Origin of the sequence: Agromyces agglutinans, assembly GCF_009647605.1 — a bacterium.
In the GTDB taxonomy this organism is placed as follows: domain Bacteria; phylum Actinomycetota; class Actinomycetes; order Actinomycetales; family Microbacteriaceae; genus Agromyces; species Agromyces agglutinans.
In genome coordinates, this window is record NZ_WJIF01000009.1 from 54,897 (window position 1) to 110,728 (window position 55,832).

The window sequence follows — 55,832 nt, forward strand, 5'->3', positions numbered from 1 at the left end:
CGATCGCGAGGCGGTCGTCGCCGAAGGTGACGGATGCCGCGCCCGAGGACGCGCAACTGCTCGAGCTGCTCGGCGCAGCCGGTCGCGTCGCCGACCACGCGTCGCTCGCCCCGTGGCGCGTCATCGCGCTGCGCGGAGCGGCGCGCGAACGCCTCGGAGCGGCGCTCGTCGAGGCCGCGCAGGTGTCGGGTGAGGCGGCCGCGAAGCTGCGGTCCAAGCCGCTGCGCGCGCCCCTGCTCGTCGCGCTGGTGGCGACGGTCACGCCCGGGCATCCGAAGGTGCCCGAGTGGGAGCAGGAGGCGGTCGCCGCGGGCGTCGGGCACCTGCTCAGCCTGCTGCTCGACGAGGCCGGCTGGGGCGTCATGTGGCGCACCGGCCCGCACACGAGGCATCCGGCGGTCGCGGCCATGCACGGCCTCGCCGACGACGAGCGCCTCCTGGGGTGGCTCTACGTCGGCGGTCGCATCGAGTCGGGCAAGCCGGGGCGCCCGGCCGAACTCGGCGGCTCCCGGTTCTCGACGCTGTCCTGAGCGTCGGCCGCGACGTGGCGGTGCCTCGTGCGGTGCAGGCTCGCGAGGGCGACCGCCGCGAGCGCCAGCACCGTGCCGCCGATCGTGGCGACGTCGACGACCCGGCCGTGGGCGGGCAGCAGCAGGTCGAGCGCGAGCGCGGCGCTGAGCTGCCCCGCGACGCCCGCGAGCGCGAGCACCAGCACGCCGATGATGCGCACGACGATCGCCTGCCCGGCGATGAAGAGGCATCCGATCACGCCGCCGAGGTACAGCCACGGCTCGGAGGGGAATCGTGCGGGGAACCCCGCTGACGCCGCGTGCACCAGCAGGACCACCACGAGCGCGGTGGTGCCCACCGCGAAGTTCAGGACGGTCGAGGTCAGCGCGCTCTCGGCGGCGCTGCGCACGCGCCCGTTGACGGCCTGCTGCCAGGCCGCCCCGATGCCCGCGATGAACGGCAGCAGCATGAGCAGCAGCGGCACGTCGTGGTCGAGCTGCGCCGACACCGCCCAGCCGATCGCCCCGAGGGCGAGCAGGGCGCCCGCGACCCGCGACCAGGTCAGGCGCCGCCGCCCACCCGGTCCGAGGCCGACGACGTCGAAGACGAGCCCGCCGACCGTCTGCCCGGCGACGATCGCGACCGTGAACACGGCGACGCCGAGGACGCCCGCCGAGAGCCCCTGCGTCGTCACGAACCAGGCGCCTGCGAGACCGCCGAGCAGCATCCACCAGGCGATGCGGCGCTCCCGCAGCTCACCGCGCAGCCGAGCGAACCCCGCACGGCCCGGACGCCAGCAGGCGAGCGCTGCGAGCAGCACCACGAGCCCCGAGCCGAAGGAGATCGCGGCGGCCGCGTAGGGGTCCGCCAGCGCCGTGGCCAGCTCGCCGTTGATCCGCGACTGCACGGCCGTGCCCGCGCCGCAGACGATCGCGATCGCGACGGCGACCCACACCGGGAGGCGCGTGCGCTCGGCGTGGCGGTGCACGATCGAGGAATCGGGTGCCGAGGATTCGGGCGAGGGGTGTTCGTCGTGCGGTTCCATTGAGCCGGCTGCGGGACTCGAACCCGCAACCCCCGCTTTACAAGAGCGGTGCGCTACCGATTGCGCCAAGCCGGCGAGGCGTACCTCGGCCCCCATCCTAGCGACGGCGGCGAGAGCGCCGAGACGGCGATGGGCGGACCGGGCGTCGCCCGGTCCGCCCATCGCGGTCGCTGCTCCCAGCCCTACTGGGCGGGAGTCGGGGTCGGGGTCGGCGTGGCCGACGGGTCATCCGTCGACTCGAGCGAGCTCTCGCTCGCCGCCTGCGTGACGAATGCCTGGAACTCGGCCGCGTCCGTCAGCGAGCCGCCGTACGACTTGCCGTTCACGAGCACGGTCGGCGTGCCCGTGACCGCCGGGATCTCGGCATTCGGGATGGGACCGCTGAGCGCGCGCTCGGTGGAGTCGAGCACCCACGCCTTGAAGCGCACCTCGTCGATGCACGCGTTCACCTGCGAGGACGCGCCGGCCTCGGCCGCGAGCTCCTTCAGCTGGTCGTTCGTGAGGCCCGTCGAGCCCTCCTCCGGCTGGTTCTCGAAGAGGATCTCGTTGAAGTCGAAGAACGCCTCGGGAGAGGAGTCGGCGACGCACCCGGCGGCGTTCGCGGCGCGCAGCGAGTACTGGGTGCCGGCCGACTTGTTGGTCAGGATCGCGATCGGGTGCACCTCGAGGGTCGCCGCGCCCGACTCGACGAGCGTGCGCATCGTCTCGGAGTTCGTCGACTCGAACTGGCCGCAGTAGGGGCAGAGGTAGTCGAGGTAGGTCACGATGTTCGCGACGTCGCCGCTCTGGTCCTGCTCGGTGGGCACCGGGTCGTCGCCCGGCTGCAGCGCCGGCGTCTCGACGGCCGTGATCACGCCGTCGACCCCCTGCAGCACGATGCCGTCGCTGGCCATGTTGCGGGGGCCGGGGCCGGCCGGCTTGATGCCCTGGAAGATCAGGAACGCGATCAGGCCCGCTACGGCGACGACGCCGACGATCACGCTCGACTGCACGATCACCTTCTTGCGACGGTCGCGCTTCTTCTGCTCTTCGCGGAGGAGCCGCGCCTTCTCCCGCGCCGCCTCACGGCGATCGTTGCGGGTGGGTCGGGGCTGGCTGGATCCGCCGTTGCTCATCGATGGTCTCTTCCGGAATGTGCTGTGGGGGCGCGCGCATCCATGCGTGCGAACGCCACAACGATAGTAGGAACGGTGCCTGTGAATCACCCAAGTCCGCCCGGACCGAGGCATCCGCACGCGGATTTGACCCGGCCTGCGCGCGTGCGATACTTGGTGGGCGTCACCGACGACGCATCATCCATTCACTACGGATCGTCCGGCACGTACCTGCCGGTGAAGGAGCAGTAGAACCATGGCATCAGTCACGTTCGACAAGGCCACCCGCCTGTACCCCGGCGGCACCCGCCCGGCCGTCGACCAGCTCGACCTCGAGGTCGCCGACGGCGAGTTCCTCGTCCTCGTCGGCCCCTCCGGCTGCGGCAAGTCCACGTCGCTGCGCATGCTCGCCGGTCTCGAAGAGGTCAACGACGGCAACATCTTCATCGGCGACCGCAACGTCACCGACGTGCCGCCGAAGGACCGCGACATCGCCATGGTCTTCCAGAACTACGCGCTCTACCCGCACATGACGGTCGCCGAGAACATGGGCTTCGCGCTCAAGATCCAGGGCGTCGCGAAGGACGAGCGGGCCGCGCGCGTGCTCGAGGCCGCGAAGCTGCTCGACCTCGAGCCGTACCTCAACCGCAAGCCGAAGGCCCTCTCGGGCGGCCAGCGCCAGCGCGTCGCCATGGGCCGCGCGATCGTGCGCCAGCCCCAGGTCTTCCTCATGGACGAGCCGCTGTCGAACCTCGACGCCAAGCTCCGCGTGCAGACCCGCACCCAGATCGCCTCGCTGCAGCGTCGCCTCGGCGTCACCACGGTCTACGTCACCCACGACCAGACCGAGGCGCTCACCATGGGCGACCGCATCGCGGTCCTCAAGGACGGCATCCTCCAGCAGGTCGGTACGCCGCGCGACCTGTACGAGCAGCCCCAGAACGTGTTCGTCGCGGGCTTCATCGGCTCGCCGGCGATGAACCTGTTCCACGCCGACCTCGCCGACGGCGGCATCAAGTTCGGCACCGCGGTGGTGCCGATCGAGCGCGACGTGATCGACCACGCCACGGGTTCGGCCGTCACGGTCGGCGTCCGCCCCGAAGACATCCAGGTCTCGACGACGCAGGGCGAGGGCCTCGCGGTCACCGTCGACCTCGTCGAAGAGCTCGGCGCCGACGGCTACCTCTACGGCCACTCCGAGATCGAGGGCAAGCGCACCGACATCGTCGCGCGCGTCGACGGCCGCACGCACCCGTTCGCGGGCGACACGGTCTACCTCACCCCCGCGCCGCACCACGTGCACGTCTTCGACGCCGAGTCGGGCGAGCGCCTCGGCCACCGCGTCGTCGCGGGCTGAGTCCCGGCGAGCGCCTCGCGCACATCGATCGGATGCCGGTCGGGCTTCGGCCCGGCCGGCATCCGGCGTTTCCGGGCTGCGCGCGGCCGCGGCGCTCGAGGCATCCGCGATCTGGGAGGATCGACCCATGAGCGGTTCCCTCTCGATCACCTCGGCCATGGCCGACCCGGCCCTGCTCGACCTGCCGTGGGACGTCCCGCTCGAGGCCTGGCCCAATGACACCATCGCCGCGCTCCCGAAGGGCATCTCGCGCCACCTCGTGCGCTTCGCGCACCTCGGCGGCCACGTCGCGGCCATCAAGGAGACCACGGCCGAGATGGCCAAGGGCGAGTACGAGATGCTGCGCACCCTGCAGCGGCTCGAGATCCCGTGCGTCGACCCGATCGCGGTGATCACCAACCGCACCGACGCCGAGGGCGAAGAACTCAAGCCCGTGCTCGTCACGCGACACTTGCGCTTCTCGCTCCCCTACCGGGCCCTGTTCTCGCAGACCCTGCGGCCCGACACGGCCACCCGACTCGTCGATGCGCTCGCGGTGCTGCTCGTGCGCCTGCACATCGTCGGCTTCTTCTGGGGCGACGTCTCGCTCTCGAACACGCTGTTCCGCCGCGACGCCGGCGCCTTCGCCGCCTACCTGGTCGACGCCGAGACCGGCAAGCTCTACGAGGGCGGGCTCTCGAACGGCCAGCGCGAGAACGACCTCGAGATCGCCCGGGTGAACATCGCTGGCGAGCTGCTCGACCTCGAGGCCGGCGGCCGCGTGGCCGACGAGCTCGACCCGGTGCGCATCTCCGACGGCATCGTCACGGCCTACCGCAGCCTGTGGGCCGAGCTCACGGGAGCCGAGTCGTTCGCCTCGGCCGAGCGCTGGCGCATCAACGAGCGCGTGAACCGGCTCAACGAGCTCGGGTTCGACATCGAGGAGCTCGCGATCCGCACGGATGACGCGGGCACGACGGTGCGCATCCAGCCCAAGGTCGTCGACGCGGGTCACCACCAGCGGCGCCTGCTGCGCCTGACCGGCCTCGACGCCGGCGAGAACCAGGCGAGGCGACTCCTGAACGACCTCGATTCCTACCGCGCCGCGTACGGCAAGGAGTCCCTCGACGAGGAGATGGTCGCCCACGAGTGGCTCATGCGCGTCTTCGAGCCGGTCGTGCGCGCGATCCCCGTGGAACTCCGCGGCAAGCTCGAGCCCGCGGAGGTGTTCCACCAGCTGCTCGACCACCGCTGGTTCCTCGCGCAGCGCGCGGGCCACGACATCCCGCTCGCCGAGGCCGTGACCTCGTACATCAACACGGTGCTCCGGCACCGCCGCGACGAGGCGACGATCATCGACCCGCCGACGGGCGCGATCACCACCGCCATCCCGACGATCGACACCGCGGCGGTCGCCGTGGTCGACCCCGACGACGAGGGCGACTGGCGGCTGAAGGTCTAGTCGCGGGGCGGTCTGCCGGCGGGGCGGGCAGCCGGCCTGCCTGCCGGCCCGGCGGGCTGCCGGCCCGGCGGGCTGCCGGGCTGCCGGCAGGCCGGGTTGCGTCTACCGGGCCGCCGCCGCCCGCAGCTTCGAGATCTCGTACAGCGTGACGGATGCCGCGATGCCCGCGTTCAGGGACTCGGTCGCCGACGAGATCGGGATCGAGACGATCGCGTCGCAGGTCTCGGTGACCAGCCGCGAGAGGCCCTTGCCCTCGGAGCCGACGACGACCACGATCGGGCGGTCGGCGAAGCTCAGGCCCGGCAGCTCGACGTCACCGCCGCCGTCGAGACCGAGCACGAAGACGCCGCGCTCCTTGAGCAGCTTCAGCGTCTGCGTGAGGTTCGTCGCCATCGCGACGGGCACGCGGGCGGCGGCGCCGGCCGAGGTCTTCCACGCGCCGGCGTTGACGCCGACCGAGCGGCGCTGCGGCACGATGACGCCCTGCGCGCCGAACGCCGCAGCCGAGCGGATGATGGCCCCGAGGTTGCGGGCGTCGGTGATGCCGTCGAGCGCGACGAACAGGGGAGTCTCGTCGGTCTCGAGCACCTCGTCGAGCAGTTCGATCGGGTGGGCGTACTCGTAGGGCGGCACCTTGAGTGCGACGCCCTGGTGCACCGCTCCCTCGCCCGCGAGCCGGTCGAGCTCGGGCCGGGTGACCTCGAGCACCGCGATGCCCCGGTTCGTGGCCGTCTTGATGGCCTCCTTCACGCGGTCGTCCATCTCGATGCGCGTCGCGAGGTAGAGGGTCGTCGCCGGGATCTTCGTGCGCAGCGCCTCGACGACCGAGTTGCGACCGGTCACGATCTCGGATTCGTCACCCGACCGCGCGCGTGCCGCGGCACCGGATGCCCCGCGCGGTGCGCCGGCGACCTTCTGCCCCGGGCGCCCCTTGCCGCCGGACGCCTTGTAGCGCTCTTCAGCTGCCTTGCGCTTGCCGGCCGGATGCCACGCGCGGTCCTCCGCCTTCGGCGTCGGCCCCTTGCCCTCGAGCGACTTGCGCCCGTGACCGCCGGTGCCGACCTGCTTGCCCTTGCCGCCCTTGCGCACGGCTCCGCCGCGCCCCTTGCCGCTGGTGCCCTTCATGAGCCGATGCTCCAATGCGTTCCTGAAGACGAATCCTCGATGGTGATGCCCGCCGCGGCGAGCTCCCCGCGGATGCGATCCGCGGCCTGGTAGTCCTTGGCCAGGCGTGCCGCCTGGCGGTCGTCGATGAGGCGGGTGACGAGGGCGTCGAGAGCGGATGCCACGGGCCCCTGCTCCGCGGTCGACCAGTGCTGGTCGCGCGGGTCGATGCCGAGGACGCCGACCATCGCGGTCACCTCGCCGAGCGCCACCGCCGCCTCGTGCAGCAGCTCGCCGTCGAGCGACTGGTTGCCCGCACGAACGGTGTCGTGCAGCACAGCGAGGGCCTGCGGTACGCCGAGGTCGTCGTCCATCGCTGCGGCGAAGGCGTCGGGCACGGTCTGCGCCACCTCCTGGGCGTACCGGGTGCCGGCGAGGCGGCGCTCGGCGCGCGTCAGGAAGGTGCGGATGCGGTCGACCGCCGCCTCGGCCTCTGCCAGCGAGGTCGGGCTGTAGTCGAGCGTCGATCGGTAGTGCGCAGACCCGAGGAAGTAGCGGACCGCCAGCGGCGAGGCGAGGGCGAGCAGCTCGGCCGCGTACACCGAATTGCCGAGCGACTTCGACATCTTCTGGCCGCCGACGTTCACGAGGCCGTTGTGCACCCAGTACCGCGCGAACCCGTCGCCGGCGGCCGTGGACTGGGCGAGCTCGTTCTCGTGGTGCGGGAACCGCAGGTCGAGGCCGCCGCCGTGGATGTCGAATTCGTCGCCGAGGTAGCGCCGGCTCATCGCCGAGCACTCGATGTGCCAGCCGGGTCGCCCCTCGCCCCACGGCGAGGCCCACGAGGCCGATTCGGGTTCATCGGCCTTGCGCCCCTTCCAGAGCGCGAAGTCGCGGGGGTCGCGCTTGCCGCGCGGGTCGGCGTCGGGTGCCGCCTCCATGTGGTCGCGCGACTGGCGGGTCAGCTCACCGTAGGCGGGCCAGCTCGCGGTGTCGAAGTACACGTCGCCCGAGGCATCCGAAGCCGGATAGGCGTGTCCGCGCTCGATCAGGCGCGCGATCAGCTCCTGCATCTGCATGATGCTCGCCGTGGCACGCGGCTCGTAGGTCGGCGGGAGGATGCCGAGCGCACGGTAGCCGGCGGTGAACTCGAGCTCGACGCGGTAGGCGAGCGCCCACCACTGCTCGCCCGTGACGGCCTCGAGGATCTTGTCGTCGATGTCGGTGACGTTGCGGATGAACGTGACGTCGTAGCCGAGATGGGTGAACCAGCGGCGCATGACGTCGTAGTTGAGCGCGCTGCGCAGATGGCCGATGTGCGGGCTCGACTGCGGCGTCGGTCCGCACACGTACAGACCGACCCGTCCCTCGTGGAGCGGCACGAAGTCGCGCAGCGCCTGGGCCTTGGTGTCGTACAGTCGGAGCGTCACCCGTCAAGCCTACCGGCGCCGCCTGCGCGGGCTCGCGCAGCGGGCGGCATCCGGCCGGCGTCGGTTCAGGCCCCGGGGTCGTCGACTCGCGCGTCGAACACGATGGCCGTCGCGATGGCCGCGACGCCCTCGCCACGGCCCGTGAGGCCGAGGGCGTCGGTCGTCGTGGCCGAGACGCTCACGGGCGCGCCGAGTGCCGCCGACAGCACGCGTTGCGCCTCCTCGCGGCGTGGCGCGAGCTTCGGCCGGTTGCCGACGACCTGCACGCTCACGTTCCCGATGCGGAATCCCGCGCGCTCGACCTCCTCGCGCGCCCGCGCGAGGAACACCGCGCCGTGCGCACCAGCGAGTTCGGGATCGTCGGTCCCGAAGAGGCCGCCGAGGTCGCCGGCACCGGCTGCCGCGAGCAGCGCATCAACGATGGCGTGGCTCGCGACGTCGCCGTCGCTGTGGCCGGCGAGGCCGCGCTCCCCCGGCCATTCGAGACCCGCGATCCACAACGGCGTCGCGACGTCGTCGCTGAACGCGTGCACATCGATGCCCGTGCCGATGCGGGGGGCTCCGACGAGCGGTGCGTGCGACGCCGCCGCCGGCACCGGCTTGGCCGCGCCCCGCGCCGGGGCGGGCGCGCTCGGCGCCGGCTCGACGACGAGCTGCTCGGCGCGGTGCAGGTCGGCGGGCACCGTGATCTTGAACGCGCGCGCGTCGCCGGGCACCACCTCGACGGGCAGGCCCGCGGATGCCACGAGCGCGGCATCGTCGGTGAACTCCTCGGCCGCCTCGGCGTAGGCGCGCTCGAGCGCGTCGCGAGGGAAGCCCTGCGGCGTCTGGACGGCCGCGAGCTGCGAGCGGTCGACGGTCTCGAGCACACGTCGACCGCTGTCGACGCGCTTGATCGTGTCGACCACGTCGAGCGCGGGAACGATGCCGTGGCCTCTCGCCCGCACCGCGTGCAGCACCTCGTCGAAGACGAGCGACGGCGTCAGCGGGCGCGCGGCATCATGCACGAGCACGGTGTCGACCAGATGGGGCAGCGCGGCCAGTCCGCGCGCGACCGAGTCCTGCCGCGAGCCGCCTCCGGCGACCACGTCGAGCGGAGCTCCGATCGCTTCGACGGCCGGGCCGACCGCGGCGCGCGCCTGCTCGACCCGGTCGGCCGGGACCACGAGCACGACGTGCGGGATCTCCTGCATGCCGAGCACGGCATCGATCGCGACCTCGAGCATCGTGCGACCGGCGACCGGCACGAACGCCTTCGGTTCGGGATGCCCGAGCCTGGTGCCGCTGCCCGCGGCGACGACGATGACGGCGAAGGTCGATGCGCTCACGTTCCGACCCTAGCCCGTGGCGCTGCGGCGGTCCGGCCCGGCGGCCGGGCGCCGCCTCCGGACACGACGAAGAGCGGTGCGCACCGCGCACCGCTCTTCGATCAGGTCAGGACGCGAGGACCTCGTCGAGCACAACCGAGGCCTGCTCCTCGTCGGTCTTCTCCGCGAGCGCGAGCTCGGAGATCAGGATCTGACGCGCCTTCGCGAGCATGCGCTTCTCGCCGGCGGAGAGCCCGCGATCCTGGTCGCGGCGCCACAGGTCGCGCACGACCTCCGAGACCTTGATCACGTCACCCGACGCGAGCTTCTCCAGGTTCGCCTTGTACCGGCGGGACCAGTTCGTGGGCTCCTCGGTGAACGGGGCGCGCAGCACCTCGAACACGCGGTCGAGGCCCTCCTTGCCGATGACGTCGCGCACGCCGACCAGGTCGACGTTCTCAGCGGGAACCTCGATGACGAGATCCCCCTGCGTGACGTTCAGCTTGAGGTAGAGCTTCTCTTCGCCCTTGATGACGCGTTTCTTGACTTCGACGATCGTTGCGGCGCCGTGGTGGGGGTAAACGACGGTTTCGCCAACCTCAAAAAGCATGAATCGGTGTCCTTTCGGCAACGTTCAGTTTATCACATCGGCGACCTGCTAAGGTTCCGCCCCCGGCTCCGCCGACGGCCGTGCGCTATGCTCGACACGACCCGCGCGCAGGGTCGGAACGGCCGCGCGCACTCGCACTTGGAGGTTCTGTGAAGGCGCGTCTCGCGGCATCCGCTGCCCTGGCTCTCGGCATCGTCATCGGCGCGAGCGGATGCTCGATGGTCACGTACCAGGCGACGACGGAGCACTACGACGCGAGCGACGGCGTCTCGGCGAACGTCGGCGACCTCGAACTGCGCAACGTCCTGGTGCTGGCGGAGTCCGGAGCCGACGAAGCGAGCCTCGTGCTCACCGTCGCGAACCGCGGTGACAGCGACGCCGACCTCTCCATCGAGCCGGTCGACGGCGGCGAGGCGCTCGAACTCGAGGTCCCCGCGCACGGCCAGGTCGTCGTCGGCGCCGGCGAGGAGGAGCCGCTGACGCTCGAGGGCATCGAGGCCGAGCCGGGCTCGCTCACGTCGATCTACTTCGTCACCTCGGGCGCCGAGGGCGTCGAGGTGCAGGTGCCCGTGCTCGACGGCACGCTGCCCGAGTACGAAGACCTCCTGCCGTAGCCCTTCGGGGCGCTCGACCGGTCAGTTCGCGCCCGTGTAGCCGGCCACGAACCCGGCGACGAACATCACGACCGCGACGACCGCGGCGATGACGCAGATGCCGATCGCGACGAGCGCCGGCCACCTGCGCCCGGGGCGCAACAGGGCGACCGCCGAGACGGCGAGCGCGGCGATCAGCAGCACCCCGCCGATGAGCTCGAACAGGATGCTCGGGCTGGAAACTCCGATCACGGCGAGCACCGCGAGCGCGATGCCCACGAACCCGAGGATGCCGGTGCGAGGCGGCGAGGCCACGTCGCTCCCGTGCGTCTTGACGCTCATGTCCACGATCGTCGCAAACCGGCCCGGACGGTGCAAGCGCCGAGGAGCGCAGGACGTCGACCGGTCGCGGGTTCAGGCCTCGAAGCGGTAGCCGAGGCCTCGCACGGTGACCAGCTGCACGGGGTCGGAGGGCACGCGCTCGATCTTCGACCGGATGCGCTTGATGTGCACGTCGAGCGTCTTCGTGTCGCCGAAGTAGTCGGAGCCCCACACCCGGTCGATGAGCTGTCCGCGCGTGAGCACGCGACCCGGATTGCGCATGAGCAGTTCGAGCAACTCGAATTCCTTCAGCGGCATCTGCACCGCCTCGCCCTCGACCTCGACGGTGTGGCGGTCGACGTCCATGCGCACGCGCCCGCCCTCCAGCAGCGACTCGTCGAAGTCGAGCGCCTCGACCCGGCGCCGCAGGACTGCGCGGATGCGCGCGAGCAGCTCCCTGGTCGAGTAGGGCTTCGTGACGTAGTCGTCGGCGCCCAGCTCGAGCCCCACCACGATGTCGATCTCCGAGTCCTTGGCCGTCAGCATGATGATCGGCACACCCGAGCGTGCGCGGATCTCTCGGCAGACCTCGGTGCCCGAGAGCCCGGGCAGCATGAGGTCGAGCAGCACGAGGTCGGCACCGGCGCGGTCGAACGCGGCGACGGCCTCGCGGCCGTCGTCGGCCACCTCGATCTCGTAGCCCTCGCGTTCGAGCAGGAAGGCGAGCGGTTCGCTCAGGGCGGCCTCGTCTTCGACGAGCAGGATGCGGGTCACTCGGATGCTCCTCCGGAGATGGCGGCCGTCGCGGCCGCGTGGCGGGTGGCGCGGGCGAGCGGAGCGGCAGAGCCGTCTCCGGTCGCCGCGCGGTCGGTCGCCTCGTCGCGTTCGGCGAGGGGAAGGCGGATGGTGAACGTCGCGCCGCGGCCGGGTCGCGACCACACGCGCACGTCGCCGCCCAGGTTCTGCACGGTGTGCTTGACGATGGAGAGCCCGAGTCCGCTGCCGCCCGTGTTGCGGGCACGGGCCTGGTCGACGCGGTAGAAGCGCTCGAACACCCGGTCGAGATCCTCCTCGGCGATGCCGATGCCCTGATCGGTGACGGCGATCTCGACGATGCCGCCTTCAGCGCGCACGCCGACCCCGACCCGGCCGCCCTCGTTCGAGTAGGCGACCGCGTTGGCGACGAGGTTGTGGACCGCGACGATGATGAGCGACCGGTCGCCCCAGACCCTCGCTCCGCTCTTGGCCCGCACGGCGACCTCGATGTCCTTCGCGCCGGCGACGACGCGATTCTGCTCGACCGCGGTCCGGCACGCCTCGTCGACGTCGACGAGTTCGTCGGGCCGGAGCGCGTCCTGTGCCTGGAGGCGGGAGAGCTCGATCACCTCGTTGGTGATGTGTGCCAGGCGGGCCGACTCGAGGGTGAGCCGGTGCGTGAACCGGCGCACCTGGTCGGGCTCGTCGGCGGCCATGTCGATCGCCTCGGCGAGCAGGCTCACCGACGCGATCGGCGTCTTCAGCTCGTGGCTGATGTTGGCGACGAAGTCGCGCCTGACCTCGTCGAGCCGGTGGGCCTCGGTGCGGTCCTCGGCCAGCAGCAGCACGAACCGGGTGCCCAGGCGCGCGGCGCGCACCCGGAGCCGCAGCTGCGATTCCCCGAAGGGGCCGCGCGGCACGACGACCTCGGCCTCCGCGGTGTCCCCGCCGCGGCGGGTGGCTCCGACGAGCTCGAGCAGTTCGGCGTGCACGAGCGACTGGTCGCGCACGAGGCCCATCGCGAGCGCTCCGGGCGAGGCGCGCAGCACGTTGTTCGACGGGTCCAGGACGACGCCCGCGGATTCGAGCACCTCGAGCATCTGCTCGACGCCCTCGGGAATCGTCGGCGCGATCACCCGCGCGGCCGCGTTGCCCCGGCGCTCCGCGACGTGCAGCACGACCATGAACGCGGCGCCGAGGAAGACGCCGAAGGCGAGCGCGGCGAGCACCAGCCAGGTGGACTCCATGTTCACCACGATAACGAGGCGTGAAGCCCGCGGCGCCACGAAGCCGCCGAGACGGCGCTAGGTTGGGAATTGTTCAGGTGTTCGGCACCTGCCGTTCACCTGCCACCGGGAGGATGACGGGGGCCGGTCGACACCGGTGCGTCCGCGCGCGTCGCGCGGGCCCGTGATGGTCAGGGGATTCGTACATGCGTGAGGTGTTCCAGCAGGAACTTCAAGAGGTCCAGAACGGCCTCGTCGACATCGCCAACCTCGTGGCGGAGTCGATCGAGAAGGCGACGAGGGCGTTCAACGAGTCCGACGTGAGCCTCGCCGAAGAGGTCATCGCCGAGGATCCCCGGATCGACCAGGCCACGGTGGCGCTCGACGAACTGGCGATCACGATCCTCGCCAGGCAGCAGCCGGTCGCGCGCGACCTGCGCATCGTCGTGAGCGCGCTGCGCATCAGCGCGTCGCTCGAGCGGATGGGCGACATGTCGACGCACATCGCGCAGCTCGCGCGTTACCGCTTCCCCGACAAGGTGGTGCCGAAGTCGCTGCGCGGCACGTTCTCCGAGATGGGCCGCCTCGACGTCGAGATCGCCCGCAAGCTCGCACAGCTCCTCGACAACGAGGACGTCAAGCTCGCCGAGGAGATCCGCAACGAAGACGACAAGATCGACGCGCTGCACCTGAGCGTGTTCGACAAGGTGCTCGGCGAGACCTGGAAGGGCGAGGCGATCGACACCGTCGACGCGACGCTCGCCAGCCGCTATCACGAGCGGTTCGCCGACCACGCGGTCTCGATCGCCAAGAAGGTGCAGTACCTTGCGACCGGCGACTGGGTGCCCGAGTCCTGAGCTCCGGCACGCAGACGGCCCGGCGGGTTCTCCCGCCGGGCCGTCGCTCTTGCCCGGAGCCGCCGCTCCGGTCTACTTCTTCGAGCCCTGCGCGGCGACCGCGGCCGCACCCGCGGCTGCCGCCTCGGGGTCGAGGTAGCGCCCCGGAGCGGTCGGCATGAAGTCGTCGCCCAGCTCGTACACGAGGGGGATGCCGGTCGGGATGTTCAGCTCGGCGATGTCGTCGTCGCTGATGCCGTCGAGGTGCTTTACGAGCGCGCGCAGCGAGTTGCCGTGCGCGGTGACGAGCACGGTCTTGCCCGCGGCGAGGTCGGGCACGATGCCCTCCTGCCAGTAGGGCAGCATGCGGGCGATGACGTCCTTCAGGCACTCCGTGCGGGGCAGCTCCTCGTCGCTGAGCGAGGCGTAGCGCGGGTCGCCGACCTGCGAGTACTCGGCGTCGTCGGCGAGCACGGGCGGGGGCACGTCGAACGAGCGGCGCCAGAGCTGGAACTGCTCGGGCCCGTACTTCTCGAGCGTCTCGGCCTTGTCGAGGCCCTGCAGCGCGCCGTAGTGCCGTTCGTTCAGGCGCCAGCTGCGGCGGACGTCGATCCATGCGCGGTCGGCGACGTCGAGCGCGAGGTTCGCCGTCTGGATCGCGCGGGTCAGCACCGAGGTGTGCAGCACGTCGGGCAGCACGCCGTGCTCGACCAGGAGCTCGCCCGCCCGCTCGGCTTCGGAGCGGCCGAGCTCACTGAGACGGACGTCGACCCAGCCGGTGAACAGGTTCTTCTGGTTCCATTCGCTGTTGCCATGGCGGAGCAGCACGAGGGTGTGAGGCATGCGACCAGCCTATGGCCTGAGAGACTGGTGGGCATGCCCGTCGGAACCGTCACGCGCGGCACCACGAACACGAACCGCCTGCGTCGCGTCGATCGGTGGATCGCCGTGCATCCGGTGCTCCGAAGGGCTCCCGATCCCCTCGTCGTCGACCTCGGCTACGGTGCGAGCGGCGTGACCGCGTTCGAGCTCGCGACGAGGCTGCGGCGGACCCGAGCCGACGTCGAGGTGCTCGGGCTCGAGATCGATCCGGCACGGGTCGCGACGGCGACGGCGCAGCTCGCCCGGGTGCGGGCGGGTACGACCGCCTTCTCCCCCGACCTGGCCGTGTCCTTCGCGCGCGGCGGATTCGAGGTGCCGGCCCCCGGCGGACGCCGGCCCGCGGTCATCCGCGCCTTCAACGTGCTCCGTCAATACGACGAGTCGGAGGTCGCCGGCGCGTGGGCCCGCATGGTCGAACGCCTCGCGCCCGGAGGACTCCTCGTCGAGGGCACCTGCGACGAGGTGGGACGCATCGCGAGCTGGGTCGGGGTCGACGCTTCCGGACCGCGGACCTTCACACTGAGCCTTCGCCTCGCCGGCCTCGACGAGCCCTCGATCGTCGCCGAACGCCTGCCGAAGGCGCTCATCCATCGCAACGTGCCGGGCGAACGCGTGCATGACCTGCTCGTCGCGCTCGACCGCGCGTGGCGGGTGCACGCCCCGCTGTCGGTCTACGGCCCCAGCCAGCGATTCATCCGCACCGCGCAGTCGCTGCGCGCGGAGGGATGGCCCGTGCGCGACGGCGTGCGCCGATGGCGGCTCGGCGAGCTCACCCTCGACTGGGCGGCCGTCGCCCCGCGCTGACGGCCCGACCGCGGGCCGACGTCAGTGCCGGACGCCGAGGCGGGGCAGCCGGGGCACGTCGACGGCCGCACCCGCGTCGGCCGGCACGATCTCGACCTGCGCCGCGGCGACGTCGATGCCGTGGCTCTCGACGATCAGCTGCAGGTCGGCCGGCACCGCGCGCTTGATCACGGCGAGGGCGATCGGGCCGAGTTCGTGGTGCATGGCGCTCGAGGTGATGCGTCCGACGACCTTGCGTTCGGGCTCGGCGCCGGCCTCCGGTTCGGGGCGCACCTTCTCGCCGACCACGGGCTCGCCCGGCGCAGGCAGCACGGTGTCGCTGCCGTCGAGGTGCAGCAGCACGAGCCGGCGCGGCGGCCGCCCGAGGTTCAGCACCTTGGCGACCGTCTCCTGCCCCTTGTAGCAGCCCTTCCCCAGGTCGACCGCGCTGCGCAGCCAGTCGAGTTCGTGCGGGATCGCCTTCTCGTCGACCTCGGTCGCGAATCGCGGTCGCCAGGCTGCGATCCGCAGCGCCTCGGCCGCGAGCGCCCCGGCCGCCTCGACGCGACCGGCCGTGACCGCGGCCGCGGCCTCCGCGAGCGCAGCGCGTGGAACGATGCGCTCGGTCCAGGTCCACTCCGACGACGGATGCTGCGCATCGCGCGAGTACTGATGACCGGATGCCCCGCGCCAGGGATCGACCCAGTCCAGGGCGACGCCGTTCGGCGATGCGGCGGGCACTGCGGCATCCAGCGGCTCGACGCCCATCGCCGCGACGACCGCCCAGTCGGCCGACGCATCGGCGACCTCGACGCGGAGCATGAACCGCATGCGGTCCAGGAACGCGGCCAGCGAGGCGGCCTCGTCGCCCTCGACGACGAGCCAGGTCGTGGCACCGTCGTCGACGACGTGGGCGGCGTGCTCGATGTGGCCGTTGGCGTCGAGCAGGAGCGCCTCGGCGCTCTCGCCGGGGGCGAGCCGCGCGAGCGCCTGGCTCGCCATCGAGTGCAGCCAGCTCAGCCGGTCGGGGCCCGTGACCGTGACGATCCCCCGCGCTGAGAGGTCGACGATCGCGCGCCCCTGCTCGAGGCGGCGCTGTTCGACGATCGGGTTGCCGTAGTGCCCGGCGACCCCGGCGTCGACGCCCTCCGCGAGCACCGCACCGGGCAGCGACAGGAACGGCGAGCCCATCAGTCGGCCTTCGCGAGGCGCGCCGACGCGTGGGTGCGCAGATCCTGGCCGAGGGCGGCGATGTCCCAGGCCCACAGCAGGTGCCCCTCGACGAGCCCGTACAGCCTCGTGGCCGCGGTGTACTCCTTCGCTCCGGCCGACCGGACCACGGCGTCGGACGCGAGGTCGATGCGGGGACCCTTGACCTGGCCGAGGTAGAGCTCGAGCACGCCCTCGGGGTGGGCGATCGAGACCTGCAGGTCGAAGCCCCCGTCGGCGTTGCGCAGCGCTTCGACCTGATCGGCGGTCGCGAACCGGGACTCCCCCGTCGCCGGCAGCATCGCCGGACCGGGGTCGCCCTCGCCGAACGTGCGCGCGAGGCGCCAGAAGCCGGTCTCCGTCGCGAGCGGCGTCGGCTCGCCGCCCTCGTCTGCTGGGAGGAGCCACGTGTACGAGGTGTAGTTCAGGTGCGGCAACCCGTCGTGGCTGAAGCTCACGCGTTGACCGAACTCGTGGGTCATGCGCTCCTCGCCGACGGCGTAGTCGATCACGCCCGACCCCTCCCAGACTCCGAGGAGCCAGGAGAGCGGGACGAGCTCCGACGGCAGGTCGACGGGGAGTTCGATCATCGCCACGACGTCAGCGCCTAGCGCTGGCCCTTGAAGAGCTTGTAGACGACGACGCCGGAGATCCAGGCGATCGCGAGGCTCGCGAGGCCGAGCAGGCCGATGAAGAGGAGTTCGAGGGCGAGCAGCTCAGACATGCTGCGAGTCTACCCCGCTCGCGCTGGGCGGGCGGGCGGTCATCCGCCGACGACGGCCAGCACGAGGGCGGCCGCGACGGCGACCGCCGCGGCCCCGCCGACCGACCAGCTCGCGCGGGCGACGAAGCCGGCCGGGCGGCGCGTGGCGAGCTGGGCGACGAGGGCCGTGAGCACGGCTGCAGCGAAGACGACCCCGAGCGCTCCGAACCGGCCGAGGGCCGAGTCATCCGTCGCCCACTGCGCGCCCGCCGCGGCGCCGGCGATCACGGCGACCGAACCGATCAGCGCCACCGCCCAGCTCGCGCCGATCGCGACCCGTCCGCCCGTCGCCGTCTCGCCCATCGCACCGTTCCCGTCTGCCGCGCGACGCCGCTGCTTCGGCGTCCCGTAGTATGGTCGGCACCTTACTACTGGAGGGTGTGCGTGGCGCAGCTGCTGATCCTGTCGCCGGCGGCCGACGATGACGTCCTCCCGGCTCTGTCGCTCCTGACTCACCGGATCCGGGTCATCCCGGCGTCCCCTGAGCAACTCGTCCGCGCGCCCGAATCCGACCTGCTCTTCCTCGACGCCCGCACGAACCTCGCCGGGGCGAAGGCGCTCGCGCAGATCCTCCGCACGACCGGGCTCTCGTCGCCGCTCGTGCTCATCGTGACCGAGGGCGGGCTCATGGCCGTGACGCCCGACTGGGGCGTCGACGACGTGGTGCTCGAGGGCGCCGGCCCCGCCGAGCTCGACGCGCGCATCCGGCTCGCGATCGGCCGCGCCCAGTCGGCCCAGCCGTCCGAGCGCATCCAGACCTCCGGCGTGGTCATCGACGAGGCGAGCTACTCGGCGAAGGTGCACGGCCGCCCGCTCGACCTCACCTACAAGGAGTTCGAGCTGCTGCGATTCCTCGCGGCGCATCCGTCGCGCGTGTTCACCCGCGAGCAGCTGCTCAGCGAGGTCTGGGGCTACGACTACTTCGGCGGCACCCGCACGGTCGACGTGCACGTGCGACGCCTGCGGGCCAAGCTCGGCGACCTCGAGAGCCTCATCGGCACCGTGCGCAACGTGGGCTACCGCTTCAACGTGCACGAAGAGGACGAGCAGGCTCCCGTCGCGCAGTGAGCCCGGTGGCCGTTCGTCACGCCGCATTGCCCGGGCGGCAACGTCCGCGTCGCATGCCGGTGGCATGATGTGGGGATGACCGACACCCTCGACGACGATCGCACCGCGAGCGACTTCGACGACGACTTCGAGCCGTTCGACGTCGAGGGCGCTCCCGAGCTGCCGGCCGAACGCTACCTCGACCGCGAGCTCAGCTGGCTCGCGTTCAACCAGCGCGTGCTCGAACTCGCCGAGGATCCGCGGCTGCCGGTGCTCGAACGCGCGAACTTCCTGGCGATCTTCGCATCGAACCTCGACGAGTTCTTCATGGTTCGCGTCGCGGGCCTCAAGCGGCGCATCGTGACGGGGCTCGCGGTCCCGTCGAACGTCGGGCGTGCGCCCACCGACGTGCTCGGCGACATCTCGCGGGCCGCGCACGAACTGCAGGAACGGCACGCCGCCGCGTACCAGGAGCTGGTCAGGCCGGCGCTGGCGGAGGCCGGCATCCACGTCGTCACCTGGTCCGAACTGGGCGAGGCCGAGCGCGCGCACCTGCGCGGGTACTTCTCGCAGCAGATCTTCCCCGTCCTCATGCCGCTGGCCGTCGATCCGGCGCATCCCTTCCCCTACATCTCCGGCCTCTCGCTGAACCTGTCGGTGCGCGTGCGCAACAGCCGGACCGGCCGGCAGGAGTTCGCGCGCGTCAAGGTGCCGCAGATGCTGCCCCGGTTCGTCCAGGTCAGCCCCGGCGAGACCGCCGATGCCGTGCGGTACATCACCCTCGAAGACCTCATCGCGAACCACCTCGGCGACCTGTTCCCCGGCATGGAGATCCTCGCGCACCACGTCTTCCGGGTCACCCGCAACGAGGACGTCGAGATCGAGGAGGACGAGACCGAGAACCTCATCAAGGCCCTCGAGAAGGAGCTGCTGCGCCGCCGGTTCGGCCCGCCCATCCGGCTCGAGGTGAGCGACGACATGGACGAGGTGACCCTCGGCCTGCTCGTGCGCGAACTCGACATCTCCGTCCAAGAGGTCTTCCGTCTGCCGCCGCCGATCGACCTCGCCGGGCTGTTCGACCTCGCCCGCATCGATCGTCCCGAGCTGCACTACCCGACGCACGTGCCGACCACGAACGCGCAGCTGCTGCCCACCGAGCCCAACCGCACGGCCGACATCTTCGAGGCGGTCTCGCGCAAGGACGTCCTGCTGCACCACCCGTACGAGTCGTTCGCGACGAGCGTGCAGGCGTTCCTCGAGCAGGCCGCGTCCGACCCGAACGTGCTGGCGATCAAGCAGACCCTGTACCGCACGTCGGGCGACAGCCCGATCGTCGAGGCGCTCATCGACGCCGCGGAGTCGGGCAAGCAGGTGCTCGCCCTCGTCGAGATCAAGGCGCGCTTCGACGAGCAGGCCAACATCAGCTGGGCACGCAAGCTCGAGAAGGCCGGCGTGCACGTCGTGTACGGCCTCGTGGGGCTGAAGACCCACTGCAAGCTCGCGCTCGTGATCCGCCAGGAGCGCGGCCAGCTGCGTCACTACAGTCACATCGGCACCGGCAACTACAACCCCAAGACCAGCCGCATCTACGAAGACCTCGGGCTGCTGACCGCCGACGACCAGGTCGGCAAAGACCTCACCCGGCTGTTCAACGAGCTTTCGGGCTACGCCATCGAGAAGAAGTTCAAGCGCCTGCTCGTCGCACCGCTGCACCTGCGCAAGGGCCTGCTCAAACTCATCGCGGCCGAGACCCGCGCCGCCGAAGAGGGGCGCCCCGCCCGCATCCGCATCAAGGTGAACTCGATGGTCGACGAGGCCATCATCGACGCGCTCTACCGCGCCTCCAACGCGGGCGTCCCCGTCGACATCTGGGTGCGCGGCATCTGCAGCCTCCGCCCGGGCGTCGCCGGGCTCAGCGAGAACATCCGGGTCCGCTCCATCCTCGGGCGATACCTCGAGCACTCGCGGGTCTTCTCGTTCGCGGGCGACGGCGACCCGCAGGTGTACATCGGCTCCGCCGACATGATGCACCGCAACCTCGACCGGCGCGTCGAGGCGCTCGTGCGCCTGACCGATCCCGACCACCTCGCCGAGGTCGAGTCCAACTTCGACCGCGCCCTCGACGAGCGCACGAGCTCGTGGCACCTCACGGGCGACGGCACGTGGGTGCGCCATTCGACCGACGATGCGGGGCATCCGCTCGACGACCTGCAAGACCAGTTGATGCAGCACATCGCGCATCGCGCCCGACCGGGGAAGCGTCGGTGACCCGCGCGGTCGAGCAGGCGGTCTTCGCGGCGGGGGCGGTCTGCTGGCGCCTCATCGACGGCCGACTGCACGTCCTCGTCGTGCACCGCACCGCCTACGGCGACGTCACCATCCCGAAGGGCAAGGTCGACCCCGGCGAGACGCTCCCGCAGACCGCGGTGCGCGAGATCGCCGAGGAGACCGGCCTGGCCGTCGCCCTCGGCGTGCCGCTCGGCGAATCGCACTACACGATGCCGAGCGGGCGCGCGAAGGTCGTGCACTACTGGGCCGCCCACGTCAGCGAACAGGCCGTGCAGCGTTCGACGTTCCGGCCGAACTCCGAGATCGCCGCGCTCGAATGGGTCACCGTGAAGCGCGCACGCGAGTACCTCAGCTACGAGCCCGACGTCGCGATCCTCGACGCGTTCGCGAAGCTCGTCGAGCAGTCCGTCACCAGGACCTTCCCAGTGCTCGTCGTGCGCCACGGCAAGGCGGTCGGCCGGTCCGGGTGGCACGGCCCCGACGCCGCGCGGCCGCTCACCGAACTCGGCGTGCAGCAGGCCGCGGGCCTGGCCGGCACGCTCGCCGCGTGGCGCCCGAAGCGCATCGTGACGAGCCCGGCCGTGCGCTGCGTGACCACGGTCACCCCGCTCTCCGCGGCGACCGGCGTGCGCATCACGCGCGACGAGGGCATCAGCCAGGATGCCTGGGAGGCGGGCGACGACGAGGTCCGCCGCGTCGTCGGCAAGCGCGTGCGCGTCGGCAAGTCCGCCGTGCTGTGCAGCCACGGCCCCGTGCTGCCCGGCATCCTCCGCGAGATCGCGCTCGCGACCGCGACGCCCTTCGGCAGCTACGTCGACGAGGCGGCGGCGCTCGAGCCCGGAGCGTTCAGCGTGGTTCACCTCTCGGCGACGAACCCGGCCTCCGGCATCGTCGCGATCGAGACGCACCCGGCGCGCCCGGCGCGCAGCTGAGCCGGCCGCGGCCGCCGCGCCGCGGCGTGCCGGTCCCTCGCCGTTCACCGCCGTTCACCTTCTGTTCACCGTCGTAACGGATGCTCGTCATCCGGGGCGCCTACCGTCGCAGGCGGGCCGAGCACCGGCCCGCAACCTGCAACCGGACCCCGGAAGGGAATCACGTGAACCTCAAGCGTTTCGGCGTACCCGCCGTCATCGCCACCGCAGCTGTGCTCGCGCTCAGCTCCTGCGCCTCGAACGAAGGCGGAGCCACGCCGGAGGAATCGGCCTCGTCGCTCGCGGGCAACCTCGTCGGCGCCGGCGCCTCCTCGCAGGACAGCGCACAGCAGGCGTGGATCGCCGCCTTCCAGACGGCCAACCCCGACGTCACGATCGACTACGACCCGTCGGGCTCCGGCGCAGGCCGCGAGACCTTCCTCGAGGGCGCGAGCGACTTCGCCGGCTCCGACCGTGCGTTCAAGGACGAGGAGCTCGCCGAGGGCGGCTTCGCCAAGTGCGCGCCCGACACCGACATCGTCGAGCTGCCGCTCTACATCTCGCCGATCGCCGTGATCTTCAACGTCGAGGGCGTCGACACGCTGAACCTCGACGCGGCGACGATCGCGGGCATCTTCGCCGGCACCATCGTCAACTGGAACGACCCGGCGATCGCCGCGACGAACGAGGGCGTCACGCTCCCCGACCTCGCGATCACGCCGGTGCACCGCTCCGACGACTCGGGCACCACCGAGAACTTCACCGAGTACCTCGGTGCCGCCGCTCCCGACGTGTGGACCTTCGAGGCCGACGGCGTGTGGCCGATCGAGGGCGGCGAGGCCGCCCAGGGCACCTCGGGCCTCGTCGACGCCGTCACCAACGGCAACGGCACCATCGGCTACGCCGACGCCTCGCGCGCCGGCGACCTCGGTACCGTCGCGGTCCAGGTCGGCGACGAGTTCGTCGAGTACTCGCCCGAGGCCGCGGCCGCGATCGTCGACGCCTCGCCGCTGGCCGAAGGCCGTGCGGCCGGCGACCTCGCGATCGAGATCGATCGCACCTCGACCGAGGCCGGCGTCTACCCGATCGTGCTCGTGAGCTACCTCATCGCGTGCCAGGAGTACGCCGAGCCCGACAACGTCGAGCTGGTCAAGTCGTACCTCTCGTACATCGCGAGCGCCGAGGGCCAGGACGCGGCCGCCGAGGCCGCCGGTTCGGCGCCGATCTCGGACTCGCTCCGCGAGCAGGTCGTCACCGCGATCGACTCGATCCAGTAAGCAGGTGGGTGCCCGGCCCGTGCTCCACGCCTGGAGCCCGGGCCGGGCATCAGCCCGTTCCGCACCATCACAGAGAGAACCGAGGGACCCGGCCCGATGAGCACCGCTCCAGCACCGATCAAGGCGAAACTCCGCCTCGGTGACCTCGTCTTCTCGCGGTCGGCGCTGTTCGCCGGCTCCATGATCCTCGTGACGCTCGCCGCCGTCGCGATCTTCCTCATCGTGCAGTCGATCCCCGCGCTCTTCGCGACGAACGAAGACGCCTCGATCCTGACCACGAACTTCTGGGACTACGTCGGTCCGCTCGTGTTCGGCACGATCTGGGCGGCAGCGCTCGCCCTCCTGATGGCCGTGCCCGTCTCCATCGGCATCGCCCTCTTCATCTCGCACTACGCACCCCGCCGGCTCGCCTCGGTGCTCGGCTACATCGTCGACCTCCTCGCCGCGGTGCCCTCGGTGGTCTTCGGCCTCTGGGGCATCGGCGTGCTCGCCCCGGCCGTGGTGCCCGTGTACGCCTGGCTCAACGAGTACCTCGGCTGGATCCCGCTGTTCTCCGGCGACGCCAGTGCCACCGGTCGCACCATCCTCACCGCGGCCGTCGTGCTCGCGGTCATGGTGCTGCCGATCATGACCGCGATCTGCCGCGAGGTCTTCCTGCAGACCCCCGTGCTGCATGAAGAGGCCGCGCTCGCGCTCGGTGCGACCCGCTGGGAGATGATCCGCATCGCGGTGCTGCCCTTCGGGCGCCCCGGCATCATCTCCGCATCCGTCCTGGGCCTCGGCCGCGCGCTCGGCGAGACCATGGCCGTGGCCATGGTGCTCTCGGCGTCGCACGTCATCAGCTTCGAACTGCTGACCTCGGTCAACCCGACGACCATCGCCGCCAACATCGCCCTGAGCTTCCCCGAGGCGTACGCGCTGAACGTCAACGTGCTGATCGCCACGGGCCTCATCCTGTTCATCGTCACGTTCGCCGTGAACGCGATCGCACGCTGGATCGTGGATCGTCGCAAGGAATTCTCGGGAGCCAACTGATGACCGTCACCTCGACCCCTCCTGAGACCGGCCGTCGGCCGGCCGCCGCGCCGATCGCCAACTCGCTCACGGCCGGGCGCCTCCCGAAGGGCGCCTCCTGGACCATCCTCGGCTCGGTGCTCGTCGTCTCCGCGGTGCTGTTCGGGGCCATCGCCCTCACGACCGGCGAGTTCAACTGGGTCGGCGCGATCGTCGTCGGCGCCGTGCTCTACGTGCCCGCCATCTGGCTGTTCTCCTCGATCGTCGAGGGCCGCCGCCGCGCCAAGGACCGCCTCGTGACCGCCCTGGTCACCGGCGCGTTCCTGCTCGCGATGATTCCGCTCATCTCGGTGACCATCACGGTCCTCAGCCTCGGCCTCGCCCGGTTCGACGCCGACTTCTTCACGATGTCGATGCGTAACGTGACCGGAGAGGGCGGCGGGGCCCTGCACGCCATCATCGGCACGCTGCTGATGACCGGCACCGCCGCGATCATCTCCATCCCGATCGGCCTGATGACCTCGATCTACCTCGTCGAGTACGGCCGGGGCAAGATCGCGCGGGGCATCCGGTTCCTGGTCGACGTGATGACGGGCATCCCGTCGATCGTCGCCGGCCTGTTCGCGTACGCCCTCTTCGCGATCTTCTTCGGGCCGGGCGTGCGCCTCGGCATCGCCGGGGCCGTGGCGCTCGCGGTGCTGATGATCCCCGTCGTCGTCCGCTCGAGCGAGGAGATGCTCCGGCTCGTGCCGAACGAACTGCGCGAGGCGTCGCTCGCCCTCGGCGTGCCGAAGTGGCTCACGATCGTCAAGGTCGTGCTGCCGACCTCGATCGCCGGCATCACGACCGGCATCATGCTCGCCATCGCACGTGTCATCGGCGAGACCGCGCCGCTGCTGATCGCGGCCGGCTTCACCCAGAGCATGAACTACAACATGTTCGAGGGCCGCATGCAGTCGCTGCCGGTGTTCGTCTACACGCAGTACGCGAACCAGGGCAACCCGGCCGAGGCCTACCTCGACCGCGCCTGGGCGGGCGCGCTCACCCTCATCCTCATCGTCATGGCGCTGAACCTCATCGCCCGCCTCGTCGCGCGCTACTTCGCGCCCAAGTTCGGCCGCTGAGCCCCCAGATAGGAAACCCGTGTCCAAGCGCATCGAAGTCCGAGACCTCAACGTCTACTACTCGAAGTTCCTCGCGGTCGAGGGCGTCACGCTCGAGATCGAGCCCCGCAGCGTCACCGCGTTCATCGGCCCGTCGGGCTGCGGCAAGTCGACCTTCCTCCGCACGCTGAACCGCATGCACGAGGTCATCCCCGGTGCGCGCGTCGAGGGCGAGGTGCTCATCGACGGCAACAACCTCTACGACCCCGACGTCGACCCGGTGCTCGTGCGCCGTCAGGTGGGCATGGTGTTCCAGCGCCCCAACCCGTTCCCGACGATGTCGATCAGGGAGAACGTGATCGCGGGCGTCAAGCTGAACAACAGCAAGATCTCGAAATCCGACGCCGACGACCTCGTCGAGCGGTCGCTGCGCGGCGCGAACCTGTGGAACGAGGTCAAGGACCGGCTCGACCGGCCCGGCTCGGGCCTGTCGGGCGGCCAGCAGCAGCGCCTGTGCATCGCGCGGGCCATCGCGGTCTCCCCCGAGGTCATCCTCATGGACGAGCCGTGCTCGGCCCTCGACCCGATCTCGACGCTCGCGATCGAGGACCTCATCGAGGAGCTGAAGCAGCAGTACACGATCGTGATCGTCACCCACAACATGCAGCAGGCGTCGCGGGTGAGCGACAAGACGGCGTTCTTCAACATCGCGGGCACCGGCAAGCCGGGCAAGCTCATCGAGTACGACGAGACGACGACGATCTTCTCGAACCCGTCGGTCCAGGCGACCGAGGACTACGTCTCCGGCCGCTTCGGCTGAGTCGCCGGTGCCCGGTCGACGCTCGAGCGGTCGCGGTCGCGGTCAGTCGCGCGGCGTCAACAGGTAGGCGTTGAAGCCCGCGGTCGTCTCGGCGTCGTAGGGCATCGGCTCGCCGTCGAGAGCCGTGATGCCGGCCGCGAGCCGAACGCTCGACACCAGCCACGCGGCATCCGCGGTGCGCAGTTCATCGATCGGGATGTCTCGATACTCGACCCGCTCGCCCGTTGCGGCGAGGTGCTCGAACAGGCTCTGCTGCGTCGTGCCGTGCAGGATCGCACCCGACGGCGCCGGCGTCGCGTACACGCCGTCGCGCCGGAGGATCACGCTCGAGGTCGGCCCCTCCATGGCGTACCCGTCGGAGGACACGAAGACCGTGTCATCGGCCCCGCGACGCTTCGCCTCTCGGATCGCCGCCATGTTCACGGCGTACGAGAGCGTCTTCGCCCCGAGCAGGAGCCACGGCGCGCGCTCGGCCGCACCTCGGTCGTACCCGCGATCGAGCGTCACGACGCGGATACCGTGTTCGCGCGGGCCGCTGAAGTCGGCGGCGCGGGACGCCGCGAGCCACGCCGTCGGTGCCGGACCGTGCTCGACGCCCCGGCTCAGCACGAGCTTGATGCCGAACTCGCCGGTCTGCGGCAGGCCCGCGAGGGCGGTCGCGATCGCGGCCTCCCACTGCGCGAGGTTGGGTTCGGGGAGCTCGCAGATGCGGGCCGAGTTGCGCAGCCGCTCGAGATGCGGGCGCACCTCCTGGGCGTGTCCGTCGACGACGCCGATCGTCTCGAAGATGCCGTCGCCGCGCTGCGTCGACAGCTCGCCGACCCGCAGGGCGGGCTCGGTCGCGTCGACCGGCCGGAACGTGGCGCCGAGGTCGACGTCGACGGCGTCGGCGGGCACGGGATCGATGAGCAGCGTCACGGTGTCGGGCATGCTCCGATGCTACGCGCGGCGCTGCGAAGCGGCGATCCGACGGAGGCGCCGGGTGGCGCGGAGCCCGACCGGCTTGCCCGGTGGCGGTGAGCCGGGTGCCGGGCAGCGAAATGCCGGGCCGCAGAACGCCTCTCGGCGCGAGGCCGCTCGGAGCGGCGAATATTGGAGCCCGGGGTTACTGCGGCCCGGCACATTCGAGTGTAACCGAGGCGCCGGCCGGTGTATTCCGGCCGGCCCGGTCGACCGTGCGAGCCCGGTCGACCGTGCGAGCCGTACCAGCCGAGCTCGCCCGCCCGCTCAGTCGAGCGAGTCGTGCCGCCAGAGCCGCGCGCACGACGCGAGTTCGGCCGCCAGTTCGGTGAGCCGCAGCGCCCGCCTCGTGAGGTCGCCCGACCGGTCGGGGTGCACCGCGTCCGAGGCATCCGCATCGTCGGCGAGGTCGGCGAACCCGGCCGCGGCGACCCGGCAGAAGGCGGCGGCGCGGTCGAGGGCGACCGCGAAGTCGCCCGTGAACACGCCGTGCAGGATCGTGTCGGCGAGGTCGCGCACCTCGTCGGGGCCGGTCGGGATCGCGGCGCCGGCGACCACCTGGTCGATGGTGTGCGACACCTCGGTGCCGCGCTGGAACGCGAGGCTGGTGCCCGCCGCATCTTGGCGGATGAGCGTGCGCAGCAGGTAGATGCGCCAGAGCGCGCCGGGCAGGCTCTTCGCCGAGGCCTGCGCCCACAGTTCGGCGATCGTGTCGATGCCGTGGCGATCGGTGTACTCGACGAGCCGCTGCACGGTCTCGGGGTCGGGGTCGGCGCGCACCCTCGAGAGGAGCGCGGCGGCGGTGTCGTGCGCGACGCGGCTGATCGCGGCGGGATCGTCGCCGCCGTGGAAGCCCTCGAACATGCCGGGCGGGAACCGGGTCGGTCGGTGGAATTCGGCTGCCATCACCGACACGATACCCGCTCGGTCAGTCGGCGGGCCCGGTGCCGACGGCTCGGGCAGCCGTGACGGCCTCGACGAGCGCGGATCGCCAGTTGGGGCCCATCCGCTCGTAGGTCACCCGTGCGTGGCAGTTACGGCAGCGGACGTCGCATTTGTCGATCTCCTCCGACACCCGGGCCCAGGAGTATGCGGCCTTCGCGAGCTTCATGACCTCCGCCGTCTTCGCCTCGCCCAGGCGATGGTCGAAGTCGAGCACGCGGAGGTCGACCTCCCCGCAGTCGACGCAGGGGTGTGCCAGCAGGTACGCGCCGATGCGCTCGAGGTTCGCGGCCCTCGTCTTCGCGACCTGGGCGGCGACCGCCCGGCGATGCACCTCGAGGTTGTCGGCGTAGTACCGCCGCGACCGTGCTCGATTGCACTCGCGGCAAACCGACTGCAGGCCGTCTGCCGAGGCCGCCCGCCGATTGAACGCCGTGTCATCGAGCGAGCTGCGGCAGGTCGAACACACCTTCATGATCGGAAGGATAGGGGCGGCCGCCGACGCGGGGATCGTGCCGACCGGGCGTGGCCGAGTGCCCCCCGTCAGGCTCGAACTGACGACCCGCGGATTAAAAGTCCGCTGCTCTACCAACTGAGCTAGAGGGGCTCGCGCCTATTCTTCCATGTCCCCCGCGGCGCCTCACCACTCCGGCGCGTTCACCAGGCCGTGCTCGAACGCCCAGATCACGACGTGCACGCGGTCGGGCAGGGCGAGCTTCACCAGGACGGCCGCGACGTGGGTCTTCACGGTGTTGCCCGTCAGGCGCAGGCGCTCGCCGATCACCTCGTTCGACGCACCGGTGAGCAGTTCGCGCAGCACGTCGCGTTCCCGAGCCGTGAGCGGAGCGAGCAGCACCTCGGGATCGGCCGGCTCGGACGCCCGCGCGACGAAGTCCACGAGGCTCGCCGTCGCACGCGGGGCGACCACCGAATCGCCGGCGTGGACGGCGCGGATCGCCGCGGCGATCTCATCGCTGGAGGCATCCTTCGTCAGGAACCCGCTCGCGCCGGCGCGGATGGCGGCGAACACGTACTCGTCGAGGTCGTACGTCGTGAGCACGAGCACGCGGGTGCCCGGGTGCTCGGCGGCGAGCCGGCGGGTTGCGGCGATCCCGTCGAGTCGGGGCATCCGGATGTCCATGAGCACGACGTCGATCCGATGCCGTCTCACGAGCTCGACGAGTTCGGCGCCGTCGCGCGCCTCGCCGACCACGGCGAGATCGGCGTGCGGCTCGAGCATGGCGGCGACGGCCGACCGGATCAGGTCCTGGTCGTCGGCGATCGCGACGCGGACGGGGGTGGCGCCACGGTTCGACTCGGTCACGTCGGCCCGTCCGCCCCTGCGGGACCACCCGTGAGGATCGGGAGGACGGCGCGGACCCGCCAACCCTCGCCGTCGGGCCTCCGACCGGTCTCGAGGCGGCCGCCGACCTGGGCGACCCGGTCGGACATGCCGCGGATGCCGCGTCCCGAAGCGGTGTCCGAGGCCTCGACCGACCGCCCGTCGTCGTCGATCGTGAGCACGACCGATTCGCGGCCCCACTCGAGGCGCAGTTCGCTGCGGGTCGGTGCGGGCGCGTGCTTCAGCGTGTTGGTCAGCGACTCCTGCGCGACCCGGTAGATCGTGAGGCCGAGTCCGGGGCTCGCGGAGGAGCCTTCGCCCACCTCGACGAGCATCACCGCGCGCTCCGGCCCGCGAACCCGCTCGACGAGTTCCCGGAGGTCGGCGATGCCCGGCGTGGGCCGCAACGCATCCGCCGCGGTGCCGGCGGATGCCGAGGCGTCCCCGAGTGTGCTGAGCAGTCCCCGCATGTCGGCCATCGCGCCGCGGCCGGTCCCGATGACATGCTCGACCGCGGCGCGGGCGCGGACCGGGTCGAGGTCGAGCAGGACCCGCGCGGCTTCGGCCTGCGCCACGACGACCGCGAGCGAGTGGGCGACGACGTCGTGCAGATCCCGGCCGATGCGCTGGCGTTCCTCGGCGATGACGGCGCGTTCCCGCTGCCGGCCGAGTTCGACCGCCTGTTCACGCGCGAGTGCCTGGGCTGCTCGCTTCCGGAGGGACTCCCGCCGGTACCGGCCGAGTGCCCATGCGGCGCCGATCGATGCGACGAGGAACCCCGCGAGCGCGATGAGCGCCCCGGGCGGTGCGGCGAAGCCCGACCGGGCGTCTGACTCGTGGACGGCGGCGACCCAGGTCATGAGGCCCGCCCCGGCCAGGCCGATGGCCGGCGCGGCGATCGCCGCGACCCGGTCGTCGCTGGCGGCGACGCTGTAGACGAGCACGAGGTACACCGCGCTGCTCGGCAGCAGCACGGCGACCGTCGGTGCGAACGGCAGGCTCAGCGCGACGAGCCCGAGCATCGCCGCCGAGGCGACCGCCACGGCACCGCGCGGACGGACCTTGCGCAGCACGACCGTGAGGTGCAGGACCAGGAAGCACAGCAGGACGCCCCCGACCCAGGCGGCGAGGTCACGGCCGGGCACCGACCGGAGCAGTTCGACGATCGTCAGCGGAAGCAGTCCCGCGGCGAGGGCGCCCGCCCAGACCCAGTCGGCGACGGAGGGCGCGCGCCGGACGGGCCGGCCCGGTTCAGGAGAGGCATCCGACATCGCTCGACACGCTACCGGTCTCCCGACGACGTCGCCTCACCCGATCGGGTGAGGCGGCCCGGCGCGCATGCGGGCACGCTTCCGGTGGGCCGGGACACCGGCCCCGGACGATGAGGAGCGGATGACATGCCGATCGAGCGAACACCTGCGACGCGAGCGGTCCCACCGCCGGCCGCACCACCGACCGAACGGGGTGCACGAGGCGCGAGGCCGACATCCGGGGCACGAGGCATCCGATCCCTCGCGATCGGCGCGATCGTCGCCTCGGCGACGATGGCGGTGATCGGCATCGCCTGGCTCCTGCTGCCGGAGCTCGACCCCTTCGCGAGCGGCGTGCTGTCGAGCCTCGCGACCGCCCTGTTCGGCCCGCACGCCGCGGCCGCCCTGGCGGCGGCGCTCGGGCTCGGAGGCGTCCTGCTCGGCATCGCGGTCGCACGGACCGCACGACCGCTCCACAACGCCGCCCCGATCGCCGTCGGCGGTCTCGTCATCGCGGTGGGCCTGGCCTTCGGGTTCGGCAGCTTCGCCGTCATCGCGTTCGCGGGCTACCTGTTCGGCCTCGCCGCGGTGATCGCCGGCGCAGCGACCGTCGTCGTGCTGCTGTTCCGCAGGCCCCGGCTCGGTGTGCCCCTCCTCGCCGCCCTGCTCGCACTGCTCGCGGCCGCGGTCTGGCTCGCGGGACTCACGCTCGAGGGTGTGGTCGAGTTCGCCCGCGAATTCGGCGACACGCTCGTCGGCACGATGGGCGATCTCGCCGTCAGCGCGCTGGCGGTCGCGACGACGGTCCTCTGGGTGGCGGTCGCCTTCCGAGTCCTGCACGGCACGCCTGCGCTGCGGCGCGTAGAGGGATGGCTCGTGCGACACCGTCGGATGCTGGCCGTGCTCGCCGCGCTCGGTCCGGTGCCCTACCTGCTCGCGCGCCTGACCTGGCTGACGCCCTGGCCGCAGTTCGGGCCCGACGCCGAGGCGATGGAACCGGCGGTCCTCGCCACCGGCCTCATGCTCGGCGCGGGAGCCGCGGCCGCGAGCCTGCTCACCCTCGGCCTGATCCTGCCGTGGGGCCGCGTGTTCCCGACGTGGATCCCGCGGGTCGGGGGTCGCCCGGTGCCGGTGCCCGCGGGGACGATCCCCGGATTCGCCGCCGCCGGGGTGCTGTGCGTCGCGGCGGGACCCTTGCTGGCCATGGCGTTCGCCGACGGTTCGTTCGCCGAGGCCATGACCCTCGCGCTCGTGCTGCCCCTGTGGTTCTGGGGTCCGATGCTCGCCCTCGCGGTGTCGGCGTACCGAGCCTGGCGGATCGACGACGACCGGGCCGCAGCTTCGGCCCGTTGACGCCAGGAGCGCTACGGCCGTCTCACGCCTCCGGAGCACCGCCAGACGGGAGCCCGCCGGGCCGCGCGATGCGGGCCACCCCGCCGAATGCGCGTTCCGGATCGGTCGCTCCCGTCACGGCGGCTCCTCCCCAGGTGTCCCCTTCCGCACGACAACGTGCGGTGCATTCACCGTAGACTCCTGCGGCGCGCGATACCAGACCCGACCGCGAATCCTTCACCCGTGGTTCACCTCGTGTTCGGGCGAGCGCGGCGGACGCCGGGGGACGCCACGCGGGCCGGCAGACCCGGTGACCCGGCGCTGCGACCCCGGTCCGGCGGTGTCAGCCGACCAGCGAGCGGAACGCCCGCATGAGCGCGACCCGGTCGGCGGAGGCCTGGGCGAGCGGCGTCACCGTGAGCGTCGTGACCCCAGCGTCGCGGAACGCCTGCACGCGATCGGCGACCTCCGCGGCCGATCCGATGAGCGAGATCGCGCGCACGAGTTCGTCGGGCACGGCGGCGATCGCCTCGGCCTTGCGGCCATCGAGGTAGAGGTCCTGGATCACGCGGACCTCGTCGGCGAAGCCGTAGCTCGCGACGAGGTCGTTGTAGAAGTTCTTGCCGCGCGCGCCCATGCCGCCGACGTACAGGGCGAGGTTGGGCTTCACGGCGGCGAGCGCGGCCTCGACGAGCTCGGGCCGGTCGGTGATCGCGAGCGCGGGGCTCGCGAACACGTCGAGGTCGCCGAGCTCGGCGGCCCGGCGCGAGCGGCCGGCGGCGAGCGCCTCGCCCCACACGTCGGTCGCCCGCTCGGGGTGGAAGAACATCGGCAGCCAGCCGTCGGCGATCTCGGCGGTCTGCTCGACCGACTTCGGCCCGAGGGCGGCGACCGTGATCGGGATGCGGTCGCGCACGGGGTGGTTGATCAGCTTGAGCGGCTTGCCGAGCCCGGTGCCCTCGCCCTCGGGCAGCGGGATGCGGTAGTGCCGCCCCTCGTGGACGACGGGCTCTCGCCGCCAGACCTGCCGGCACACCTCGATGAGCTCCCGCGTGCGGCCGAGGGGCGCGTCGTAGCGCACGCCGTGGAATCCCTCGATGACCTGCGGCCCCGAGGCGCCGACGCCGAGCTCGAACCTCCCGCCCGAGACGTAGTCGAGTCCCGCCGCGGTCATCGCGGTGAGCGTGGGCGTGCGCGTGTAGAGCTGGAGGATGCCGGCCATGAGCGTCATGCGCTCGGTGCGCGCGGCGAGGAAGCCGAGCTGGCTGACCGCGTCGAACGAGTACGCCTCGGGCACGGCGATGAGGTCGACGCCGGATGCCTCGAGCTCGGCGACCTCGTCGGCCGCCTCGCGGAACCCGCCCGCGTAGTTCAGGAACATCCCGACGCGCATCGTCACTCCTCATCGTGTGCCGTCGCGCCGGTCGCGCGAGCATTCCGACCCTACCCGACCGCGTCTGGGCAGGATCCCAGACGGGTACGGAAGGCTTGGGGCATGGGTTGGAGCCTGGTCCTGGACGTCGTGCTGGTCATCGTGTTGATCGGCGCGCCCGTGAACGGGTACCGGGCCGGCCTGCTGCGCACGGCGGCAGGACTCGCAGGGCTCGTCGCGGGCGCCATCGCGGCGTACTTCGTGATGCCGTGGGTCGCCTCGTTCGTGCCCGCGCCGGAATGGCGCGTGGCCGCGGCGATCGCCTCGGCCATCGTGCTGCTTTCGGTCGGCGTCTCGCTGGGCGCGGCGCTCGGGCGGATGCTCCGGTCGGGTGCCCGCGCCGTGAAGCTCGGGCTCCTCGACCGCATCCTCGGCGCGATCGGCAACCTCATCGTGACGGCGTTCGTCGTGGCGCTCGTGGCATCCGGCGTCTCCGCGCTGGGCGTGCCGGTGCTCTCGCCGGCCGTCGCGGGATCGTGGGTCGTGCGCGGCCTCGACCAGGTGACGCCGGCGCCCGCGAAGTCCTTGATGGCGCAGTTCCGCACGGCGGCCCTGGGCGGCGCGCTCCCCTGGCTCGACGAGGTGCTCGGCGGTCCGACGACGGCGCCCGACCTGCCGCAGGTCGCGATCGACGACCCCGAGCTCGCCGTCGCGTCGGCCTCGGTGGTGCGCATCACCGGCAACGCGTTCGAGTGCGGCAACAGCATGTCCGGCTCGGGCTTCGTCGTGGCCGAGGATCGCGTGGTGACCAACGCGCACGTCGTCGCCGGCGTCGACGAGCCCATGGTCGAGGTTCCGGGCGGCGGTGCGCTGCAGGGCCGGGTCGTCGCCTTCCAGCCCGACGTGGACCTCGCGGTGATCGCGGTCGACGGCCTCGATGCCGCGCCGATCGCCCTCGCCGACGGCCCGGTCGACGGCGCGCAGGGCGCGGTCGCGGGCTACCCGTTCGGCGGGCCGTACCAGTTGCGCCCGGCCGAGATCCTCACGACCGGCGCGCTCACGATCATCGAGGACGGCGTGCGCTCGACGCGCGACGTCACGACGCTCGCGGCGCAGGTCGACCACGGCAACTCGGGCGGCCCGGTGCTCACCCTCGACGGCGAGGTCGCGGGCGTCGTCTTCGCGCGCAGCGAGCAGGTCCAGAACGTGGGCTACGCGGTGCCGCTCGCGACGCTCGCCCCGCTCGCCGCCGAGTCGCCGGCGCTCACCGCGCCGGTCGACTCGGGCTCGTGCGCGGCCTGACCGCTACTGCCCCGGCGTGAAGTTGCGGAACCGGATGCCCCAGCTCGCGCGCCACTCCTCGCCCGGGTCGAGCCAGCGCAGGCCGCGCCCGGAGTTGAACGCCTCGGCGGGCGCGGTCATCGGCTCGACGGCGATCGCCTGGTCTCCGTCCTCGCCGGGGAAGTCGCGGGTCGTGTACACCTGCACGTAGCCGAACTCCGCCTCGGACCACACGGCGACCTCTCGACCGTCGGGGGCGGTGAGCGTGTGCTCGATGATGTCGTCGTCGTCGCTCGCGAGCTCGCCGAACGCGTCGTCGAGCTGCACGTCGCCCACGCGGCGACCCTCGCGGAAGTCCCACTCGGTACCGTCGACCGGCACCTCGCCGGTCGGGAGCAGCCGCTCGTCGACCTCGATGTGACTGGCCGCGTCGAGGCGCAGCACGAGGTCGTCGGTCGGCACGCCGCCGATCTTGACGAACGGGTGGGTGCCGACGGCGACGGGCGCGGGCTCGCCGCCCTGGTTCTCCAGGTAGTGCGTGACCTTGAGCCCGTCGGCGACGAGGTCGTACCGCACCGCGGTGCCGAGCGTGAAGGGGTAGCCCAGCTGCGGGAACACGGTCGCCTCGAGCGTGATGGAGTCGCGCTCGTGCTCGACCACGCGGTACTCGGTGTACCGGAGCAGACCGTGGATCGCGTTGTTCAGCTTCGGCTCGGTGATCGCCAGCTGGTGCTCCTCGCCGTCGGGGCCGTTCCAGCGCCCGTCGCGGATGCGGTTGGGCCAGGGCACGAGCACGATGCCGGCCCCCGAGGGCGGCGTGCGGTCTTCGGCGTAGGGCGGCACGAGGTCGATGCCGTCGATGCTGAGGGTGCGGATGGCGGCGGCGACGGCCGTGATGGTCGCCCGCAGCTCGCCGCTCGCGGTGGTCGTCTCGAGGACGTACTGTTCGCCAGTGGGCAGCGTCATGGATTCCACTCTAGGGTGTCGCCGCGGCCGGATCTGTGCCGCCGCCGGGCGTCGGCGCCGCACCGGCCAGGTGCACCGGGAGCCCGTGCTCCTCGAGCTCCTCGACGAGCACGCCGGGGGCCGCGGCATCCGTGATCAGCAGCCCGAATGCGTCGACCGGGGCGATGCGCCCGAGGTGCACCTCGCCGAGCTTTGCGGCGTCGGCGACGACGACCGAGCGGGCGGCCGCGCGCAGCATGAGCGCCTTGACCTGCGCCTCGGGCAGGTTCGCGTTCGTGACCCCGTGAGCGGCGTCGACGCCGTTGCAGCCGATGACGGCCAGGTCGACGTGCACCTCGTCGAGCATGGAACCTGCGAGCGGATGCACCAGCGAGTGCTGCTTGGGTCGCAGCGTGCCCCCGGTGACGACGACGGTGAAGCGCGGGATCTCGGGCTCGAGCTCGAGCGCGATCGAGAGGCCGTTGGTGAAGACGGTCACGTCGTCGAGGTCGGTGCGGGCGCGGAGCGCTCGCGCGACCTGCAGCGTCGTCGTGCCCACGTCGAGGATCAGGCTCTGGCCGCTCCGCACGAGTGCCGCGGCGGCCTCGCCGATGGCGCGCCTGGGGTACACCGAGGTCTCCAGCGCCTCCTCGAAGGTCGGCTCGCGGTCGGGTCGCGCGTCGGGCGCGAGCAGCGAGAGCGCGCCGCCGGCCCCCGCCACGGGCACCGCACCGCCGTGCACGCGACGGATCGTCCCGCCCCGTTCGAGCACGTCGAGGTCGGCGCGTGCGGTGACGGGCGTCACGCCGAACGCCGCGGCGAGGTCGGCCACGCGTACGAAGCCGCGCTCGGCGACCAGGGCGAGCGCGAGCTCTCGGCGGCTCGCGGCGTCGACGGCTTCGGGCATGGTCTCGATCATCCTCCCGAGGCATCCGCTTTGCAATACGCAACCAACTTGTTTGCGATACGAAAGGAGCGTAGCCTGTGCGGCGTGATCACCCAGGATCCGCGCATCGCGGTGCGCCGCTCGGCGCTCGCCGACGGGCGCGAACTCATCTACTTCGACGACACCGACACGACGCTCGGCGCCGAACGCGCCCTCGACGAACGGGCGCTCGACCCGCGCCCCGCGACCGCGCAGATGCGCCAGGACCCGCTCACGGGCGACTGGATCTCGATCGCGTCCAACCGGCAGAACCGCGTGTTCCTGCCCCCGGCGCACCTCGACCCGCTCTCGCCGCAGTCGCCCGGCAACCCGTCGGAGATCCCGAGCCGCTACGACGTCGCGGTCATCGAGAACAAGTCGCCCTCGTTCGGGCCCGGCTTGGCCGATCCCGCGGCCTCCCCGGCAGACCAGCTCGCCGACACGCGCACGATCGGCCTCGAGCGCACGCTGCCGTCGATCGGGCGCTGCGAGGTCGTGTGCTTCTCACCCGAACACGAGGGTTCGTTCGGCACGCAGTCGGTCTCCCGCGCGCGCACCGTGATCGAGGCGTGGGCGCACCGCACTGCGGAGCTGTCGCAGCTGCCGGGCGTCCAGCAGGTCTTCCCGTTCGAGAACCGGGGCGAGGCGATCGGCGTCACCCTCGGCCACCCCCACGGCCAGATCTACTCCTACCCCTATGTGACGCCGCGCACCCAGCAGCTGCTGGATTCGATCGACGCGTACGGGCCGACGCTCGTCGCCGACGCGATCGCGCGCGAGCTGGACGGGCCGCGCGTGCTCATCCGCGGCGAGCACTGGAGCGCCTACGTGCCGTTCGCGGCGCGCTGGCCGATCGAGGTGCACCTCGTGCCGCACCGCCACGTGCCGGACTTCGCCGAGACCACGCTCGAGGAGCGCGACGAGCTGGCCTCGGTGTACCTGCGGCTCCTGCGCGGCGTCGATGCGCTCTACGACACGCCGACGCCCTACATCGCCGCCTGGCACCAGGCGCCCGTGCACGAGCGCCGCGACGAGGTGCGACTGACGTTGCAGCTGACCAGCCCGCGGCGCGCCGCCGACAAGCTCAAGTTCCTCGCCGGCTCGGAGGCCGCGATGGGCGCCTGGATCGGCGACGTCGCCCCCGAGGCGCAGGCACAGGCGCTCCGCGCCGCGATCGAAGGGGTCCGCGTATGAGCGACGCCGCAACCGCCGCGGCGCGGTTCACCGAGTACTACGGGCGCGCGCCCGCGGGCGTGTGGTCGGCGCCCGGCCGCGTGAACCTCATCGGCGAGCACACCGACTACAACGACGGGTTCGTGTTCCCGTTCGCGATCGCCGAGCGCACCTGGGTCGCCCTCGGCGACCGCGCCGACCGGGTCATCCGCGTCGCGACCTCGTTCGCGCCCGACGCGGTCGAGATCCACCTCGACGACCTCGCACCCGACGCCGTCTCCGACTGGGCCGCGTACCCGCTGGGCGTCGCCTGGGCGCTCGGCGAGTTCGGCGGCGACCTCTCGCACGCGCGCGGGGTCGACCTCTTCATCACGAGCGACGTGCCGGTCGGCGCCGGGCTCTCGTCGTCGGCCGCGCTCGAGAGCGCCGTGGCGCTCGCGCTCGACGAGCACTGGGGCCTCGGCCTCGACCGACCGACGCTCGCGAAGGTCGGCCAGCTCGCCGAGAACCGCGTCGTCGGCGCCCCGACCGGCATCCTCGACCAGTCGGCGTCGCTGCTGAGCACCCTCGACTCGGCCGTGTTCCTCGACTGCCGGAGCCTCGACGCCGAGGTCATCCCCCTGCACTTCGCGGCCGAGGGGCTGACCCTGCTCGTCATCGACACCAAGGTGACGCACGCGCACGCGACCGGCGGCTACGCGGCCCGGCGTGCGTCGTGCGAGGCCGGCGCCGCGGCACTGGGCGTCTCGTCGCTGCGCGACCTCGACGTCGACGACCTCGACCGTGCGCAGGCCGTGCTCGACGATGAGACGTTCCGCCGCGTCCGTCACATCCTCACCGAGAACCGCCGGGTGCTCGACACCGTGCGCACGCTCCACGAGCGCGGGCCGGGCGCGATCGGGCCGCTGCTGGATGCCTCGCACGCGTCGATGCGCGACGACTTCGAGATCACCGTGCCCGAGATCGACCTCGCCGTGGCGACCGCGCAGGCGAACGGCGCCGTGGGCGCCCGCATGACGGGCGGCGGCTTCGGCGGCTCGGCCATCGCGCTGCTCGCCGACGACCTCGTGCCGGCGGTCACGCGAGCCGTTCGCGACGCGTTCGCCGAGGCGGACTACCGGGAGCCGGTGATCTTCACCGAGCAGCCGAGCGACGGGGCGCGGCGCGACCGCTGATACCGATGAGCGCGGCTGCGTCGGGGCGCGGCGCGGCGGCGCCGACGCGGTGCGGCGGCCGGTGCGGCGACCGGCGCGCGGCGGGGTCACGTCGTCGCGGCCCACTCCTCCGCGAGGATCGCATAGGTGAACCCATCGACCCACCCGAGTTCGGCGTGCCAGGAGTCGCGGACACCGTGCTGTTCGCGGCGCATGCCGAGCTTCTCCATCACGCGCCACGAGGCCGGGTTGCCGGCGAAGCATCCCGCGGTCACTCGGCGGAGTCCCAGCTCGTCGAACGCGAGCGAGAGCAGGGCGCGCGCGATGTCGGTCGCGTAGCCGTTCCCGGCGTGCGCCGGTGCGACCAGGTAGCCGAGCTCTGCTTCAGAGCGACGCCACGCATCGCCGTCGAACTGCCCGATGCCGTCGTGCACATGGAGCGTACCGGTCCCGATGACGGTGCCGTCGAGCACGGCGACGGCCGTGTGCTGGTCGGCATCGTCGACGCCCTCCAGCCAGACCCGGATGAAGGTCTCGGGATCGACCGTGGTGTGCAGCAACCACCGCACGACCTCCGGCCGGTTGCGCCAGACGAGCACCTGCTCGAGCAGCTCGAGCGTCGGCGTGCGCAGCTCGAGCGCGCCGGCCCGGCGCGGCCAGGCCACGCCGGGGGCGGTCATGCCGATGCCTCCAGCCGCGGCTCGACCTCGCCCGGGGTGCCGCCCGTGATGCGCACGAGCTCGTCGAACGTGGTCGGGAACACGGTCTTCGCGTGGCCGGCCGCGGCCCAGACCTCGTCGTAGTCGGCGAGCACGACGTCGACGACCGTGCGCACGGGCGCCGGGTGCCCGACCGGCGCGACGCCGCCGATCACCTGGCCGGTCGCCTCCTTCACGGCCTCCTTCGAGGCACGACGGATGGTGCCGCCGAGCTGTGCGCCGAGCCATTCGGTGTCGACGCGGTGCGACCCCGAGGTCAGCACGAGGATCGGCTCGTCGTCGATCGTGAACACGAGCGAGTTGGCGATCTGGCCGACCTCGATGCCGAGCGCGTCGGCGGCCAGCTGCGCGGTCGTCACGGCGCCGTCGAACCACGTGATGCGCGGCTCGACGCCTGCGGCACGGAGTGCCTCGGCGACGCGGTCGACGGCGGGATGGGAGGGCGTGGTCATCCCCCGATCGTATCGAGCCGCTACGATGCGCGGGTGAACAGCGCACCCCGACTCGCCCGCCGCCTCGCACTCGGCGGCGCGGTCGCGATCGGGCTCGCGGCCATGATCGGCGCGGGCGTCTTCGGCGCGTTCGGCCCCGCCGCCGCGGCCGCTGGCGACCTGCTGCTCGTCGGGCTCGGGGTGGCGGCGGTCATCGCCTTCGCCAATGCCATGTCGACGGCCCAGCTCGCCGCCAGGTACCCCGAGTCGGGGGGCGCCTACCGATACGGACGCGAGCGGCTCGGCGCGTGGCCGGGCTTCCTCGCCGGCTGGGGGTTCGTCATCGGCAAGACCGCGAGCGGCGCCGCGATGGCGATGACCGCCGCCGCCTACCTCGTGCCCGCGGGGTGGGAACGCCCGGTCGCCGTCGCGGCCGTCATGGCCATCGCCGGCGTCAACCTGCTCGGCATCACGCGCACCGCACGCGTCGCGACCGTGCTCGTGGCCGTCGTGCTCGCCGTGCTCGCGCTCGTCGTCGTCGCGGGCGTCATCGCTGCGGCCGGCGGTGGCGCGGCCGGCGCCGCACCGGCCTCCCCCGACGGCTCCGGGGCCGGGGCATCCGTCACCCCGTACGGCGTGCTGCAGTCGGCGGGCCTGTTGTTCTTCGCGTTCGCCGGGTACGCCCGCGTCGCGACCCTCGGCGAGGAGGTCGTGGACCCCGCCCGCACCATCCCGCGCGCGGTCACGACCTCGCTCGGCATCGTCGTCGTGCTGTACGCCGTGATCGGCGTCGTGCTGCTCGCCGCCCTCGGTGCCGCGTCGCTCGCCCGCTCCGACGCACCGCTCGCCGACGTCGTGCGGCTCGTCGGCTGGGATGCCGCGGTGCCCGTCGTACAGGCGGGCGCGGCGATCGCCGCGCTCGGCGCGTTGCTGGCGCTCGTCGCGGGCATCGGCCGCACGTCGCTCGCGATGGCGCGCGACCGGGAGCTGCCGGCACCCATGGCGAAGGTCTCGTCGCGGTTCCACGTGCCCTGGGTCGCCGAGGTCGTCGTCGCGGTCGCGATCATCGCGCTCGTGCTCACGGCCGACCTGCGCGGTGCGATCGGGTTCTCGAGCTTCGGCGTGCTGGCGTACTACCTGGTCGCGAACCTCGCGGCGCTGACGCAGCCGTCCTCCGAGCGACTCGCCCCGCGCTGGCTGTCGGCGCTCGGCGCCGTCGGCTGCGTCGTGCTCGTCGCGACCCTGCCGTGGCAGGCCGTCGTCGGCGGCACCGCGGTCTTCGCCGTCGGCGCCCTCATCCGCCTCATCGCGCAGGCGCGCCGCCGTAGGCTGGCCGCATGAGTGCCGACCCCGCCGCCCGAGTCATCCCCCTCGCCGGAATCCCGGCGCCGTCGATCGACGACACCGCCTTCGTCGCCCCCGGCGCGACGATCGTCGGCAACGTCCGGCTCGAAGCCGGATCGAGCGTCTGGTACCACGCCGTGCTGCGCGCCGAGGCCGAGCCGATCGTGCTCGGCGAGAACGCGAACCTCCAGGACACCGTCGTGTGCCACGTCGACGCGGGCTATCCGCTGACGATCGGGCGCGGCGTCTCGGTCGGTCACGGCGCGGTGCTGCACGGATGCACCGTCGAGGACGACTGCCTCATCGGCATGGGCGCGACGGTGCTGAACGGCGCCGTCATCGGCGCGGGCTCGCTCGTCGCGGCGGGCGCGGTCGTGCTCGAGGGCACGGTCGTGCCGCCGGGCTCGCTCGTCGCAGGCGTGCCGGCGAAGGTGCGTCGCGAGCTCGCCGATGCCGAGCGCGAGGGCATCCGCCGCAACGCCGCCGCGTACCTGCGGCACGTCGAACTGCACACGACGTCGCTCGGCTGACGGCCCGGAGTCGGGCGCAACCGGCTCAGCCGCCGGCCGGGGCCGCCCACGGTCGGGGATCATCGGCCAACAGCGAGTAGACGACCACGTCGTGATTGCGGCCGCCGTTGTAGAACGCACCGCGCGCGGTGCCCTCGAGCGTGAACCCGCACTTCTCGGCGATCCGGCGCGACGCGGCGTTCTCCGGCACGATGACCAGCTGGATCCGGTTCCGCTTCTTCGCCCCGAACAGGTAGTCGACCAGCAACTGCACCGCCTCGGTCGTGTAGCCGTGTCCGGCGAAACGATCGCCGTAGAGCAGGTATGACAGCTCGTACGCGTCCCAGTACGAGATCGGCACGAAGAACTCGATATGGCCCGCGACCTCACCGGCCGGATCGATGATGAGGAGGGTCCCCTCATCGGTCTCCCAGAGCCCGGTCTCCGCGAAGTCCCGGCGGAACCGCGACTCCGACTGCACGCCCAGCGGAAAGAACGCGCCGCGGTGGCGCAGGTCCTCGTGCGCCCGGTAGAGCGCGGGCAGGTCGTCCTCGCGCACCGTGCGAAGGCTGACGCGATCGCCGTGGAGCATCCTCGCCGCCGATCCCGGCCCGAGCGGGCCGCGTGCCGGTCAGCGTAGCCCGGTCGACTCCGCGCGTCGAGCGACGCCAGGAGCGGTCGCGACCTCGGCGGCCTGCTGCCCACGCAGCTGCCGCACGACCCGACGCGCCAGGCGCACCGTGCCGCGAACCGGGATCGCGACGCCCATCGCCACCGCGCCGAGCGCCGATCCGTCGTGCGAACCGAGCATCTTCTTCCGCTCGAACGCCCGGCGCAGCGCACCGCCCGTGAGGTTGTGCCGCCGCACCAGCACGGGCAGGGGCGCGGCATCCCTCGCCTCGAGCAGTTCGGCCAGGCGCGCCAGCCAGTCGTCGTCGGCGGGGTCGTGGAAGTAGTTGTCGTCGAGCCACGCGGGGTCGGGCGTGCGCCACTCCCCCGCGGCGAGCGCCTGCCCGTCGCCGAACAGCCCGCTGCCCTCGAAGACCGTGTTCAGCTGCTTCGGGCCGACGCCGAAGTCGTCGAGCAGCAGAGCCGGCACGCCCGCGGCGATCGCTTCGAGCACCGCGGTCGAACTGACCGTGACGAGCGCCTCGGCGCGTGCCAGGTGGGCGGTCATCGGGCCGTCTTCCACGACGAGGTTCGGCGGGAGCGTGAAGCCCAGCTCGCGCGTGACCTCCGGGTCGGCGATGAGCTCGGCGAGGTCGTGCTCTTCCGCGTGGGTCTGGGCCTCCCCGGCCCGCGCGCGGACCTTCACCACGAGGCGGCGGTTCGGACGGCGTCGCGCGGCCTCGCCGAGGATGCCGACGAGCGCGATCCGCTCCTCACGGGTCGCCGGCACCTTGGCCTGCACGGCGAAGACGACGTCCGAGGCATCCGCCCGCCGTTCGACGGCCGCCGCGTCGGCGAGGAACGCCAGGCTGGCGAGACCGAAGGCAGGCGCCGCCGGGAGTCCCGCCGCGAGGGCCGCGAAGTCGCGCACCTCGCGCCGACTGTGCAGGACCACCAGGTCGACCTGCTCGCGGTAGATGATCGCCTTCGGCACGGCGGGGATGGTGAGGCCCGGGAAGCCCGACACGAGCACGGGCCGATCGGCGAGCGCGTGCAGCACGGGGGCCGTCACCCGGACGAGCGGGCCGCGCAGCGCGAGCAGCACCGCGTCGGGGCGCAATTCGCCGACGAGCCCCGCGAGGTCGTCGAGGTGCACGCGGTGCGGGGCATCCGTCGCCCAGCGGGTGTCGGCGAGCGCCGACGCGAGTTGGCGCGGGCTGGGACCCACGTCGGTCGCGAGCACGGCGAGGTCGGCGTGCCATCCGCCCGGCAGCCGCGACGCGAGCGCGGCGCCCCACTTCGTGTACGAATCCGAGTCGCTGACGACGAGCAGGCGCCGCTGCGCGGCCTCGGCCTGCGCCGCGTCGGCGCCCGCGGGCTGCGGGCCCTGGGTCACACGAGCACCCGGCGCAGCTTGGCCTTGGGCGCGAGCTCACCCGGGAACACGCGCTTCACGCCGTCGCCCATCGCCGTCTCGATGATGCGGATGTCGCGCACGAGGTGCTCGAGCCCCTGCGGCTCGAGCGAGGCCGAGTGGTCGCTGCCCCACATGGTGCGATCGAGCGTGATGTGCCGTTCGACCGCGACCGCGCCGAGGGCGACCGCGGCGAGCGAGATCTGCAGGCCCCGCTCGTGACCCGAGTAGCCGATCGGCACGCCCTCGTAGCGGCCGCGCAGCGTCTGGATGGTGCGCAGGTTCGCCTCCTCGTGCGGCATCGGGTAGCTCGACGTGGCGTGCAGCATGACGAGCCGGCCGGTCTCGGTGCCGCCGAGCGTCGCGACGGCCTCGTCGATCTCGCCGATCGTCGACATGCCGGTCGAGAGGATCACGGGCTTGCCGGTCGCGGCGATCGCGCGCAGCAGCGGCAGGTCGGTGACCGAAGCCGAGGCGACCTTGTGCGCCGCGGTGCCGACGGCCTCGAGGAAGTCGACCGACGGCTCGTCCCACGGCGACGCGAACCAGTCGAGGCCCGCGAGGTCGGCGTAGCGGGCGACCTCGAGGTACTCGTCGAGCCCGAACTCCACGCGGCGGCGGTAGTCGAGGTAGGTCATCGTGCCCCACGGGGTCTCCCGCGGGACGTCCTTCATGTGCTCGGGCGTCGCGAGCTCTGGCGTGCGCTTCTGGAACTTCACGGCCTGGCATCCGGATGCCGCGGCGACGTCGATGAGCCGCTTCGCGAGCTCGAGGTCGCCGTTGTGGTTGAGGCCGATCTCGGCGATGACGTAGACGGGACGGTCGTCGCCGACCTCGTGGCGGCCGATGCGGACGGACATGTCAGGCTCCTTCGATGGCGCTGGCTGGGACGGATCGGTGGTCGTGGGGTGCGGGCTCGCCCGGCCGGGCCGGCGAGACCGGCTCGCGCTGCTCGGCCGGCTCGCGCACGGCGAGCACCGCGTCGGCGAGCTCGCGGACGGCGCCCTGGCCGCCTGCCCGCTCGAGCACGACGCGCGCGACGCGCTTGACGTCGGGGATCGCGTCGGCGACCGCGATCGGCCAGCCGACGAGTTCGAGCGCGGGCAGGTCGCCGCGGTCATTGCCGAGGTAGGCCACGCGGTCGAGCCGGATGCCCCGCTCGGCGGCCCAGTCGCGAAGGGCGGCGCCCTTGTCGGCGATGCCCTGGCGCACCTCGACGCCCAGCTTGGCCGCCCGCGCCGAGACCACCGGGTGCGTCTCGGCCGAGAGGATCAGCACCGGCACGCCGGCCTCGCGGAGCCGGGCGACCCCCGCGCCGTCGCTGCGGCTGACGCGCACGAACTCGACGCCCGCCTCGCCGACGATCGCGGTGTCGTCGGTGTGCACGCCGTCGAAGTCGGTGACGACGGCGTCGACGTCGATGCCGTGCACGCCTCCGTCGATGAGGTTCGCGAGGGCCTGCGCGACGACGAGGTCGGCCGCCGTGTCGATCTCGACGCCGTGCAGCTCGGGCACGAGCTGCACCGCGATGCGTCCGAAGAACCGGTGCCCGGCCTCGCGGAATCCGGCGGCACGCATCGCGTAGAACGCGCCCGTCTCGCGGAACTCGGCAGGCCGCTCCTGGCGGCGCAGCCGCACCGAGGCGTCGTGGTTCACGCCGATCGCGCCCCCGCCGTAGCCGACGTGCGCGCTGCCGGCGACCTCGCGCCACAGGAACGCGTGGCTCGGCACCGCCGAGAAGACGCTGTCGGAAGTGCCGCCGGCCACCTGTGCGACGGCCGCATCGAGATCGGCCGGGTCGATGAACGGCGAGGTCGCCTGGATGAAGAGGACGACGGATGCCCCGTCCGCGCCGTGTGCGGGGGCGGACTGCGCGGCACCGGCCGGCACCGTCTCACCGGCGATCGCGTCGAGCGCGTCGAGCGCATGCCGCAGCGCCGATTCACTCGACGCCGCGTCGCCGGCGAGCTCGGCGGGACGGTCGACCACGTGCGCCCCCGCGGCACGCGCGACCCGCGCGATCTCCTCGTCGTCGGTCGTGACGACCACGCGGCCCACCGTCTCGGCGGCCCGCGCGGCGGCGATCGCCCGCGCGACGAGCGGCACGCCGCCCACGCGCATCACGTTCTTGCCGGGCAGCCCCTTCGACCCGCCGCGGGCGGGGATGATCGCCACGGCGACGCCACGGGTGCCGGGGTTCGGTCGAGCCATGCGGGCACGCTACGTCGGCGACGTGACCGACCGGTTGCCCTCCGGTGAACGCTGCGGGGGCGCCCGGTGGACGAGTGGGGCGGACGACGGATGCCCCGGGCCGCGGCCCGGGGCATCTGTTCGCTCGTCGCTCGCGCGGGGTCAGCCGCGCAGCTGGTACTCGGCCGCCTTCACGACGTTGGCGAGCAGCATCGCGCGGGTCATCGGCCCGACGCCGCCCGGGTTCGGCGAGAGGAAGCCCGCGACCTCGGCGACGGCCGGATCGACGTCGCCCGTGAGCCGGCCCTTGCCGGTCTCCTCGTCCTGCACGCGCGTGATGCCCACGTCGAGCACGGCCGCGCCGGGCTTCACCCACTCGGGCTGCACGAGGTGCGGCACGCCCACCGCGGCGACCACGATGTCGGCCCGGCGCACCTCGGCGGCCAGGTCGGTCGTGCGCGAGTGCGTGAGGGTGACGGTCGCGTCGAGCCCCTTGCGCGTGAAGAGCAGCCCGAGCGGCCGGCCGACGGTGAGCCCACGGCCGATCACGGTGACGTGCTGCCCGCGGATCGGGACCTCGTACCGGCGCAGCATCTCGACGATGCCCGCCGGCGTGCAGGGCAGTGGCGAGTGCAGATCGCCCTCGATGCCGAGCACGAGGCGGCCGAGGTTCGTCGGGTGCAGGCCGTCGGCGTCCTTGTCGGGATCGATGAGCTCGAGCATCGCGTTCTCATCGTGGCCCGCGGGAAGGGGCAGCTGCACGATGTAGCCCGTGACCTCGCGCGCCGCGTTGAGATCCCGGATCGCGGCCCGCACGTCGGCGGTGGTCGCCGAGGCGGGCAGGTCGACGCGGATCGACTCGATGCCGACCTCCGCGCAGTCGCGATGCTTGCCCGCGACGTACGAGCGCGAACCCGGGTCGTCGCCCACGAGCAGCGTGCCGAGGCCCGGCACGACGCCGTGCGATCGCAGGCGCGCGATGCGCGACGCCAGTTCGTTCTTCACGGCCGTCGCGGTCGCGACGCCGTCCAGCTTGACCGCGGTCATGCGGACTCCCCCTCTACTGCTGGAGGCCCGGGTACAGCGGGAACCGCGCCGTGAGGGCCTCCACACGCGCGCGGAGCGCGGCGACATCCGCACCGCCCTTCAGCGTCTCGGCGATGATGTCGGCGACCTCGGTGAACTCGGCGTCGCCGAAGCCGCGCGTCGCGAGCGCCGGCGTGCCGATGCGAAGGCCCGAGGTCACCATCGGCGGGCGCGGGTCGAACGGCACCGCGTTGCGGTTCACGGTGATGAGCGCCTCGTGCAGCAGGTCTTCGGCCTGCTGGCCGTCGAGCTCGGAGTTGCGCAGGTCGGCGAGCACGAGGTGCACGTCGGTGCCGCCCGTGAGCACGTCGACGCCCGCGGCCCGCGAGTCGTCGGCCGTGAGGCGCTCGGCGAGGATCTGCGCGCCGCGGATCGTGCGCTCCTGGCGGTCCTTGAACTCCTCGGACGCCGCGATCTTGAACGCGGTCGCCTTGGCGGCGATCACGTGCATGAGCGGACCGCCCTGCTGGCCGGGGAACACGTTCGAGTTCAGCTTCTTCGCGAGCTCGGTGTCGCGCGAGAGGATGAAGCCCGAGCGAGGGCCGCCGATCGTCTTGTGCACGGTGCTCGACACCACGTCGGCGTACGGCACGGGCGAGGGGTGCAGGCCCGCGGCGACGAGGCCCGCGAAGTGCGCCATGTCGACCCAGAGCTTCGCGCCCACCTCGTCGGCGATCGCGCGGAACGCGGCGAAGTCGAGGTGACGCGGGTAGGCCGACCAGCCCGCGATGAGCACCTGGGGCTTGTGCTCGAGGGCGGCGTCGCGCACGCGGTCCATGTCGACGCGGAACGTCTCGGGGTCGACGCCGTACGCGACGGCGTTGTAGAGCTTGCCCGAGAAGTTCAGCTTCATGCCGTGCGTGAGGTGGCCGCCGTGCGCGAGCTCGAGGCCGAGGATCGTGTCGCCCGGCGTCGCGATGGCGCTCAGCACCGCCGCGTTCGCCGAGGCGCCCGAGTGCGGCTGCACGTTCGCGTACTCGGCGCCGAACAGGCTCTTCGCGCGCTCGATGGCGAGGTTCTCGGCGACGTCGACGTACTCGCAGCCGCCGTAGTACCGGCGGCCCGGGTAGCCCTCGGCGTACTTGTTGGTCAGCACGCTGCCCTGCGACTGCAGCACCGAGACGGGCACGAAGTTCTCGCTCGCGATCATCTCGAGGTAGTCGCGCTGGCGGCCCAGCTCGAGGTCGAGCACCTCGGCGATCTCGGGATCGACGACGGCGAGCGGCTGGTTGAAGACGGATTCGGGGGTGCTGGCGGATTCGGCCAAGACTGGCTCCTTTGCGGGATGGGACGGACCATTGCGGATATGCCTCGGGCGACTCGCGCCACGAGGTTCGCGTACCGGCCCAGGCGTGCGGTCGGTCCGTACCAGTCGCTCCCCGATGGTGTCCATCTCAACGCCAGTCGCGACCTGACGAGCATAGCAACGGATGCCTCGGCGGGGCTGTCCTTCGCGCGAACGGCGTGACAGGATCATCGGTAAGGAATCCTTCCCATCGATGCGCCGAGCATCGGCGAGCGGCCGGCGACGGCCGGACAGGACGCGCATGCGAGGACGCAGCAGTGCCCGGAAGCCCCACCCGACGCCCGCACGCGGGAGGTTCGCCGGCGCCGGCGCCGGGCCCGTCGCGGCCGTCGCCGTCGCCGCGGCGCTCGCCGCGGGCCTCGTCGCCTGCACGTCCGACGACCACGACCAGAACGGAGACGCCGTGCCCGGCATCCTGCCCGCGCCCGCCTCGGCCTCGTACCCCGACCGCGATCCCTTCCGCCTCACGTCGGCGACGCGCATCGTCGCCTCGGGCGAGGGCGCGCTCGGGGTCGCCGAGCTGCTCGCCGACCGCCTGCGCACCGGCACCGGCTTCGACCTGCCGATCGTCGAAGGCGAGACGGGCGAGGCATCCGACGTCGTGCTCGCGGTGACGAGCGCGGGCGCGGCCGGCGACGCGGCCGACGACGCGGCCAACGCCGGGGGCCGGGCCGACGACGCCGGCGTCCTCGGCATCGGGAGCGAGGCCTACCGGCTCGACACCGGCGCCGACGGGGCGCGCATCGAGGCGGATGCCGCTGCCGGGCTCTTCCGCGGCACGCAGTCGCTGCTCCTGCTGCTGCCGGCGGATGCCTCGGGCACGGCGTCCGCAGCGGCCCGGGCCGAGGCATCCGGTGCCGCCGCGCCCGACGGATACGCCGCGCCCGACGGATACGCCGCCCCCGCGGCATCCGTGGACGACCGCCCGCGCTTCGCGTACCGCGGGGCCATGCTCGACGTCGCGCGCCACTTCCTCCCCGTCGACGACGTGCTGCGCTACCTCGACGCCATCGCCCTGCTGAAGCTGAACGTGCTGCACCTCCACCTGACCGACGACCAGGGCTGGCGGCTGCAGATCGACGCGTGGCCCGAGCTCACGGGCGTCGGTGCCGCGACCGCGGTCGGCGGCGACGGGGGCGGCTTCTACACGAAGGACGACTACCGGCGCATCGTCGACCACGCAGCCGCGCGCTTCATCACGATCGTCCCCGAGGTCGACCTGCCCGGCCACACCAATGCGGCGCTGGCCTCGATCCCCGAGCTGAACTGCGACGGCGTCGCTCCGGCGCCGTACGAGGGCATCGAGGTCGGCTTCAGCTCGCTCTGCGCGTCGCCCGAGCGGGCCGAGGTCACCGACCGCTTCCTCGCCGACGTCACGCGCGAGGTCGCTGAACTCACGCCGGGGCCCTGGCTGCACCTCGGCGGCGACGAGTCGCTCGCGACCTCGCCCGAGGACTACCGGGCGCTGCTCGCGCGCATCACGGCCGCCGGAGCCGCAACCGGCAAGACGGTGATCGGCTGGCATGAGATGGGCGCGTCCGATGCGCTGCCGCCCGGCACCGTCGGCCAGTACTGGAGCTTCGTCGAGGCCGAGGACGAGGCCGCCGAGCTCACGAGGTCGTTCGTCGCGCAGGGCGGGCGCGTCATCTTCTCGCCCGCCGACGCCGCCTACCTCGACATGAAGTACGTCGACGACCCCCAGACCGACCTCGGCCGCACGCTCGGCCAGCAGTGGGCGAAGGGGCCGACGACGCTCGAGGAGGCGTACGCGTGGGAGCCCACCGCGATCGTGCCCGGCGTCGGCGAGGACGACGTGCTCGGCGTCGAGGCGCCGATCTGGACCGAGACGATCCGCACGATCGAGGAGGTCGAGTTCATGGCCTTCCCGCGCCTCACCGCGATCGCCGAGCTCGGCTGGTCGCCGGCACCGGCAGACGCCGAGGCGGGTCGCGACGTCGAGGGCTTCCTGTCACGGGTCGCGACGCTCGGCGAGCACTGGGATGCCTCGGGCACCGAGTACCACCGCGTGCGCGGGGTGCCCTGGCGGGGGTAGCCCGCCCGCGCGCGGGGCCTAGGCCCGAACCTGCCCCGCGCCCCGGCGGCGACCCCGGCGCGGGGCAGCCGGCTACTTGACGCTGCCCGCGGTGAGGCCGCCGACCAGGCGCTTCTCGATCAGCATGAAGAGCACGACGACCGGGATGATGGCCACGACCGAGACGCCGAACACGTAGTGCCAGCTGGTCTCGTACTGTCCGACGAACTTCGTGAGCGCGACCGAGAGCGGCTGGTTGCCGGCCGTCGAGAGGATCACGAGGGATGCCGCGAACTCGTTCCAGCACGCCACGAACGTGAACACGATCGCCGTGACGATGCCCGGCCACACGAGCGGCAGCTGGATGCGGAACAGCACGGTGAGGCGTCCGGCGCCGTCGATCTGCGCGGCCTCGTCGATCTCCTTCGGCACGCCTGCGAAGAACGAGTGCATGATCCACACGGCGAACGAGAGGTTGAACGCGGCGTTGATGAGGATCATCGCCGCCCACGTGTCGACGAGGCCCAGCCCGACGAACTGGCGGAACAGGCCCGAGGTCAGCACCGCGGGCTGCAGCATCTGCGTGACGATCACGAGGAAGAGGAACACCATGCGGCCCGGGAATCGGAAGCGGGCCGTGTAGTACGCCGCCGGCATCGCCACCGCCAGCACGAGCAGCGTCGCGAAGACCGAGATGACGATCGTCGAGATGAGGTTCTGCACGAGCGGCGTCTCGGGCGTCGACCACATCGTGAGGTAGTTCTCCCAGTGCCACTCCGTGGGGAAGTAGGTCGGGTCGACCGAGCGGATCTGCGCCTTCGTCTTGACGGATCCGAAGAACATGATCGTGTACGGGAGGATGAACACGAGCAGCACGACGACGCCGGCGAGCATGCGCAGCAGCACGCGCGGCAGGCTCACCTGGTCCTGCGTCCAGCGGCGTCGACGCTTAACGGGCGGGGCGATGGTCTCGAAGGCGGGGGCGGTGACGGCCACGGTCAGACCTCCTTCATGGGCTTGACCACGCGCACGTAGACCGCGACGATCACGATGACGATGAGGAACGCGACGACCGAGAGGGCGCTCGCGACATCGACCTTGTGCTGGTTCTGGATGTACTTGAAGATCATCGTCATGATCGTGTCGGCGTCGTAGCCGGGGATCGACCCGGTCATCACCTTCAGGATCGGCAGCGAGTTGAACACGTTGATGATGTTGATCAGCACCGCGACGGCGAGTGCGCTGCGCAGCTGCGGGAGCACGACGCCCCAGTAGGTGCGCACGGGTCCTGCGCCGTCCATCTTCGCGGCCTCGAGCACCTCGCCGGGCACGGTCTGCAGACCGGCGAGGATCGTGTAGGTCGTGAAGGGCAGCGACACGAAGACCGCGATCACGATCGACCAGGCGAACGCGGTGTCGGGGTTGCGGGTCCAGCCGTAGCCCTCGGGCGTGTCGACGAGCCCGATGTCGACGAGGAACGTGTTGATGATGCCGAAGTACGGCTCGAGCCCGTAGTAGACGACCATGGTCGTCATCACGACGGATGCCGCCCACGGGATGATGACCGCGAGCCGCACGAGCTGGCGGCCGGGGAACGCCTTGTTGAGCAGTTGCGCGAGCCCGAGCGAGATCACCACGGTCGCCGCGACGACGACGACGACCCACACGATCGTGCGGCCGAAGATCGGCCAGAAGTAGGGGAAGGAGAAGACCTCGAGGTAGTTGTCGAAGCCGACCGATCCCTGGTCGACGCCCGAGATCGAGATGTCGCGGGTCGAGTTGACGAACATGACGACGGCCGGGAACAGCACGACGCCGAAGATCAGGATGAGCGCGGGCCCGATCCACGGCAGCGCGTGGAGCAGGTCGCGGCCCCTCGGCCGGCGACCCTCGGGTGCGGCGCCGGAGCGGGGGCGGCCGGTGGCCGCCCCCGTCGGGGTCGATGCGGTCTCAGTGGTGGTGCTCATGACTGGTGGTTCACCGATCCCTCTCCGCTGGTGCGAGCCGGTCGACTAGGACGCGTCGACCTGCGCCTGGATCTCCGTGAGGACCTCCTGCGCCGACTTCGTCTGGATCTGGCCGAACAGGGCCTTGAACGCCGAGTCGGCGGCCGACCACTGCGGGTTGGTGCTCGGGTAGAACTGGGCGTCGGGGAGCACGTCGAGGAAGGCCTTCAGCGCCTCCTCGCCGCCGAGTGCCTCTGCGCCCGACTTCGTGACGGGGAGGAAGCCCTCGCCCTGCACCCACGGCACGTACACGTCGGACGAGTAGAAGTAGTCGAAGAACGCCGTGATCGCCTCCTGCTTGTCGCCGTCGTTCTGGAACGCCATGAGCTGGTCCATGACGCCGAGCGTGAAGGGGCTGCCGTCCTGCGTGGGGATGGGCACGATCGAGTAGTCCAGCTCGGGGTTGTTCTCCTCGATCTGGCCGACGGTCGGGGGCAGGCCCACCTGCATGCCGATCTGGCCCTGGATGAAGATGTCCATCAGCGGCGAGCGGTCGGTCGAGCCGGGATCGGCCTGGGTCGCACCCGCGTCGATCATCGCCTTGACCTGCTCGGCACCGGGAAGATTCGACGGGTCGTCGATCGTGATGGCATCGGCGTCGCCGAACGTGCCGCCGCCGCCCCAGAGCCACACGGCCGCCTCGGCCTGCGCCTCCTCGGAGCCGAGGGGCATGCCGTAGCCGGCGATGCCGTTGCCGAGCGCCGAGACCTTGGTGGCGGCATCGAGCAGCTCGTCCCAGGTCTTCGGCGCCTCGGCGACGCCGGCCTGCTCGAGCAGCGCGTTGTTGACGAAGAGCGCACGGGCCGATGCGATGAACGGCAGGGCGTAGGCGGTGCCGTCGACCTCGGCGTTGGCGAGGAACGAGTCCTGGAAGTCGGAGAGGGTCTCGGCGCTGACGACCTCTTCGACGGGGTAGAGCAGTTCGTCGGCCGCGAAGCCCGCGAATGGGCCGCCGTTGTAGATGTCGGGGGCCTCGCCGCCCTGGATCTGCGTGGAGATGACCGTCTCGAGGTTGTCCCACGACTCGACCTGCAGCTTCACGTCGATGTCGGGGTTCTCCTCTTCGAAGCCCGCGATCACGTCGTCCCAGAGAGCCTGGGTGTTGTCGGAGTAGCTCGGCACGAGCAGGTCGAGGGTGGTGCCACCGCCCTCGCCCTCGTCGCCGTTCGAACCGCCGAAGCCGCACGAGGCGAGCGTCAGGGAGGCGGTCGCGGCGAGCGCGATCGCGGCACCGAAGCGCATGCTCTTCTTCATTGCTGTGTCCTCACTCTGGTGGATGGTGCACCGGGACGAGTGGATCAGCGCGCCGGTGCGGTGTCCAAGACGCCACTGGATCACAGTGACGTTTCATGAACGTTTCTCGGGTGAATCGATCAGGTTCCTTCACCCGGGAACGGAATCTATGCCCCCACCCCAGCGCCGTCAACTCCTGCGGCGGATTCGTTATCGGATTTTGTTCAGGTTCCTGACAATCACACGGTGTGCATCGAACACGCATTGAGCTGATCGAAGATGGGCCATATGATGCATGTGCAATCATCGAAACGTCAGCCCCATCGACGACGCATTGGAGCAACTCCGTGACCGACCGCACCGCATTCGACTCCCACATGGCGCGGGAACTCGCGAGCCAGCCCGAGACGTGGGAGCGAGCCGCCGGGCTCGGGGACCTGGTCGCCCGCCTCCCCGAGCGGGGTGCGCGCGTCGCCGTCGTCGGATGCGGCACCTCCTGGTTCATCGCGCAGTCGTACGCGTGGCTCCGCGAGCACGGCGGCCACGGCGAGACCGACGCGTTCGCGGCATCCGAGGCGCCCGTCGGCCGCGATTACGACGCGATCGTCGCACTCACCCGCAGCGGCACGACCTCGGAGGTGCTGCGCCTCGTCGGCGGGCTGCGCGAGCGCGGCGACCGCGCCCGGGTGATCGGCGTCATCGGCGACGCGACCTCGCCGCTCGTCGACCTCGTCGACGACGCGCTCACGCTGCCGTTCGCCGACGAGCAGTCGGTCGTGCAGACCCGGTTCGCGACGACCGCCCTCGCCCTGTTCCGCGCATCGCTCGGCGAAGACCTCGCCGGCGCCGTCGCCGACGCGCGCACCGCCGTGGCCGAGGAGCTCGACCCCGCCCTCGTCGAGGCCGAGCAGGTCAGCTTCCTGGGCAGCGGCTGGAGCTACGGCCTCGCCCAGGAGGCCGCGCTCAAGATGCGCGAGGCCTCGCAGTCCTGGACGGAGTCCTACCCGTCGATGGAGTACCGCCACGGCCCGATCGCGATCGCCGCCCCCGGCCGCGTGACCTGGCATTTCGGCGAGGTTCCCGACGGGCTCGCCGACGACGTCGCGGCGACCGGCGGGCGCTTCGAGCACGCCGGCCTCGACCCGATGGCCGAACTCGTCCGCGCCCAGCGCGTCGCCCTCGCCCGTGCGGCCGCCAGGGGCCTCGACCCCGACCACCCGCGCAGCCTCACGCGCTCGGTCATCCTCGAGGCCTGAGCGTGTCGGCCGCGCTCGGACCAGGGGCGGCGGTGCTCGCCTTCGACGTGGGCGGCACCGACACCAAGTCCGCCCTCGTCGACGAGTCGGGCCGGGTGCTCGGCCTTCGCCGCACGCCGACCCCGCTCGACCCCGCCGACCCGGCGAGTTCGGTGGTCGGGGGCCTCGCGACGCTGGCCGAGGCCTACCGGGCCGAGTTCCCCGACGTGGTGCCGGCGGCGGCCGGGCTCAGCGTGCCAGGCCTCGTCGACGAGTCGACCGGCACGGCGGTGTTCGCGAGCAACCTCGGCTGGCGAGATGCGCCGTTGCGCGATCTCGCCGCGCGGGCCCTCGGCGTGCCGACCGCGTTCGGGCACGACGTGCGCGCGGCCGGCGTCGCCGAACGGCGGCTCGGCGCGGCACGCGGGCACGCGAACGTCTTCGTCCTCGCGATCGGCACGGGCATCGCGGCGGCGGCCATCGTCGACGGGCGGCCGCTCACGAGCGGCGGCTACGCCGGCGAGCTCGGCCACACGCTGAGCGACCCCGAGGGCGAACGCTGCCCCTGCGGGGCGATCGGGTGCCTCGAGACCATCGCCTCCGCGGGCGCGATCGCGCGCCGCTACCGCGAGGCCGCGGGCCGCGCGGTTCCGGGCGCCAAGGAGGTGCTCGAGGCCGCCGACGCGGGCGACGCGGTCGCCGCTCGCATCTGGGCCGACGCCGTCGAAGCGCTGGCCGAGCAGCTCGCGCGGGTCGTCGCGGTACTCGCGCCGGAGGTCGTCGTCGTCGGCGGCGGTCTCGCGCAGGCCGGCGGCAGGCTGCTGGACCCCCTCGCGGCCCGGCTCGACGAGCTCCTCTCCTTCCATCGACGACCCCAGCTGGTCCGCGCCGCGCTCGGCGACGACGCCGGCGTACTCGGCACGGCGCTCGCCGCGCGCGACCTGCTCGGTGCTGAGCCGGTGGTCGCGCCGTGATCGTCACCGTCACGCCGAACCCGGCGCTCGACCTCACCTGGCACGCGCCGTCGTTGGTGCCGGGCACCACGCACCGCGTTCCGGCGGGCGCATCGCGCGCGGGCGGCAAGGGACTGAACGTCGCGCGGGTGCTGCACGCGCAGGGGCGCAACGTGCTCGCCGTCACGACGGCGGGCGGGGCGACGGGCGATGAGTTCGCGGCCGACCTCGGCCGCGGCGGCATCCCGCACGTGCTGGTGCCCGTCGCGAGCGCGACGCGACGCAGCCTCGCCCTCGTCGACGACGGCATCGGCGAGGCGACCGTCGTCAACGAACTCGGCGCCGCACTCGCGCCCGCCGA

The 55,832-nt window shown here is 72.1% G+C and carries 55 protein-coding genes, 2 tRNA genes and 1 riboswitch (2 of these 58 cut by a window edge); of the genes, 23 read left to right on the top strand and 34 right to left on the bottom strand.

The features are described 5' to 3' along the window. Nucleotides 1-530, top strand: the 3' portion of a protein-coding gene (locus GE115_RS14270; protein ID WP_312855194.1) for a nitroreductase family protein. Its footprint begins 22 nt before the window's first position; 530 of the gene's 552 nt are visible here — the last part of the coding sequence; its start codon lies beyond the left edge, outside the window; its stop codon occupies nt 528-530. On the opposite strand, the gene GE115_RS14275 is transcribed toward GE115_RS14270, so the two are convergent. The 3 genes from GE115_RS14275 to GE115_RS14285 form a co-directional block, all read right to left on the bottom strand. Continuing rightward, complete coding sequence (locus GE115_RS14275) at nt 449-1,555, bottom strand: DMT family transporter (RefSeq protein ID WP_153685459.1); 1,107 nt, start codon at nt 1,553-1,555, stop codon at nt 449-451. The genes GE115_RS14270 and GE115_RS14275 overlap by 82 nt on opposite strands. Nucleotides 1,556-1,557: 2 nt before the next feature. After that, nucleotides 1,558-1,630 (bottom strand) — tRNA-Thr (locus GE115_RS14280). Between the two features lie 107 nt (nt 1,631-1,737). After that, nucleotides 1,738-2,670 (bottom strand): DsbA family protein, encoded by a 933-nt coding sequence (locus GE115_RS14285; RefSeq protein ID WP_153685460.1) that lies wholly within the window; start codon nt 2,668-2,670, stop codon nt 1,738-1,740. 235 nt (nt 2,671-2,905) lie between these two features. Between GE115_RS14285 and GE115_RS14290 the strand changes: the two genes are divergently transcribed. Both GE115_RS14290 and GE115_RS14295 read left to right on the top strand, forming a co-directional pair. After that, nucleotides 2,906-4,006, top strand: a complete 1,101-nt coding sequence (locus GE115_RS14290; RefSeq protein ID WP_153685461.1) for an ABC transporter ATP-binding protein — start codon at nt 2,906-2,908, stop codon at nt 4,004-4,006. A 127-nt stretch (nt 4,007-4,133) separates the two neighbouring features. Continuing rightward, nucleotides 4,134-5,447, top strand: coding sequence for a DUF4032 domain-containing protein (locus tag GE115_RS14295; RefSeq protein ID WP_153685462.1), 1,314 nt, complete (start codon nt 4,134-4,136; stop codon nt 5,445-5,447). Between the two features lie 102 nt (nt 5,448-5,549). Here the strand turns inward: GE115_RS14295 and rlmB are convergent, their stop codons facing one another. The 4 genes from rlmB to GE115_RS14315 form a co-directional block, all read right to left on the bottom strand. Beyond that, the gene (gene rlmB / locus GE115_RS14300) at nt 5,550-6,572 is read right to left on the bottom strand and encodes a 23S rRNA (guanosine(2251)-2'-O)-methyltransferase RlmB (RefSeq protein WP_153685463.1); all 1,023 of its coding nucleotides are present in this window, start codon (nt 6,570-6,572) and stop codon (nt 5,550-5,552) included. Then, a complete protein-coding gene (gene cysS / locus GE115_RS14305; protein WP_312855195.1) occupies nt 6,569-7,981 on the bottom strand; it encodes a cysteine--tRNA ligase in 1,413 nt (470 codons plus the stop codon). The genes rlmB and cysS overlap by 4 nt, the downstream gene beginning before the upstream one ends. A 65-nt stretch (nt 7,982-8,046) precedes the next feature. After that, a complete protein-coding gene (gene ispD, locus GE115_RS14310; protein WP_312855196.1) occupies nt 8,047-9,309 on the bottom strand; it encodes a 2-C-methyl-D-erythritol 4-phosphate cytidylyltransferase in 1,263 nt (420 codons plus the stop codon). A 106-nt stretch (nt 9,310-9,415) separates the two neighbouring features. Then, a complete protein-coding gene (locus GE115_RS14315; RefSeq protein WP_127794095.1) occupies nt 9,416-9,898 on the bottom strand; it encodes a CarD family transcriptional regulator in 483 nt (160 codons plus the stop codon). Between the two features lie 149 nt (nt 9,899-10,047). Here GE115_RS14315 and GE115_RS14320 point away from each other — a divergent pair, with 149 nt between their 5' ends. Further along, entirely contained in the window at nt 10,048-10,512 is a 465-nt protein-coding gene (locus GE115_RS14320) for a DNA modification methylase (protein ID WP_153685464.1), read from the top strand. A gap of 21 nt (nt 10,513-10,533) precedes the next feature. Here GE115_RS14320 and GE115_RS14325 read toward each other — a convergent pair whose 3' ends face one another. From GE115_RS14325 to GE115_RS14335, 3 genes are all read right to left on the bottom strand, one after another. After that, nucleotides 10,534-10,833: a hypothetical protein gene (locus GE115_RS14325; protein WP_153685465.1), complete on the bottom strand. Its 300-nt coding sequence runs from the start codon at nt 10,831-10,833 to the stop codon at nt 10,534-10,536. Nucleotides 10,834-10,905: 72 nt separating this feature from the next. After that, the gene (locus GE115_RS14330) at nt 10,906-11,586 is read right to left on the bottom strand and encodes a response regulator (protein WP_312855197.1); all 681 of its coding nucleotides are present in this window, start codon (nt 11,584-11,586) and stop codon (nt 10,906-10,908) included. Beyond that, the gene (locus GE115_RS14335; protein ID WP_153685466.1) at nt 11,583-12,815 is read right to left on the bottom strand and encodes a sensor histidine kinase; all 1,233 of its coding nucleotides are present in this window, start codon (nt 12,813-12,815) and stop codon (nt 11,583-11,585) included. Before GE115_RS14335 ends, GE115_RS14330 begins: the two co-directional genes overlap by 4 nt. A 185-nt stretch (nt 12,816-13,000) precedes the next feature. Between GE115_RS14335 and phoU the strand changes: the two genes are divergently transcribed. Further along, nucleotides 13,001-13,651, top strand: coding sequence for a phosphate signaling complex protein PhoU (phoU, locus tag GE115_RS14340; RefSeq protein ID WP_153685467.1), 651 nt, complete (start codon nt 13,001-13,003; stop codon nt 13,649-13,651). Nucleotides 13,652-13,723: 72 nt separating this feature from the next. Here phoU and GE115_RS14345 read toward each other — a convergent pair whose 3' ends face one another. Continuing rightward, nucleotides 13,724-14,473, bottom strand: coding sequence for a phosphoglyceromutase (locus tag GE115_RS14345; protein WP_153685468.1), 750 nt, complete (start codon nt 14,471-14,473; stop codon nt 13,724-13,726). 33 nt (nt 14,474-14,506) lie between these two features. On the opposite strand from GE115_RS14345, the gene GE115_RS14350 reads away from it, so the two are divergent. Beyond that, the gene (locus GE115_RS14350; RefSeq protein WP_153685469.1) at nt 14,507-15,316 is read left to right on the top strand and encodes a class I SAM-dependent methyltransferase; all 810 of its coding nucleotides are present in this window, start codon (nt 14,507-14,509) and stop codon (nt 15,314-15,316) included. A gap of 21 nt (nt 15,317-15,337) precedes the next feature. Here GE115_RS14350 and ygfZ read toward each other — a convergent pair whose 3' ends face one another. The 3 genes from ygfZ to GE115_RS14365 all read right to left on the bottom strand — a co-directional run bounded on the left by ygfZ (nt 15,338) and on the right by GE115_RS14365 (nt 17,570). Next, the gene (gene ygfZ, locus GE115_RS14355; protein WP_153685470.1) at nt 15,338-16,486 is read right to left on the bottom strand and encodes a CAF17-like 4Fe-4S cluster assembly/insertion protein YgfZ; all 1,149 of its coding nucleotides are present in this window, start codon (nt 16,484-16,486) and stop codon (nt 15,338-15,340) included. Beyond that, complete coding sequence (locus tag GE115_RS14360; protein WP_153685536.1) at nt 16,486-17,094, bottom strand: nitrobindin family protein; 609 nt, start codon at nt 17,092-17,094, stop codon at nt 16,486-16,488. The genes ygfZ and GE115_RS14360 overlap by 1 nt, the downstream gene beginning before the upstream one ends. Before the next feature lie 173 nt (nt 17,095-17,267). Then, nucleotides 17,268-17,570: a hypothetical protein gene (locus GE115_RS14365; RefSeq protein ID WP_153685471.1), complete on the bottom strand. Its 303-nt coding sequence runs from the start codon at nt 17,568-17,570 to the stop codon at nt 17,268-17,270. Between the two features lie 81 nt (nt 17,571-17,651). Here GE115_RS14365 and GE115_RS14370 point away from each other — a divergent pair, with 81 nt between their 5' ends. From GE115_RS14370 to pstB, 7 genes are all read left to right on the top strand, one after another. After that, nucleotides 17,652-18,335 (top strand): winged helix-turn-helix transcriptional regulator, encoded by a 684-nt coding sequence (locus tag GE115_RS14370; RefSeq protein WP_312855198.1) that lies wholly within the window; start codon nt 17,652-17,654, stop codon nt 18,333-18,335. Nucleotides 18,336-18,410: 75 nt separating this feature from the next. Continuing rightward, nucleotides 18,411-20,582 carry an RNA degradosome polyphosphate kinase gene (locus GE115_RS14375; RefSeq protein WP_153685472.1) on the top strand — a complete coding sequence of 724 codons (2,172 nt, stop codon included), beginning with the start codon at nt 18,411-18,413 and terminating at the stop codon, nt 20,580-20,582. Beyond that, entirely contained in the window at nt 20,579-21,535 is a 957-nt protein-coding gene (locus GE115_RS14380; protein ID WP_312855199.1) for an NUDIX hydrolase, read from the top strand. The genes GE115_RS14375 and GE115_RS14380 overlap by 4 nt, the downstream gene beginning before the upstream one ends. 164 nt (nt 21,536-21,699) lie before the next feature. Next, a complete protein-coding gene (locus GE115_RS14385) occupies nt 21,700-22,791 on the top strand; it encodes a phosphate ABC transporter substrate-binding protein PstS (protein ID WP_312855200.1) in 1,092 nt (363 codons plus the stop codon). A 96-nt stretch (nt 22,792-22,887) separates the two neighbouring features. Beyond that, on the top strand, nt 22,888-23,826 hold the full coding sequence (gene pstC, locus GE115_RS14390) for a phosphate ABC transporter permease subunit PstC (RefSeq protein ID WP_153685474.1): 939 nt from the start codon (nt 22,888-22,890) through the stop codon (nt 23,824-23,826). Beyond that, a complete protein-coding gene (gene pstA / locus GE115_RS14395) occupies nt 23,826-24,929 on the top strand; it encodes a phosphate ABC transporter permease PstA (protein WP_153685475.1) in 1,104 nt (367 codons plus the stop codon). The genes pstC and pstA overlap by 1 nt, the downstream gene beginning before the upstream one ends. A 19-nt stretch (nt 24,930-24,948) precedes the next feature. After that, complete coding sequence (gene pstB / locus GE115_RS14400; protein WP_312855201.1) at nt 24,949-25,728, top strand: phosphate ABC transporter ATP-binding protein PstB; 780 nt, start codon at nt 24,949-24,951, stop codon at nt 25,726-25,728. Between the two features lie 42 nt (nt 25,729-25,770). On the opposite strand, the gene GE115_RS14405 is transcribed toward pstB, so the two are convergent. The 6 genes from GE115_RS14405 to GE115_RS14430 all read right to left on the bottom strand — a co-directional run bounded on the left by GE115_RS14405 (nt 25,771) and on the right by GE115_RS14430 (nt 30,243). Beyond that, a complete protein-coding gene (locus GE115_RS14405; RefSeq protein WP_153685476.1) occupies nt 25,771-26,658 on the bottom strand; it encodes an aminodeoxychorismate lyase in 888 nt (295 codons plus the stop codon). A gap of 297 nt (nt 26,659-26,955) precedes the next feature. Continuing rightward, complete coding sequence (locus GE115_RS14410; RefSeq protein WP_153685477.1) at nt 26,956-27,594, bottom strand: DNA-directed RNA polymerase subunit beta; 639 nt, start codon at nt 27,592-27,594, stop codon at nt 26,956-26,958. 22 nt (nt 27,595-27,616) lie between these two features. Further along, nucleotides 27,617-28,105, bottom strand: coding sequence for a hypothetical protein (locus GE115_RS14415; RefSeq protein ID WP_153685478.1), 489 nt, complete (start codon nt 28,103-28,105; stop codon nt 27,617-27,619). Nucleotides 28,106-28,164: 59 nt separating this feature from the next. Further along, nucleotides 28,165-28,237, bottom strand: a tRNA-Lys gene (locus GE115_RS14420). A gap of 33 nt (nt 28,238-28,270) precedes the next feature. Further along, nucleotides 28,271-28,954, bottom strand: a complete 684-nt coding sequence (locus GE115_RS14425; protein ID WP_312855202.1) for a response regulator — start codon at nt 28,952-28,954, stop codon at nt 28,271-28,273. Then, the gene (locus GE115_RS14430; protein ID WP_153685479.1) at nt 28,951-30,243 is read right to left on the bottom strand and encodes a sensor histidine kinase; all 1,293 of its coding nucleotides are present in this window, start codon (nt 30,241-30,243) and stop codon (nt 28,951-28,953) included. The genes GE115_RS14425 and GE115_RS14430 overlap by 4 nt, the downstream gene beginning before the upstream one ends. Nucleotides 30,244-30,369: 126 nt before the next feature. Between GE115_RS14430 and GE115_RS14435 the strand changes: the two genes are divergently transcribed. Beyond that, the gene (locus tag GE115_RS14435) at nt 30,370-31,575 is read left to right on the top strand and encodes a hypothetical protein (RefSeq protein ID WP_172979942.1); all 1,206 of its coding nucleotides are present in this window, start codon (nt 30,370-30,372) and stop codon (nt 31,573-31,575) included. 322 nt (nt 31,576-31,897) lie between these two features. Here the strand turns inward: GE115_RS14435 and GE115_RS14440 are convergent, their stop codons facing one another. Continuing rightward, nucleotides 31,898-32,947: an LLM class F420-dependent oxidoreductase gene (locus tag GE115_RS14440; protein ID WP_153685481.1), complete on the bottom strand. Its 1,050-nt coding sequence runs from the start codon at nt 32,945-32,947 to the stop codon at nt 31,898-31,900. A gap of 102 nt (nt 32,948-33,049) precedes the next feature. On the opposite strand from GE115_RS14440, the gene GE115_RS14445 reads away from it, so the two are divergent. Beyond that, nucleotides 33,050-34,228: a MarP family serine protease gene (locus GE115_RS14445; RefSeq protein WP_153685482.1), complete on the top strand. Its 1,179-nt coding sequence runs from the start codon at nt 33,050-33,052 to the stop codon at nt 34,226-34,228. 3 nt (nt 34,229-34,231) lie between these two features. Here the strand turns inward: GE115_RS14445 and GE115_RS14450 are convergent, their stop codons facing one another. Together GE115_RS14450 and GE115_RS14455 are read right to left on the bottom strand one after the other, a co-directional pair. Further along, entirely contained in the window at nt 34,232-35,173 is a 942-nt protein-coding gene (locus tag GE115_RS14450) for an aldose 1-epimerase family protein (protein ID WP_153685483.1), read from the bottom strand. Nucleotides 35,174-35,183: 10 nt separating this feature from the next. Beyond that, nucleotides 35,184-36,059 (bottom strand): DeoR/GlpR family DNA-binding transcription regulator, encoded by an 876-nt coding sequence (locus GE115_RS14455; RefSeq protein WP_153685484.1) that lies wholly within the window; start codon nt 36,057-36,059, stop codon nt 35,184-35,186. Nucleotides 36,060-36,143: 84 nt separating this feature from the next. On the opposite strand from GE115_RS14455, the gene galT reads away from it, so the two are divergent. Beyond that, nucleotides 36,144-37,271 carry a galactose-1-phosphate uridylyltransferase gene (gene galT, locus GE115_RS14460; RefSeq protein ID WP_312855203.1) on the top strand — a complete coding sequence of 376 codons (1,128 nt, stop codon included), beginning with the start codon at nt 36,144-36,146 and terminating at the stop codon, nt 37,269-37,271. Then, complete coding sequence (galK, locus tag GE115_RS14465) at nt 37,268-38,425, top strand: galactokinase (RefSeq protein ID WP_153685485.1); 1,158 nt, start codon at nt 37,268-37,270, stop codon at nt 38,423-38,425. Before galT ends, galK begins: the two co-directional genes overlap by 4 nt. Before the next feature lie 86 nt (nt 38,426-38,511). Here the strand turns inward: galK and GE115_RS14470 are convergent, their stop codons facing one another. Further along, nucleotides 38,512-39,084 carry a GNAT family N-acetyltransferase gene (locus GE115_RS14470; RefSeq protein ID WP_153685486.1) on the bottom strand — a complete coding sequence of 191 codons (573 nt, stop codon included), beginning with the start codon at nt 39,082-39,084 and terminating at the stop codon, nt 38,512-38,514. Further along, nucleotides 39,081-39,575 (bottom strand): YbaK/EbsC family protein, encoded by a 495-nt coding sequence (locus GE115_RS14475; RefSeq protein ID WP_153685487.1) that lies wholly within the window; start codon nt 39,573-39,575, stop codon nt 39,081-39,083. Before GE115_RS14475 ends, GE115_RS14470 begins: the two co-directional genes overlap by 4 nt. 33 nt (nt 39,576-39,608) lie before the next feature. On the opposite strand from GE115_RS14475, the gene GE115_RS14480 reads away from it, so the two are divergent. Beyond that, nucleotides 39,609-40,895, top strand: a complete 1,287-nt coding sequence (locus GE115_RS14480; protein WP_312855204.1) for an APC family permease — start codon at nt 39,609-39,611, stop codon at nt 40,893-40,895. After that, nucleotides 40,892-41,428, top strand: coding sequence for a gamma carbonic anhydrase family protein (locus GE115_RS14485; protein WP_153685489.1), 537 nt, complete (start codon nt 40,892-40,894; stop codon nt 41,426-41,428). The genes GE115_RS14480 and GE115_RS14485 overlap by 4 nt, the downstream gene beginning before the upstream one ends. 25 nt (nt 41,429-41,453) lie before the next feature. Here the strand turns inward: GE115_RS14485 and GE115_RS14490 are convergent, their stop codons facing one another. The 6 genes from GE115_RS14490 to glyA form a co-directional block, all read right to left on the bottom strand. Then, nucleotides 41,454-41,999: a GNAT family N-acetyltransferase gene (locus tag GE115_RS14490; protein WP_153685490.1), complete on the bottom strand. Its 546-nt coding sequence runs from the start codon at nt 41,997-41,999 to the stop codon at nt 41,454-41,456. A gap of 39 nt (nt 42,000-42,038) precedes the next feature. Further along, nucleotides 42,039-43,412 (bottom strand): DUF6716 putative glycosyltransferase, encoded by a 1,374-nt coding sequence (locus tag GE115_RS14495; protein WP_153685491.1) that lies wholly within the window; start codon nt 43,410-43,412, stop codon nt 42,039-42,041. After that, a complete protein-coding gene (locus GE115_RS14500) occupies nt 43,409-44,290 on the bottom strand; it encodes an N-acetylneuraminate synthase family protein (RefSeq protein WP_153685492.1) in 882 nt (293 codons plus the stop codon). The genes GE115_RS14495 and GE115_RS14500 overlap by 4 nt, the downstream gene beginning before the upstream one ends. 1 nt (nt 44,291) lies before the next feature. After that, nucleotides 44,292-45,641 (bottom strand): acylneuraminate cytidylyltransferase, encoded by a 1,350-nt coding sequence (locus tag GE115_RS14505; protein WP_153685493.1) that lies wholly within the window; start codon nt 45,639-45,641, stop codon nt 44,292-44,294. 141 nt (nt 45,642-45,782) lie between these two features. Further along, nucleotides 45,783-46,667, bottom strand: a complete 885-nt coding sequence (locus GE115_RS14510; protein WP_153685494.1) for a bifunctional methylenetetrahydrofolate dehydrogenase/methenyltetrahydrofolate cyclohydrolase — start codon at nt 46,665-46,667, stop codon at nt 45,783-45,785. A gap of 13 nt (nt 46,668-46,680) precedes the next feature. Next, nucleotides 46,681-47,973 (bottom strand): serine hydroxymethyltransferase, encoded by a 1,293-nt coding sequence (gene glyA / locus GE115_RS14515; RefSeq protein ID WP_153685495.1) that lies wholly within the window; start codon nt 47,971-47,973, stop codon nt 46,681-46,683. 70 nt (nt 47,974-48,043) lie between these two features. Next, a riboswitch (ZMP/ZTP riboswitch) is annotated at nt 48,044-48,124 on the bottom strand. 129 nt (nt 48,125-48,253) lie between these two features. Here glyA and GE115_RS14520 point away from each other — a divergent pair. After that, complete coding sequence (locus tag GE115_RS14520) at nt 48,254-50,065, top strand: beta-N-acetylhexosaminidase (protein ID WP_153685496.1); 1,812 nt, start codon at nt 48,254-48,256, stop codon at nt 50,063-50,065. Nucleotides 50,066-50,137: 72 nt separating this feature from the next. On the opposite strand, the gene GE115_RS19285 is transcribed toward GE115_RS14520, so the two are convergent. From GE115_RS19285 to GE115_RS14535, 3 genes are read right to left on the bottom strand one after another with little or no spacing between them, the layout of a single operon-like run. Further along, nucleotides 50,138-51,040: a carbohydrate ABC transporter permease gene (locus GE115_RS19285; protein ID WP_312855205.1), complete on the bottom strand. Its 903-nt coding sequence runs from the start codon at nt 51,038-51,040 to the stop codon at nt 50,138-50,140. Nucleotides 51,041-51,042: 2 nt separating this feature from the next. Then, complete coding sequence (locus GE115_RS14530) at nt 51,043-52,011, bottom strand: carbohydrate ABC transporter permease (protein ID WP_153685497.1); 969 nt, start codon at nt 52,009-52,011, stop codon at nt 51,043-51,045. Between the two features lie 45 nt (nt 52,012-52,056). After that, nucleotides 52,057-53,304, bottom strand: coding sequence for an extracellular solute-binding protein (locus GE115_RS14535; RefSeq protein WP_153685498.1), 1,248 nt, complete (start codon nt 53,302-53,304; stop codon nt 52,057-52,059). 356 nt (nt 53,305-53,660) lie between these two features. On the opposite strand from GE115_RS14535, the gene GE115_RS14540 reads away from it, so the two are divergent. The 3 genes in view from GE115_RS14540 to GE115_RS14550 are tightly spaced (at most 32 nt apart) and all read left to right on the top strand, a layout consistent with a single transcriptional unit that may run on beyond the window. Next, the gene (locus tag GE115_RS14540) at nt 53,661-54,539 is read left to right on the top strand and encodes an SIS domain-containing protein (protein ID WP_153685541.1); all 879 of its coding nucleotides are present in this window, start codon (nt 53,661-53,663) and stop codon (nt 54,537-54,539) included. Nucleotides 54,540-54,571: 32 nt separating this feature from the next. Next, nucleotides 54,572-55,492, top strand: a complete 921-nt coding sequence (locus GE115_RS14545) for an ROK family protein (RefSeq protein WP_312855206.1) — start codon at nt 54,572-54,574, stop codon at nt 55,490-55,492. Further along, nucleotides 55,489-55,832, top strand: the 5' end (the start) of a protein-coding gene (locus GE115_RS14550) for a 1-phosphofructokinase family hexose kinase (protein ID WP_312855207.1). Its footprint extends 616 nt past the window's final position; the window shows 344 of its 960 coding nt (coding positions 1-344); its start codon is at nt 55,489-55,491; its stop codon lies off the right edge, out of view. Before GE115_RS14545 ends, GE115_RS14550 begins: the two co-directional genes overlap by 4 nt.

Bases quoted from the DNA above. Each gene is read 5' to 3' on its own strand.
- GE115_RS14520 (WP_153685496.1), top strand. From the start codon at position 48,254: ATGCGAGGACGCAGCAGTGCCCGGAAGCCCCACCCGACGCCCGCACGC.
- GE115_RS14295 (WP_153685462.1), top strand. From the start codon at position 4,134: ATGAGCGGTTCCCTCTCGATCACCTCGGCCATGGCCGACCCGGCCCTG.
- GE115_RS14315 (WP_127794095.1), bottom strand. From the start codon at position 9,898: ATGCTTTTTGAGGTTGGCGAAACCGTCGTTTACCCCCACCACGGCGCC.
- GE115_RS14440 (WP_153685481.1), bottom strand. From the start codon at position 32,947: ATGCGCGTCGGGATGTTCCTGAACTACGCGGGCGGGTTCCGCGAGGCG.
- GE115_RS14275 (WP_153685459.1), bottom strand. From the start codon at position 1,555: ATGGAACCGCACGACGAACACCCCTCGCCCGAATCCTCGGCACCCGAT.
- GE115_RS14445 (WP_153685482.1), top strand. From the start codon at position 33,050: ATGGGTTGGAGCCTGGTCCTGGACGTCGTGCTGGTCATCGTGTTGATC.
- GE115_RS14285 (WP_153685460.1), bottom strand. From the start codon at position 2,670: ATGAGCAACGGCGGATCCAGCCAGCCCCGACCCACCCGCAACGATCGC.
- GE115_RS14530 (WP_153685497.1), bottom strand. From the start codon at position 52,011: ATGAGCACCACCACTGAGACCGCATCGACCCCGACGGGGGCGGCCACC.
- GE115_RS14510 (WP_153685494.1), bottom strand. From the start codon at position 46,667: ATGACCGCGGTCAAGCTGGACGGCGTCGCGACCGCGACGGCCGTGAAG.
- GE115_RS14535 (WP_153685498.1), bottom strand. From the start codon at position 53,304: ATGAAGAAGAGCATGCGCTTCGGTGCCGCGATCGCGCTCGCCGCGACC.
- ygfZ (WP_153685470.1), bottom strand. From the start codon at position 16,486: ATGGGCTCGCCGTTCCTGTCGCTGCCCGGTGCGGTGCTCGCGGAGGGC.
- GE115_RS14335 (WP_153685466.1), bottom strand. From the start codon at position 12,815: ATGGAGTCCACCTGGCTGGTGCTCGCCGCGCTCGCCTTCGGCGTCTTC.
- pstC (WP_153685474.1), top strand. From the start codon at position 22,888: ATGAGCACCGCTCCAGCACCGATCAAGGCGAAACTCCGCCTCGGTGAC.
- galK (WP_153685485.1), top strand. From the start codon at position 37,268: ATGAGCGACGCCGCAACCGCCGCGGCGCGGTTCACCGAGTACTACGGG.
- GE115_RS14485 (WP_153685489.1), top strand. From the start codon at position 40,892: ATGAGTGCCGACCCCGCCGCCCGAGTCATCCCCCTCGCCGGAATCCCG.
- GE115_RS14490 (WP_153685490.1), bottom strand. From the start codon at position 41,999: ATGCTCCACGGCGATCGCGTCAGCCTTCGCACGGTGCGCGAGGACGAC.
- rlmB (WP_153685463.1), bottom strand. From the start codon at position 6,572: ATGAAGGGCACCAGCGGCAAGGGGCGCGGCGGAGCCGTGCGCAAGGGC.
- GE115_RS14455 (WP_153685484.1), bottom strand. From the start codon at position 36,059: ATGCCCGAAGCCGTCGACGCCGCGAGCCGCCGAGAGCTCGCGCTCGCC.
- GE115_RS14350 (WP_153685469.1), top strand. From the start codon at position 14,507: ATGCCCGTCGGAACCGTCACGCGCGGCACCACGAACACGAACCGCCTG.
- GE115_RS14290 (WP_153685461.1), top strand. From the start codon at position 2,906: ATGGCATCAGTCACGTTCGACAAGGCCACCCGCCTGTACCCCGGCGGC.
- GE115_RS14365 (WP_153685471.1), bottom strand. From the start codon at position 17,570: ATGGGCGAGACGGCGACGGGCGGACGGGTCGCGATCGGCGCGAGCTGG.
- GE115_RS14325 (WP_153685465.1), bottom strand. From the start codon at position 10,833: ATGAGCGTCAAGACGCACGGGAGCGACGTGGCCTCGCCGCCTCGCACC.
- GE115_RS14435 (WP_172979942.1), top strand. From the start codon at position 30,370: ATGCCGATCGAGCGAACACCTGCGACGCGAGCGGTCCCACCGCCGGCC.
- GE115_RS14470 (WP_153685486.1), bottom strand. From the start codon at position 39,084: ATGACCGCCCCCGGCGTGGCCTGGCCGCGCCGGGCCGGCGCGCTCGAG.
- GE115_RS14405 (WP_153685476.1), bottom strand. From the start codon at position 26,658: ATGCCCGACACCGTGACGCTGCTCATCGATCCCGTGCCCGCCGACGCC.
- GE115_RS14540 (WP_153685541.1), top strand. From the start codon at position 53,661: ATGGCGCGGGAACTCGCGAGCCAGCCCGAGACGTGGGAGCGAGCCGCC.
- GE115_RS14360 (WP_153685536.1), bottom strand. From the start codon at position 17,094: ATGATCGAACTCCCCGTCGACCTGCCGTCGGAGCTCGTCCCGCTCTCC.
- GE115_RS14415 (WP_153685478.1), bottom strand. From the start codon at position 28,105: ATGAAGGTGTGTTCGACCTGCCGCAGCTCGCTCGATGACACGGCGTTC.
- GE115_RS14475 (WP_153685487.1), bottom strand. From the start codon at position 39,575: ATGACCACGCCCTCCCATCCCGCCGTCGACCGCGTCGCCGAGGCACTC.
- GE115_RS14375 (WP_153685472.1), top strand. From the start codon at position 18,411: ATGACCGACACCCTCGACGACGATCGCACCGCGAGCGACTTCGACGAC.
- phoU (WP_153685467.1), top strand. From the start codon at position 13,001: ATGCGTGAGGTGTTCCAGCAGGAACTTCAAGAGGTCCAGAACGGCCTC.
- GE115_RS14410 (WP_153685477.1), bottom strand. From the start codon at position 27,594: ATGGCAGCCGAATTCCACCGACCGACCCGGTTCCCGCCCGGCATGTTC.
- GE115_RS14450 (WP_153685483.1), bottom strand. From the start codon at position 35,173: ATGACGCTGCCCACTGGCGAACAGTACGTCCTCGAGACGACCACCGCG.
- GE115_RS14430 (WP_153685479.1), bottom strand. From the start codon at position 30,243: ATGTCGGATGCCTCTCCTGAACCGGGCCGGCCCGTCCGGCGCGCGCCC.
- GE115_RS14505 (WP_153685493.1), bottom strand. From the start codon at position 45,641: ATGGCTCGACCGAACCCCGGCACCCGTGGCGTCGCCGTGGCGATCATC.
- GE115_RS14500 (WP_153685492.1), bottom strand. From the start codon at position 44,290: ATGTCCGTCCGCATCGGCCGCCACGAGGTCGGCGACGACCGTCCCGTC.
- GE115_RS14345 (WP_153685468.1), bottom strand. From the start codon at position 14,473: ATGCCTCACACCCTCGTGCTGCTCCGCCATGGCAACAGCGAATGGAAC.
- pstA (WP_153685475.1), top strand. From the start codon at position 23,826: ATGACCGTCACCTCGACCCCTCCTGAGACCGGCCGTCGGCCGGCCGCC.